Source organism: Novosphingobium resinovorum (assembly GCF_036352595.1).
Lineage (GTDB): Bacteria > Pseudomonadota > Alphaproteobacteria > Sphingomonadales > Sphingomonadaceae > Novosphingobium > Novosphingobium resinovorum_B.
In genome coordinates this window covers 1-47,679 of record NZ_JAZFAX010000034.1, presented here as the reverse complement: position 1 = coordinate 47,679, position 47,679 = coordinate 1, and the positions used below count along the sequence as shown (strand labels likewise).

Annotated in this window: 32 protein-coding genes and 1 pseudogene; 14 read left to right on the top strand and 19 right to left on the bottom strand. The window is 65.1% G+C overall.

The window, feature by feature from the left end; genetic code table 11:
• A partial coding sequence (locus tag V2S85_RS22530) for an IS3 family transposase (RefSeq protein WP_330705047.1) occupies positions 1–108 on the top strand: 108 nt, incomplete at its 5' end.
• Positions 109–179: 71 nt separating this feature from the next.
• The gene (locus tag V2S85_RS22525; RefSeq protein ID WP_330705046.1) at positions 180–422 is read left to right on the top strand and encodes a hypothetical protein; all 243 of its coding nucleotides are present in this window, start codon (positions 180–182) and stop codon (positions 420–422) included.
• Between the two features lie 265 nt (positions 423–687).
• Here the strand turns inward: V2S85_RS22525 and V2S85_RS22520 are convergent, their stop codons facing one another.
• The 4 genes from V2S85_RS22520 to V2S85_RS22505 all read right to left on the bottom strand — a co-directional run bounded on the left by V2S85_RS22520 (position 688) and on the right by V2S85_RS22505 (position 5,665).
• The gene (locus V2S85_RS22520; RefSeq protein WP_330705045.1) at positions 688–1,719 is read right to left on the bottom strand and encodes a tyrosine-type recombinase/integrase; all 1,032 of its coding nucleotides are present in this window, start codon (positions 1,717–1,719) and stop codon (positions 688–690) included.
• A gap of 591 nt (positions 1,720–2,310) precedes the next feature.
• Positions 2,311–2,607 carry a hypothetical protein gene (locus V2S85_RS22515; protein ID WP_330705044.1) on the bottom strand — a complete coding sequence of 99 codons (297 nt, stop codon included), beginning with the start codon at positions 2,605–2,607 and terminating at the stop codon, positions 2,311–2,313.
• A gap of 6 nt (positions 2,608–2,613) precedes the next feature.
• Positions 2,614–2,763, bottom strand: a complete 150-nt coding sequence (locus V2S85_RS22510; RefSeq protein WP_330705043.1) for a hypothetical protein — start codon at positions 2,761–2,763, stop codon at positions 2,614–2,616.
• Between the two features lie 130 nt (positions 2,764–2,893).
• Positions 2,894–5,665, bottom strand: coding sequence for a TonB-dependent receptor (locus V2S85_RS22505; protein ID WP_330705042.1), 2,772 nt, complete (start codon positions 5,663–5,665; stop codon positions 2,894–2,896).
• Positions 5,666–6,167: 502 nt separating this feature from the next.
• Here V2S85_RS22505 and V2S85_RS22500 point away from each other — a divergent pair.
• The 4 genes from V2S85_RS22500 (at position 6,168) to V2S85_RS22485 (ending at position 11,183) form a co-directional block, all read left to right on the top strand.
• Positions 6,168–7,967 (top strand): IlvD/Edd family dehydratase, encoded by a 1,800-nt coding sequence (locus V2S85_RS22500; RefSeq protein ID WP_330705041.1) that lies wholly within the window; start codon positions 6,168–6,170, stop codon positions 7,965–7,967.
• Positions 7,967–8,824: an SMP-30/gluconolactonase/LRE family protein gene (locus V2S85_RS22495; protein ID WP_330705040.1), complete on the top strand. Its 858-nt coding sequence runs from the start codon at positions 7,967–7,969 to the stop codon at positions 8,822–8,824. The genes V2S85_RS22500 and V2S85_RS22495 overlap by 1 nt, the downstream gene beginning before the upstream one ends.
• 63 nt (positions 8,825–8,887) lie before the next feature.
• On the top strand, positions 8,888–10,024 hold the full coding sequence (locus V2S85_RS22490; RefSeq protein ID WP_277668185.1) for an aldose epimerase family protein: 1,137 nt from the start codon (positions 8,888–8,890) through the stop codon (positions 10,022–10,024).
• Positions 10,025–10,037: 13 nt separating this feature from the next.
• Entirely contained in the window at positions 10,038–11,183 is a 1,146-nt protein-coding gene (locus V2S85_RS22485) for a cellulase family glycosylhydrolase (RefSeq protein ID WP_277668184.1), read from the top strand.
• Positions 11,184–11,390: 207 nt separating this feature from the next.
• On the opposite strand, the gene V2S85_RS22480 is transcribed toward V2S85_RS22485, so the two are convergent.
• From V2S85_RS22480 to V2S85_RS22465, 4 genes are read right to left on the bottom strand one after another with little or no spacing between them, the layout of a single operon-like run.
• On the bottom strand, positions 11,391–12,428 hold the full coding sequence (locus tag V2S85_RS22480; RefSeq protein WP_419198228.1) for a family 43 glycosylhydrolase: 1,038 nt from the start codon (positions 12,426–12,428) through the stop codon (positions 11,391–11,393).
• Positions 12,428–13,063, bottom strand: a complete 636-nt coding sequence (locus V2S85_RS22475) for a 2-dehydro-3-deoxy-6-phosphogalactonate aldolase (RefSeq protein ID WP_277667888.1) — start codon at positions 13,061–13,063, stop codon at positions 12,428–12,430. Before V2S85_RS22475 ends, V2S85_RS22480 begins: the two co-directional genes overlap by 1 nt.
• Complete coding sequence (locus V2S85_RS22470; RefSeq protein ID WP_277667889.1) at positions 13,060–13,923, bottom strand: 2-dehydro-3-deoxygalactonokinase; 864 nt, start codon at positions 13,921–13,923, stop codon at positions 13,060–13,062. Before V2S85_RS22470 ends, V2S85_RS22475 begins: the two co-directional genes overlap by 4 nt.
• Positions 13,920–15,512, bottom strand: coding sequence for a sodium/sugar symporter (locus V2S85_RS22465; RefSeq protein ID WP_330705039.1), 1,593 nt, complete (start codon positions 15,510–15,512; stop codon positions 13,920–13,922). Before V2S85_RS22465 ends, V2S85_RS22470 begins: the two co-directional genes overlap by 4 nt.
• A 448-nt stretch (positions 15,513–15,960) precedes the next feature.
• Here V2S85_RS22465 and V2S85_RS22460 point away from each other — a divergent pair, with 448 nt between their 5' ends.
• Together V2S85_RS22460 and V2S85_RS22455 are read left to right on the top strand one after the other, a co-directional pair.
• The gene (locus V2S85_RS22460) at positions 15,961–16,695 is read left to right on the top strand and encodes a FadR/GntR family transcriptional regulator (protein ID WP_277667891.1); all 735 of its coding nucleotides are present in this window, start codon (positions 15,961–15,963) and stop codon (positions 16,693–16,695) included.
• A 96-nt stretch (positions 16,696–16,791) separates the two neighbouring features.
• Complete coding sequence (locus tag V2S85_RS22455; protein ID WP_330705038.1) at positions 16,792–17,712, top strand: Gfo/Idh/MocA family oxidoreductase; 921 nt, start codon at positions 16,792–16,794, stop codon at positions 17,710–17,712.
• Between the two features lie 412 nt (positions 17,713–18,124).
• On the opposite strand, the gene V2S85_RS22450 is transcribed toward V2S85_RS22455, so the two are convergent.
• The 8 genes from V2S85_RS22450 to V2S85_RS22415 all read right to left on the bottom strand — a co-directional run bounded on the left by V2S85_RS22450 (position 18,125) and on the right by V2S85_RS22415 (position 33,768).
• Positions 18,125–19,618 carry a sulfatase gene (locus tag V2S85_RS22450; protein ID WP_330705037.1) on the bottom strand — a complete coding sequence of 498 codons (1,494 nt, stop codon included), beginning with the start codon at positions 19,616–19,618 and terminating at the stop codon, positions 18,125–18,127.
• Between the two features lie 113 nt (positions 19,619–19,731).
• Positions 19,732–21,741 (bottom strand): glycoside hydrolase family 2 protein, encoded by a 2,010-nt coding sequence (locus tag V2S85_RS22445; protein ID WP_330705036.1) that lies wholly within the window; start codon positions 21,739–21,741, stop codon positions 19,732–19,734.
• Positions 21,742–21,794: 53 nt separating this feature from the next.
• Positions 21,795–23,054 carry an MFS transporter gene (locus tag V2S85_RS22440; RefSeq protein WP_330705035.1) on the bottom strand — a complete coding sequence of 420 codons (1,260 nt, stop codon included), beginning with the start codon at positions 23,052–23,054 and terminating at the stop codon, positions 21,795–21,797.
• Between the two features lie 21 nt (positions 23,055–23,075).
• Positions 23,076–25,865, bottom strand: a complete 2,790-nt coding sequence (locus V2S85_RS22435) for a TonB-dependent receptor (RefSeq protein WP_330705034.1) — start codon at positions 25,863–25,865, stop codon at positions 23,076–23,078.
• A 137-nt stretch (positions 25,866–26,002) separates the two neighbouring features.
• Positions 26,003–27,427 (bottom strand): sulfatase, encoded by a 1,425-nt coding sequence (locus tag V2S85_RS22430; protein ID WP_277667897.1) that lies wholly within the window; start codon positions 27,425–27,427, stop codon positions 26,003–26,005.
• 56 nt (positions 27,428–27,483) lie between these two features.
• Positions 27,484–29,196 (bottom strand): arylsulfatase, encoded by a 1,713-nt coding sequence (locus V2S85_RS22425; protein WP_330705033.1) that lies wholly within the window; start codon positions 29,194–29,196, stop codon positions 27,484–27,486.
• An 88-nt stretch (positions 29,197–29,284) separates the two neighbouring features.
• Positions 29,285–32,008 (bottom strand): TonB-dependent receptor, encoded by a 2,724-nt coding sequence (locus V2S85_RS22420; RefSeq protein WP_330705032.1) that lies wholly within the window; start codon positions 32,006–32,008, stop codon positions 29,285–29,287.
• Positions 32,009–32,085: 77 nt separating this feature from the next.
• The gene (locus V2S85_RS22415; RefSeq protein WP_330705031.1) at positions 32,086–33,768 is read right to left on the bottom strand and encodes a sulfatase-like hydrolase/transferase; all 1,683 of its coding nucleotides are present in this window, start codon (positions 33,766–33,768) and stop codon (positions 32,086–32,088) included.
• A gap of 203 nt (positions 33,769–33,971) precedes the next feature.
• On the opposite strand from V2S85_RS22415, the gene V2S85_RS22410 reads away from it, so the two are divergent.
• The 6 genes from V2S85_RS22410 to V2S85_RS22385 all read left to right on the top strand — a co-directional run bounded on the left by V2S85_RS22410 (position 33,972) and on the right by V2S85_RS22385 (position 44,317).
• Positions 33,972–35,546 (top strand): arylsulfatase, encoded by a 1,575-nt coding sequence (locus V2S85_RS22410; protein WP_330705030.1) that lies wholly within the window; start codon positions 33,972–33,974, stop codon positions 35,544–35,546.
• Between the two features lie 42 nt (positions 35,547–35,588).
• A complete protein-coding gene (locus V2S85_RS22405) occupies positions 35,589–36,725 on the top strand; it encodes a hypothetical protein (RefSeq protein ID WP_277667901.1) in 1,137 nt (378 codons plus the stop codon).
• A 4-nt stretch (positions 36,726–36,729) separates the two neighbouring features.
• Positions 36,730–38,640 (top strand): family 43 glycosylhydrolase, encoded by a 1,911-nt coding sequence (locus V2S85_RS22400; protein ID WP_330705029.1) that lies wholly within the window; start codon positions 36,730–36,732, stop codon positions 38,638–38,640.
• A 202-nt stretch (positions 38,641–38,842) separates the two neighbouring features.
• Positions 38,843–41,656, top strand: a complete 2,814-nt coding sequence (locus V2S85_RS22395) for a TonB-dependent receptor (protein WP_330705028.1) — start codon at positions 38,843–38,845, stop codon at positions 41,654–41,656.
• Between the two features lie 47 nt (positions 41,657–41,703).
• Positions 41,704–43,263, top strand: a complete 1,560-nt coding sequence (locus V2S85_RS22390) for a sulfatase (protein ID WP_330705027.1) — start codon at positions 41,704–41,706, stop codon at positions 43,261–43,263.
• A gap of 121 nt (positions 43,264–43,384) precedes the next feature.
• The gene (locus V2S85_RS22385; RefSeq protein WP_330705026.1) at positions 43,385–44,317 is read left to right on the top strand and encodes a formylglycine-generating enzyme family protein; all 933 of its coding nucleotides are present in this window, start codon (positions 43,385–43,387) and stop codon (positions 44,315–44,317) included.
• 527 nt (positions 44,318–44,844) lie between these two features.
• On the opposite strand, the gene V2S85_RS22380 is transcribed toward V2S85_RS22385, so the two are convergent.
• The 3 genes and pseudogenes from V2S85_RS22380 to V2S85_RS22370 all read right to left on the bottom strand — a co-directional run.
• Positions 44,845–46,080, bottom strand: a complete 1,236-nt coding sequence (locus V2S85_RS22380; RefSeq protein WP_330705025.1) for an integrase catalytic domain-containing protein — start codon at positions 46,078–46,080, stop codon at positions 44,845–44,847.
• A 76-nt stretch (positions 46,081–46,156) separates the two neighbouring features.
• Positions 46,157–46,936, bottom strand: coding sequence for an IS21-like element helper ATPase IstB (gene istB / locus V2S85_RS22375; RefSeq protein ID WP_271184779.1), 780 nt, complete (start codon positions 46,934–46,936; stop codon positions 46,157–46,159).
• Positions 46,926–47,549: pseudogene (locus tag V2S85_RS22370) on the bottom strand (Mu transposase domain-containing protein); the annotation flags it as partial. The gene istB and the pseudogene V2S85_RS22370, both read right to left, overlap by 11 nt.
• Between the last annotated feature and the right edge of the window lie 130 nt (positions 47,550–47,679).

Genomic DNA, 47,679 nt, shown 5'->3' with positions numbered 1-47,679 from the left:
GATTATATCGAGATGTTCTACAATCCGGTCCGCAAGCATGTCAGGAACGGGATGCTGTCGCCCGTCGAGTTCGAACGGCAGCAGGCTTTGATGGCTCAAGGCGTCTAGAAAACTAGGGGCTATTCAACGTGTATTTCTACAGGGCTCCTATGCCAGCTCGGCACGGGGGCATCAACTCTGTGCGCTTTTCCGTAGGAAGCTTTGTTATCTTTTTGAAGACGGACAAACGACCGAACGACCGAGTGCTTCCGGCGGAATGCTGGCTCAAAGGGCGTCAGGACGGGAAGTTTCTCATCGCAGATGCCAGCTATTTTTCCGAAGGCAAGCTCTACAAGAAGGTTGCCTCCGAGGCGCCTGTCCGCAATTTCTTCGGCAGAATGATTGCTCGAAAACTCGAACGCGCTATCCGTAAGGGGGGCTAGCCCATTCGAGCAGGTTTGATCTGTGAATGACAGGCAGTTAGGAGCCGCCCTGTGTTCCGGAGCGGACATTCCGGAAACCACGTCAAATCAGGCTTGGTTGATCGCCGGCAAAGTTAGCAGGGGAACGACCGGTTCAGGCGGATGCTGCCGTTCAGCACGGTTGCACTCAATGACCGCAAAGTCCCACACCCCGGCTATCGCTTACGTCGCTTCATCCGATGCTCGGCCGCGAATATCCCGATCCTGACACCGGTAGGTCCGGTTATCAAAGAAACCCGGAGCCGGCATGATCGTCGAAACGCTCGGCCGACCGCACGTAGCCCAGCAGGACCTTGAGCGACTTGTGCCGCGAGACCTCCTGCATTTTGGCGAGCGAGGCCCGGGTGCGCGCCGCCTCGGTGAGAAAACCGGCGCGCAGCGAATGCCCCGCCATCACCTCAGGATCGAGCCCCTGGAGTCTGGCATAGCGCTTGACCAGGCGCGCCACCGAGCGATCGGACATCGCCTCCGCAGTGTATTCCCCCTTCGTCCCGATACGCGTGAACAGCGGTCCCGGCTCGCCGCCCCGAATGGCCAGCCAGGCGTTGAGATGCGCGACGGGTCTCAGGGTCTTTCCTGTCGGCACCGCGATCGTGGCCCCCTCGCCTTCCTGATCGGTTTTGGAATGGCCCACGCGCACCGTCACCCCGGCATCGACCAGTTCGATGTCCGCCAGTTGCAGCGCCACCAGTTCGGACCGCCGTAGCGCCGCAGCGAGCCCCAGCGCCAGGATCGCCCGGTCGCGCACCGCACGAGTGTTCAACCCGTCTGCCTTGGCGATCATGCCCGCCAGATCCTTCGCGCCGATCGCCGCCTTCTTGCGCGTGGGCCGCGCCCGCTGCTCGCGGCGGATGCCCGAAAGCGTATCCGCGATCAGCTGGTGGGTGTCGTGCGCGGTCGGCGGCGGCAGTCCTTCATGGCGATGCTGCCAGACGATCGCGGCGAGATGGCGGGTGATCGTGCTGTCGGCGCGGCCCGCGCGGGCAAGCGAGGCGAGGTAAGTAGCCACCGCCTCGGGTGCCGCGGGCAACGGTTCGAGCCCCCTGCCCCAGCACCAGTGCTGGAACTGGCGCCAGTCGCTGGCGTAGGCGCGCAGGGTGTTGGCGCTGCGGGAACGCAGGCGATAGGCCCGGGCCGCTTCCACCTCGGCGACGAGTTCCGGAGCGCAAGCCGGCGACAGGTCACCGGCCGGGACCAGCGCATTCGCCGTGCCCGCGATTTCCGGCCGCCCTGCCCCGTCGTCGATTGGCTCGTCCACCCGCATCCTCCCCGCCGTCCATTCGTGCTTTCACACGGAAAATGTCAGTTAAAGAATACGGGCGGACGAGAAAACCGCAGAAACGCTTGGGTCATGTGTAAGAATACCTCCGGACGTTCGACCTGAAGGCGCGATTCTGCTACAAAACGACCGGACCCGGCAACACGAGTCCCTGGCAAAAATCGGGGATAGGTCATGGCCGAAGCTGGCACTGCCCTCACGACGGTTGATCCTTCACAGTGGCGTACAGCTTGCGAGCGCGAGCCGATAATTCGCGCTCTCGCAGAGGAACCTCGGCTTGGCCGCAAGGCGATTGCAGCGGCCGGCTCGGCACTAGGCCTCAGCCGGTCCCGTATTTACGAGCTTCTGGCGAGATACCGGGAAAATCCAGTTACCAGCTCATTGGTCGACCAGCACGATGGATTTCCGAAAGGCCGGTCCCGCCTATCTTCCGAGATCGACCGCTTGATCGATGCCGAGATAGCGAAATTCTATCTCAACCGGCCAAAGCCGACCCTCGCCCAGTTGGTTCGGCAGATACGCTATTCGTGCCTTGAGCAGAACCTTCAACCTCCGGCTCGGCAAACGGTTCTACTTAGGGTCGATGCCTGGGAGCGGGAACACCTGATCAAAGCCCGAGACGGCGCCAAGGCTGCAGCAGATCGCTTTCGTCCAGTCATGGCCTCCTATGAGGCCGAGTATCCGCTTCAGGTCGTGCAGATGGACCACACGATTGCCGATATCATCATCGTCGATGAGCACTTCCGGAAACCACTGGGGCGGCCGACGCTGACCCTTCAGATTGACGTTGCCACGCGCGTAATTCCCGGCTTCTACCTTTCTCTGGAGAAACCATCGGCGACCTCGGTCGGCATGGCAATCCGCCATGCGGTTCTACCCAAAGATTCTTGGCTGGCCGATCGGGACCTTGCGTTCGCATGGCCCGTTTTCGGTCTGCCTGATATCCTGCATCTCGATGATGCCTCCGAATTCCGTTCGCGGGCGCTCACGCGCGGTTGCCAGCAATTCGGAATAGACCTTCATTACCGTCCTCCACGTACTCCGCACTTTGGCGGGCACATTGAGCGCCTGATAGGCACTACGATCGGCGAAGTGCATCTTCTCCCCGGGACCACCTTCTGGAGGGCCGCCAGCGTCAGCGACGCAACCAACGTCAAAACCGCGCGCGAAGCCCGATCGTGTAGGATGAATCGTCGTCGCGATAGTCCAAGACTTCCCAGGAATTATCGTAGTAGCTCTTGTACTTGCTGCGCAGAATGTTGGTCCCGCCGACATCGACGCGCAGATTCTCGTTCAGGTCGTAGCCGAGACTGAAGTCGAGGCGCCCGGCGGGCCGGACGTAGGCCAGCGAGGTCGGGCGATAGGTCGGATCGTTCACGCGGCTCGGATTGAGCGTCTCGCGCACCGCGCCCAGCGCGCTGGCATCGACGTCGTAGTAACGCGAGCGGTAAGTGTAGACTAGTCGGCCCGAAAGACCATTGTGCTCGTAGAGCAGGCCGGCGTTGAAGTTGTACTTCGACACTTGGAACAGGGGGTAACCGGCCAGCGGATCGCTGCCCTTGATCTGCGAATCGATGTACGTGAAGTTCCCGAAGGCACCCAGGCCGGACAGCGCCCCGGGCAGGAAGTCGAAGAACGTCTGCCCGCCCACTTCGACGCCCTTGAGTTCGGCCTCGCCGATGTTGCGCGGACGGCTGATGTTGTAGACCTGCCCGTCGATGGTCTCGAGCTGCGCCTGCGAGACGACGCGGTTCTTGATGCTGCGATAGAAGGCGGCGACTTGGAGATAGCTCGGCCCGAAGTAGTATTCGAACGTGGCATCGTAGCTGTCCGACATCTGCGGCTTGAGATCGGGATTACCCGCCGAGCCGCCGTTGATAATGTTGGGGTTGGTCGACAGCGTATAAGTCAGGCCAGGGTTGAGCGCGCTGAACTCGGGGCGGCGGATCGCCTTGGCATATGTGACGCGGGCCTGCAGGCCGCCGCCGAACTGGATGCGCGCGCTGGCGTTCGGCAGGACGTTCGTGTCGGTGGACTTGGCCGAGATCGGTACCGCCACGCCGTTCACGAGACCGGCCCCGGCGATCTCGCGCTCGGTGTAGGTCGGGCGTACGCCGATCAAGCCGTCAACCGTGACCGGGCCGCTCAGGTCGAACTCGTAGGCGAGCTGGACATAGCCGGCGTAGGTACGTTCGTGGGCGTCGAAGCGCCGATCAGGCGCATAGTTCGGCCGGCCAGCCGGAAGGCCGTATAGCGCGCGCAGGATCTCCAAGCCTTCGTCCGAAAGCAGGAAGTCGGGATCAGGGGCGAGGCCCTTGGCACCGTTGTTGGCGCGAGAGATGCCAGGCTTCAGGGCAAGGAAATTGTCCGGCAGGTTGCCGGCCACGGGTGTGGCGAGGTCGCCGCCGGGCGCGCCCTTGTTGGACAGGACCGATTGGAACAGCGCCTTGCGGTCTGCGAAGCGGACGCCCGCCTGGATCTTGTCAAGGAAGCCAAGGCTGCCACCCAGATCGTGCGTCGCATCGAGGCGGGCCTGCCACAGCTGGCCGTCAGACCGTTCGAACGTCTGGTTGAAGCCGTTGCGCAGCGCATAGCCATCGGCAATGGCGGCCGGATTGCCCGGCTCGATCACCACGCCGCCGTTGTCGACATTGGTGTCGAGGTTGACGGTGATCCGCTTGCCAGTGTCGACCACGATGAGTTCGTTGTGCGCGATCGACTTCTGGTAGCCAAGGTCGAAATCGACCTTGGTGGCGCCATTGTCGAACTTGAAGCCGACCGCGCCCATGTAGTTGTCGGCGGAATACTTGTGCGCCTGGGTGCTGCTGTTCAGGCGCACATTGGTGAACGTGGCCGATTCCAGGTTGCACAAGGTCTGGTTGGTGAACTGGCCGGCCACGATCTGCGCAGCAGTCGGGTTCGAGTTTCCGTTCAGCGCGACGCGTGCGTTGATGCACTCGTTCGGGTCGATTACAACGTTCGAGATCTGCGTTTCGGGATTGAAGAACGGGGTAGCCTGGTAGATGTAGGCTTCCTTGGCCCGGTAGCCGGCGAACAGGGCATCGGCGTAGACCTGCAAGTTGGAGCTCGCCTGCCACTGCAGCGAACCGTTGACTTGCGGGCGGGAGTAGTGGCCGACGTTGCTGATCGCGCCGAAGTTCAGCGGGCCGAGCACGCCGGGCAAGTTGAACGGCGAGGCGGCGTAGCTGCGGCGCTCGCCGACGAAGGTGGTCGGGCGATAGTAGTCGAAATAGGCGTAGCTGGCATTGATCAGCGCGCCGATCTCGCCGATGCCGGTATCCCAGCGGTCAGCGAGCAGCAGGCCCATCTGCGGATTCAGCTTTTCGGTGTTCGACGAATAGTTGCCGCGCGCGGTGGCTACGATCGTGGGCTCTTTAAAATTGAACGGGCGGTTGAGCTGGAGGTCGATGAGGCCGGCGATGCCGCCTTCGATCAGATCCGCCGTGCTGCTCTTGATGACATCAACGCGCGAGAGCGCGACGGCCGGAATGTCCTGCTGCGCGAAGCCGCGGCCGGTGGCGGAGAAGATCTCACGGCCGTTCAGCGTGGTCAGAATGTCGTCGAGGCCGCGGATGCGGACGTTCGTGATCTCGTTGTTGGTGCCCACCTGCACTTGGATACCAGGCACCCGCTGCAGTGCGGCCGCTGTGGTCGGATCGGGGAACTTGCCGATGTCCTCAGCCACGATCGAATCGACGACCTGCGGGGCTTCCCGCTTGATCGCTGCGGCCTTTTCAAGGCTCTGCCGCAGCCCGGTGACGACGATCTCGTTTGTGGGGGACTCAGCTTGAGAATCCGGCGCCGGCGCATTCGCGTCCTGATCGGTGTTCTGCGCATGTGCGGTGGTAGCAAAGATGATCGCCAGCATCGAGACGGACACGCTTGTAAATTGCTTAAACCTCATGATGCCCTCATCCATTGACGCCGCCTTGCGGCCATTTTGCGCGCGCTTTTCACGACAGCGCTTCAGTCATGTCAATCGTTTTATCATATAAAAAGGTTTTATCGTTTTTTGCACCGGTCGGATCGCGGAGACGTCGACTGACTAGGTATCGAACATTGCAGGAGACGACTGGGCATGGGGCGGGTTCATGTTATCAAAGAGACGGGGCGGCGCTCGGCCACCCCGTCTAAATTACCCGGAGCGATTGGAGGAGTGGATCACCTTCGCAATGATCCTCGTTCCAGGCTGATCGCCAGAGGACGGTTGGGCCAATCGCGTGATGAAATACATTAACGCTTTCTATAGGACAAGACGTATTTGTCGTATAAATAGGTTGCCACGAAAAAAACGCAGTGGTAGCCGCTCCCTCAACGCTCCCGCGAGGGTCGCTGCACATTGCGGCATCAATGGGCGAGCGAACCTGAGGGAGGCCGACATTTCTTCCGTCGACGACAACGCCGCCATGACCGGCACTGCTACTCGCCCGACCCTGCGCTCGCGCTCATGGTTCGACAATCGCGATAACCCGGACATGACCGCACTCTATCTCGAGCGCTACCTGAACTACGGGCTGTCGATCGAGGAGATGCAGTCCGATCGCCCGATCATCGGCATCGCGCAGTCGGGCAGCGACCTGGTCCCCTGCAACCGCCACCACCTCGTGCTGGCCGAGCGCGTCAAGGAAGGCATCCGCGACGCGGGCGGCATCGCGATCGAGTTTCCCACGCACCCGCTGCAGGAAACCGGCAAGCGCCCGACGGCCGGGCTCGACCGCAACCTTGCCTACATCAGCCTCGTCGAAGTGCTCTACGGCTACCCGCTTGATGGCGTGGTGCTGACCATCGGCTGCGACAAGACCACCCCGTCCGCGCTGATGGCGGCGGCGACCGTCAACATCCCGGCGATCGCGCTGTCGGTCGGCCCGATGCTCAACGGCTGGCACGAGGGCGAGCGAACCGGCGCGGGTACGATCGTGTGGAAAGCGCGCCAGATGCTGGCCAAGGGCGAGCTGGACTATCCCGGCTTCCTCAAGCTGGTCGCCTCGGGCTCGCCTTCGACCGGCTACTGTAACACCATGGGCACGGCGACGACGATGAACTCGCTCGCCGAGGCGCTCGGCATGTCGCTGCCCGGGTCCGCCGCGATCCCCGCGCCCTACCGTGATCGGCAGGAATGCGCCTGGGAGACCGGCCGCCAGATCGTCGAAATGGTCAAGGCCGACCGCAAGCCCTCCGACATCCTGACGCGCGAGGCCTTCCTCAACGCGATCCGCGTGAACTCGGCGATCGGCGGGTCGACCAACGCGCCGATCCACCTCAACGCCATCGCCCGCCACATCGGCGTCGACCTCAAGCTCGCGGACTGGGAAGAGTACGGCGCCGACGTGCCGCTGCTGGTCAACCTCCAACCCGCCGGCGAGTATCTGGGCGAGGACTACTATCGCGCGGGCGGCGTCCCTGCGGTGATGGGCGAGCTGGCGAAGGCCGGGCTGATCGACGGCGAAGCGCTCAATGCCAATGGCCGCACGGTTTCGCAGAACCTCGAGGGCGTGCGCATCCACGACGACAAGGTGATCCGCCCGATCGAGCGTCCGCTCAAGGATGCCGCCGGGCTCACCGTGCTGAGCGGCAACCTGTTCGACGGCGCGGTGATGAAGCTCTCGGTCATCTCCGAGGAGTTCCGGGGCCGCTACCTGTCCGACCCAGCGCACCCCGACGCCTTCGAAGGCCGTGTGGTGGTGTTCGACGGGCCAGAGGACTACCATCACCGCATCGACGACCCCGAACTCGCCATCGACGAGAACACCATCCTCGTCATTCGCGGCGCGGGGCCCGTCGGCTATCCGGGCGGCGCGGAAGTGGTGAACATGCGCCCGCCCGCAGCGCTCATCCGCGCAGGCGTCCACGCGCTGCCGTGCATCGGCGACGGCCGCCAGTCGGGCACCTCGGGCAGCCCCTCGATCCTCAACGCCTCGCCCGAGGCGGCGGTCGGCGGCGGGCTCGCGCTGCTGCGCACCGGGGACCGCGTGCGCATCGACCTCAAGGCCCGCAGCGCCGACATGCTGGTCGACGATGCCGAACTCGCCCGCCGCCGCGAGGATCTCGCCGCGATCGAAGAGAGCGTCACGCCGGAATCGCAGACCCCGTGGCAGGAGATCCAGCGCGGCCTCGTCGGCCAGTTCGCGACTGGAGCGGTACTGGAATCGGCGGTTAAGTACCAGCGTATCGCCCAGACGAAGGGCCTGCCACGGGACAGCCACTGATGACCGAAATCCGCGTAATTGTCCGAGACCGCGCCGATGTGCTTGGCGAGGGGCTGTTCTGGTCAGCCCGCGACGGCGTCTTGCTGTGGACCGACATCCTCGGCCAGCGGATCAACCGCCTCGACCCCGCCACCGGCAAGGTCGAGAGCTGGGAGACGGGCGATGCCACCGGCTGGATCCTCGGGCGCGCCGGGGGCGGTTTCGTCGCAGGCATCGGCACTACCGTCGCCACCGTCACGCTCGACCCGTTCACGGTCGAGACGATCGCGGAAATCTGCGGCGAACCCAACAGCAACCGCGTCAACGATGCTGCCGCCGATAGCCTCGGCCGGATCTGGATGGGCACCATGCCCTATTCCTGCGACGAGCCGGTGGGCAGCTTCTACCGCTTCGAGGGCGGCAAGGTCAGCCGCGCCGCGCCCGAGGACTACACGATCCCCAACGGCCCGGCGATCGACCCCGAGGGCCGCTTCGTGCTCCACACCGACAGCGCGCTGGGCGTGATCTTCCGCTACCCGCTGGCAGGCGGCGTGCTCGGCCCGCGCGAGCCTTTCATCACCTTCCCAGACGATGAAAGCTGGGGCTCGCCCGACGGCATGACCTTCGATGCCGAGGGGCACCTGTGGGTCGCCTGCTGGGGCGACGGCGCGGTGCGCCGTTTCGCGCCCGACGGCACGCTGGTCCGCCGCATCGCGCTCCCGGCCAGCCAGATCACCAACGTCGTGTTCGGCGGCGAGCGGCTTGACCACCTCTACGTCACCAGCTCGGCCAACGGCGTCGACGAGGAACACGGCGGCGCGCTGTTCGAACTGAACCCCGGCTGCGTGGGCCTGCCCGCCTGTCTCTACCGGGACTGACATCATGGAGGGTGCCGCAAACGGTCGACACCGGCGGCGCCAACCGGGACAAGAGGAGAGAGAATGCTCAAGGCCATCACTACCGCCGCCCTGCTCGCAGCGGTGTCCACCCCCGCGCTCGCCGCCGAGGCGAAGCGCGAGAACTTCGGCACGATGCCCGACGGCAAAACGGTCGAGGCGGTGACGCTCACCAACGCCAAGGGCATGTCGGTGCGGGTGATGACGCTGGGCGCCTCGATCCAGTCGGTCATGGTTCCCGGGCGCGACGGCAAGGCGGTAGACGTCGCGGTCGGATACGACAGCCTCGAGGGCTACACCAAGGCGCCCGAGTTCTTCGGCGCCACCGTGGGCCGCGTCGCCAACCGCATCGCGAAGGGCAAGTTTGCGCTCGACGGCAAGGACTACACCGTCCCCGTCAACAACGGCGTCAACTCGCTCCACGGCGGCACCAAAGGCTTCGACAAGGTCGTCTGGACCGTGCGCGAGGTAAAGAACGGCCAGAAGTCCGGCGGCGCCGCCAGCGTCACCATGCGCTACGTCAGCCCCGACGGCGACATGGGCTATCCCGGCACGCTCACCACCGATGCGACCTACGCGCTCGACGAGCAGAACCAGCTGACGATCACCTACACCGCCACCACCGACAAGCCGACCGTCGTCAACATCTCGAACCACGCCTACTGGAACCTTGCCGGCCCCGGCACAACGGCGATGGACCACCTGCTGACCATCCCCGCCGACCGCTTCACCCCCACCGACGAGACCTCGATTCCCCTGGGCGAGCACCGCAGCGTCGATGGCACCGCCTTCGACTTCCGCAAGCCCACCGCCGTCGGCGCGCGCGTGCGCGACGCAAGGGATGCGCAGATCGTCTACGGGCGCGGCTACGACCACAACTGGGTCGTCGGCGAGAGCGTCACCAAGGACGAGCACCTGATGGCGCGCGTCGAGGAACCGACCTCGGGCCGGGGCTTCGAGCTGTGGTCGAACCAGCCCGGCCTGCAGTTCTACTCGGGCAACTTCATGGACGGCACCATCACCGGCAAGTCCGGCCAGATCTACCGCGAGGGCGACGTGCTGGTGTTCGAACCCCAGCTGTTCCCGGACAGCCCCAACCAGCCGCAGTTCCCCTCGGTCCGCCTCGCTCCCGGCAAGACCTACCGGAATGTCATGACCTACAAGTTCTTCGTCGCGCAATAACAGAGGATCTCCCGTGAAAGCACTTGCAACCGGCCTTCTGGCTTCCGTTACGGCCGTGATCGCGCTGGCCGCCGTGCCGGCCGAGGCCCGCCCGCAGTGGACTCCCGCCGAGGCCAAGGCCTGGTACGCCAAGCAGCCCTGGCTGGTCGGCTCCAACTTCGCGCCCGCCAATGCCATCAACCAGCTCGAGATGTGGCAGGAAGCCACCTGGGACCCGAAGCGCATCGACTACGAGCTGGGTCTGGCCGAGGGCATCGGCATGAACACCATGCGCGTGTTCCTCCACGACCAGCTCTGGCAGCAGGACCCCGAGGGCTTCAAGAAGCGCATCGACGAGTTCCTGACGATCGCGGCGAAGCACAAGATCAAGCCGCTGTTCGTACTGTTCGACAGCTGCTGGGACCCGGTCCCGGTGCTGGGCCCCCAGCACCCGCCGATCCCCGGCGTCCACAACTCGGGCTGGGTGCAGGGCCCGGGTCTGCCGGCGCTGCGCGACCCCTCGCAGGAAGGGCGCTTCAAGTCCTATGTCCAGGGCGTGATCGGCGCCTTCGCCAAGGACGAGCGCGTGCTCGGCTGGGACCTGTGGAACGAACCCGACAACCCCGCCCACCAGTACAAGGGCCAGGAAGGCAAGCAGCCGCTGGTGCTCGCCCTGCTCACCAAGGTCTATGGCTGGGCGCGCGAGGCCGAGCCGACGCAGCCGCTGACCTCGGGCGTGTGGCAGCATGACGACTGGAAGACGCAAAGCGCGCTCACCCCGATGGAGAAGCTGCAGCTCACCCAGTCGGACGTGATCTCGTTCCACGACTACAGCTGGCCCGAGACCTTCCAGTCGCGCGTCGACCAGCTCAAGGGCTATGGCCGTCCGATCCTTTGCACCGAGTACATGGCGCGCGGCAACGGCTCGACCTTCGACGGCTCGCTGCCGATCGGCAAGCGCGAGAACGTGGCGATGATGAACTGGGGCTTCGTCGACGGCAGGACGCAGACCCGCCTGCCGTGGGACTCGTGGAAGAAGCCCTACACGCAGGACGAGCCGACGATCTGGTTCCACGAGGTGTTCCACACCGACGGCACGCCTTATCGCCAGTCCGAGGTCGACCTGATCCGCAGCCTCGCCAAGGCGCCCAAGGGCGTCGTCCCGGCGGCGAAGAAGTAAGGCTGGACAACAGCCCGGGTGCTCCACAAGAGGGCGGCATGATGCGCAACCTGACGTACCTTGCCGCCCTCTGCAGCTTTACGGGTTAATCATATTGTCATGCCCGTGCCGACCTGAAATAGCTCACGAGGGCTCTGCCCAAACCCTTCGCTGGTGGTGCTGAAGTACCAGGTCCTCAAGACTCTCCGGTCGCGCTCCGCCGCTTTTCTAGAGCTGCGGCGCGGGGACGGGTTCGCCCGCGCGCGAGGGCACCGGGAAGACCGGCATGCCGTCCCTGGTCCACTCCATCCGCTGCACCCGCGGCGAGCGCGCCGCCGTGCATTGCTGGTCGGCGCCTGTGTTGGCGTGGTAGACGATCCAGGTCTGCTTACCGCCATCGGTGGTGAAGAAGCCGTTGTGGCCTGTTGCGTAGACGTCGTTCTGCGGTGCCTTGGCAAGGACGGGTTTCGGCGACTTGGTCCAGCTTTCGGCTTTCAGCGGATCGCTCCCCGGCTTCGCATGGAGCAGCCCGAGCGCATAGTCGTCCGACCAGCAGGCGCTCGCCGAATAGGTCAGGAACAGGTCGCCATTGGGACCGGGCAGGAACTCGGGCCCTTCGAGGATCTGGCGGCCGCCCTGCCGTTCGAAGGCGAGGTCGGGCCGCGCGATCACGGTTTCGCCGGGGCCCAGCGTCCAGGGGCTGGTCATCGGCGCGATGGCGAGGACACTGTCGGGACCGTCGTAGGCGGAATAGACGAAGTAGCGCTTGCCGCCGTGCTCGAACACGGTGCCGTCGATCCCGGTCATGCGGGTGACGATGCGGCCACGGTCGATCCACTCGCCGGCGAGCGGATCGGCGCTGCCGTTCTCGAGTACGAAGATGCCGCGATGGGCATCGTCGTTGTGACCTGCGGCAGCGGCGGTGTAGTAGACGTACCACTTGCCGTCGATGCGATGCAGTTCGGGCGCCCAGATCGCGATCGCGTTCGGGCCGCTGGCGGGCGGGGTCCAGATGACGTGTTCGGGCGCATCGGCCAGCTTCGCGAGATCGTCGGTCTGGCGAATGGCGAGACGGTCGCCCTTGGTGCCCATGAAGTAGAAGGTCGAGCCATGGTGGACGATCCACGGATCGGGACCGCTCGCCAGAAGCGGGTTGGTGAGCGTGGCGCTCGCCGTCGTCGCTGCGTCGGCGCCGGTGTCCATACTGGCGGTCGCGCAGCCGCCCAGCGCCAGGGCGGCAAGCGTCAGGGGCAGGAGCGAACGCATCAGGCCGCGCCCTCCATCTCTGCCCAGGCGGCCGCGAAGGCGCGGGCATTGGCGGCAATTTCCCCGGTCGTGGCGCCTGCCTTGTAGAGCGCCGAGCCGAGGCCGAAGCCGTCCGCACCCGCCGCGCGCCAGAGCCCCATGTTGCCGGGCGCGATGCCGCCCACCGCGAACAGCGGCACGTCCTTGGGCAACACGGCGCGCTGCGCCTTGACCACCGACGGGCTCGCCGCTTCGGCCGGGAACAGCTTGAGCCCGCTGGCCCCCGCCCCGAGCGCGGCGAAGGCCTCGCTCGGGGTGAAGTAGCCGGGCAGCGAGACCATGCCGCGCTTCGCACTCTCGGCGATGACTGCGATGTCGGTGTTGGGCGAGACGATCATCGCGCCGCCCGCGTCCTGCACCTGCCCTACTTGCCCCACCGTGAGCACGGTACCCGCGCCGACGATGGCGCGCGTCCCCACGCGCTTGGCGAGGCGCTCGATGCTGACCAGCGGATCGGGCGAGTTCAGCGGCACTTCGATCAGCGTGAAGCCCGCCTCGACGAGCACGTCACCGGCGGCCTCGACCTCGTCGGGACGGATGCCGCGCAGGATGGCGACCAGCGGGAGAGCGGCCAGGGCAGTCTTGAAGTCGATCATGGCATGAGGTTCCTGATGCGGGTGATGCCGGCAACGAACGAGGCGTGGCTGTCGACGACGACGGCCTCCCCCCCGGCAATGGTGATGGCGGCGGTGTAGAGCCGGGCGAGCAGGCCGTCGGCAAGCAGGTAGACCCTTGTGCGCGGCCTAGTGATCCGGGCGCGGCAATCGCTGCCGATGAGAAGGCCGCTGACGTAGCCCGCGGCCTCGCCCGGCGCGCGCTTGCCGAGCACCGAGGCGGCGCGCACGCCGAACAGCGCGGAAAGCAGGTCGGCCGAGGCCTCGACGCCCTCACGGAAGGAGTCGTCGGCGTCCATTTCGCCCGCCATCTCGCTGCCGATCAGCGCATGGGCTTTGAGCAGCGCGAACATCTCGCCGGTCATGGCGGTAGCGAAGTCGGCGATGGCGCCGTCTTTCATCATCGCCCACTTGTTGTGGGTGCCCGGCTGGCAGAGCAGCGCGTCGGCAGGGACAAGTCCCGCAGCGACCGCGCCGAGCAGCTGCACTTCTTCTCCGCGCATGACGTCGGCGCGGTTCGGCGTGTCGACGCAAACGCCCGGCACGATCGCGACGCCCTCCTCGGGCCACGCCATGGCGGCGGCGAGCGCCTCGATGGTGGCGGGGCAGGCGACGTAGCCCGCATCGTGCCAGCCCCGGTTCGAGCCGACCATGCCCGCCAGCACCACCGGCAGCCCGCCGAACCGCGCGCGAAGTTCTGTCACCTGCGCGGGAAATCCGCCCGGCGGGACCGAGAGGATGCCCATGTCGTCACGCTCGGTCTGGACGACTTCGCCGCCCTCGATCCGGTAAGCGCGGCGGTTGGTGGTCCCCCAGTCGACCGCGATGAAGGGCGCGCTCACCAGAACACCGCGTAGAGAACGCATAGCACCAGAACCACGGCAATCGCTCCTGCATTGAACCCGGTGGACGTCGCATAGGCGACATCGCCGGTCGAGATGGTGTCCTTGTCGCGCCGCGCCGGGGTCAACAGGGAGACAACGACCGCCAGCGCCAGCGCCGCCAGGAAGACCAGTCCCATGCGGTCCATGAACGGCACCGCGGGCATCCAGACCTTGAAGGCCCAGGACAGCAGCACCGATGCCACCGCCGCGCTGATCGCGCCCGGCTCGTTGGCACGGCGCCAGAACAGGCCGAGCAGGAAGATCACGGTGATCCCCGGCGTGAAGAACCCGGTGAACTCCTGGATGAACTGGAAAGCCTGCTCGCTCGACCCGACCAGCGGGCGCGCGGTGAGGATGGCGATGACGATCGCCATCACCGCGACGATGCGGCCGACGCGCACCAGCCTGCGGTCGGCGGCGACAGTATCGGTCTCTGCGTCGGCGCGCTGGCCCTTGAGCTTGGCCCAGACGTCGAGCGTGAAGATCGTCGCGATCGAGTTGATCTTGGACGCGGTGGAGGCGATGATCGCTGCCACGAGCGCCGCGAAGACGAGGCCGAGCAGGCCCGGCGGCAGCAGGCGCATCATCGTCGGATAGGCCTCGTCCGGCTTGGCGAGATCGGGGGCGAGGATGACGGCAGCGATGCCGGGCAGCACGATGATGATCGGCATGATCAGCTTGATGAAGGCCGCGAACAGCATGCCGCGCTGCGCCTCGTCGATCGACTTGGCGGCGAGCGCGCGCTGGATGATGTACTGGTTGAAGCCCCAGTAGCTGAGGTTCGCGATCCACATGCCGCCGATCAGCACCGAGAGGCCCGGCAAGTCCATGTAGTGCGGATCGCCCTTGTCGAGGATCATGTGGAAGTGGTCGGGCGCGACTTCGACGAGGCGCGAGAAGCCCGCCATGACCCCGCCTTCGCCGCCGATCTGGCCGAGTGTCAGGAAGGCGATGATGAGGCCGCCCATCACCAGCAGCGTGACCTGCACGATGTCGGTCAGTGCCACCGCCTTCAGACCGCCGCGCAGCTGGTAGAGCAGCGCGAAGACGCCGAGCACCACCAGCGCCACGTCCTGGTTCACGCCCGCCACCTGCGTCACCGCGATCGAGCCGAGCCAGATGATGCTGGTAAGGTTCACGAAGACGTAGAGGACCAGCCAGAACACCGCCATCAGGGTGCGGATGCCGCTGCCGTAGCGCCGCTCGAGGAACTGCGGCATCGTGTAGATCTCGTTGCGCAGGAAGATCGGCAGGAAGAACTTGCCCACGATCAGCAGCGTCGCCGCCGCCATCCACTCGTAGGACGCGATGGCAAGGCCGATCGCGTAGCCAGAGCCGGACATGCCGACGATCTGCTCGGCCGAGATGTTGGCGGCAATCAGCGAAGCGCCGATGGCCCACCAAGGCAGGTTCTTCGAGGCTAGGAAGTAGTCCGCCGAACCCTTGGGCGCGGCGCCCGGCTTGTCCCGGCTGACCCACTGGGCGAGCCCGAATATGCCGATCGCGTAGATCACCACTACCGCGATGTCGATCGTTGCCAGTCCCATCTCGTCTCCCTGCACTATCCTGTGCCGTAACCCAAGGTCTGCCCGGAAGCCGCCCCGAGGCGCGGGCCTCAGGCACAGGCGTCCTCGAATCAGCCAACCGGGCCATCGCGCTCTTCCATAACGCCTAAAACCGTATTTATAAGATGAATATTGACAATGGCGCCGTCCCGCGATCTTTTGCGGCTCTGAAAAAACGAGAAGACATCGGGATTCGGAGCCTTGCAGAGCAAATCCCATACCCTTACCGCGCCCAAGCATCGCTCGGCGACGGCGAGCGCGACACCCCTCGGCGCGTCATCACACTAGTTCGCCGCGCAGCGGCGCCATTATCATATTAGTTGACTTATCATATTAAAGGACCTTGCCTCTGCTGATAGGTCGACTAGTATGCATAGGGCAACTGGATCGCACCGCACGCGCGGACGACAGTTTGTAAAAGGATGGCTCAGTGACAGTCTCCCATCTCATCGTCGATGAGCCAGCGGCACAACTCGGCCGCAACCTCACCTACGGCCTGCTCGACAGCATCGGACGCGCCATCGTCACCGGACAGTTCGAGGACCGGGTGTTCCCGACGGAAGCCGAACTGGCCAAGCAGCATGGCGTCAGTCGCTCCGTAACCCGCGAGGCGGTCAAGATGCTGACCGCCAAGGGCCTGCTCAGCGCCCGGCCGCGCCAGGGCACCACGGTGCAGCCGACCTCTTCGTGGAACCTGTTCGATACCGACGTCCTGCGCTGGATGCTGGAGCGCCAGCTCTCGGTTGACCTGCTGCGCCAGTTCAACGAACTGCGCGTGGCGGTCGAACCCGAAGGGGCGGCGCTCGCCGCGCAGGTCGCCGGCGAGGAAGACATCGCGCGGATCGATGCGGGGCTCGTGCGGATGCGCGCTGCCGAGAACGGTCTCGACGACCCGCTCGAAGCCGACATCGCGTTCCACGTCGCGATCCTGCGCGCGTCGAAGAACCCGTTCTACATCCAGCTGCGCGACGTCGTCAGCACCGCGTTGCGCACCTCGATCCGCTTCACCAACCGCATCAAGGGCCGCACCGCCGACGTCAACGAGCATGCCAAGGTGCTCGACGCGATCGTCGCGCGCGATCCCGATGCGGCGCGGATCGCGATGCGCACGATCATCGGCGACGTGCTGGGCCTGATCGAGGAACGCCAGCCCTCGGGCGAGTAGGATTTTCGCTTTATCGACGGCACTTACCCGCCCTGGCGGGTTGATCGCCACGCGCGCCGTCGATAATCAACGATAAATATTACAAAAGGAACAGACGTGGAGCCTGTCAGATTGGGTCTCGTCGGGATCGGCAAGATCGCGCGCGACCAGCACCTTCCCGCGATCGCCGGCAACGAGCGCTTCGTGCTCGCCGCCACCGCCAGCCGCCATGGCCGGGTCGATGGCGTCACCGGCTATCACGACATCGCCGAGATGGCGGCGGCCTGCCCGCTCGACGCGGTTTCCCTCTGCACCCCGCCCGACGGCCGCTACCAGCAGGCGCTCACCGCGATCGAGGCCGGTCTGCACGTCATGCTCGAGAAGCCGCCTGCCGTGACGCTCTCGCATGTCGAGGCGCTGGTGGAGGCCGCCCGCGCCGCCAATGTGAGCCTCTTCGCGACGTGGCATTCGCGCGAAGCGGCAGGCGTCGGCCCGGCCCGCGCATGGCTTGCCGACAAGAAGATCGAGGCGGTGCGGATCGACTGGAAGGAAGACATCCGCCGCTGGCATCCGGGGCAGGAATGGATCCTGGGTCCGGGCGGCTTCGGCGTGTTCGACCCCGGCATCAACGCGCTCTCGATCGCCACCCGCATCCTGCCGCACGAACTCTTCGTCGAAAGCGCGACCATGGACTTGCCCGAAGGCCGCGCCTCGCCGATCGCCGCCAGCCTCGCCATGCGCAGTGGCGACGCCGAGGTGCGTGCCGAGTTCGACTTCCTCCAGACCGGCCCGCAGACTTGGTCGATCGAGGTCGACACCGATCACGGCACCCTGCACCTGACGCAGGGCGGCAGCGTAATCCAGCGCCCCGGCGAAGCCGAACGCACCGAGCCCGACCTCGAATATGCGCGGCTCTACGAGCGCTTCGCGCATCTCGTCGCCGAGCGGGCGATCGACGTCGACTTACGCCCGCTGCGCCTCGTCGCCGACGCGTTCCTCATCGCCGACCGGCGGGTGGTCGAACCCTTCGCGTTCTGATTGATCCAGCACATTATCTTATAAAGAATGACGCTGAAAGCCGGGTCGGCCTCTGGTTGGCGGCTCCTGCCCGCAGGGGAACCGGGTGAGTTGCTGATCCGGTCCTCATGGAGACATGAGAATCACACCAGAGTTATCATAGGCCTTTAGCGGGCGCTCCTTCGCCTGGCTCGAGCTTTCCAATTGTGTTCGGCGCACTGAAAGCACCCTCGATAGGGAGAAAGTCAGACCTCACGAGCCGATGACAACATGACGACATGACCCCCGACCGGATCAGAGCCACCTAACCATCAGCCAAGCGTGGACACGGCACTGTCAGAAGTACACGCAATAAGCGCGCGCCGCCCGAAAACCTCCAGGCCTGTTGTTGCAGTCGAAAGACGATATCTGTCACGGCGGAGCGAGAACAGCCCTAGTCAGGCAACTTCGACGACCAGGACATAAGGTCTACAAGCAGGCGTTCGCAAACGCCTCTGTTGCTCATTGCGAGATTGTTGCTTTCGGCGGGGTCCGATTCCATGTCATATAGCTGAACGTCGCTGCCGTCTGGCTGGGCCAGGAGTTTCCACCTGCCATCCCGCACTGCCAACATTGGTGCTGCGTCTCGTTTGAGAAATGGGCCTCTGGGTTTGTTAGAGGAATTCGGCAGTCCGAACGACCAGAAGAGCGGTGGGCGCTTCTTTATCTCGGTCCCCTGCAGAGTAGCCGACAGATCGATTCCGGGCAGGTCAGCCGGGCGCGCTACGCCAGCGACGCTCGCAACAGTTGGGAGCAGATCGACTCCCTCGGCCACGGTGCGCTCGTCGCGATAACCCGGCTTGACGTGTCCAGACCAGGACATGATGAGCGGCTGCCGGATTCCCCCCTCGTATAGACTACCCTTGCGGCCACGCAGGTTCAGGACGCTGCCCGGAGCGCTCGCGTCGTTCTGGTAGTAGCGCTGACGCGCCGAGGGCCCATTGTCCGATGTGACGATAATCAGCGTGTTTTCTAGTTGCCCCCCGTCCTTGAGGCGCTCGAAAAGATTGCCTAAGGTTCGATCCATCGCTGCCAGGCTCGCGAGGTAGCGATCGTCGTCGCCATTTGCGCCCTTGCCCTTTACCTGTGCGAACTGCGCGTCGTCCGGCGCCCACGGGTCGTGCACGTCGTTGAGCCAGAGTTGCACGAACCAGGGTCTTCCCTTCTGGCGCGAGACGAAGTCCAGCGTCTTCGAAGCAAAAAGCTGCGTGAGATTTGACTTCCTTTCGTAAAATGTCGGACCCTGTCCGAGTTTGCCTGACATGTCCGCAAGGAACCGCTCCTCATCCGCGACTAGGACGCGGGGACCCAAACCTTCAAATGTTGTGAAACTTTCGTCGAAGCCATAAGCGGTCGGCCAAGGGGCGTCGGAGATGTCGCGTCCGCCGCCCATGTGCCACTTGCCGAAATGGCCTGTGGCATAGCCAGCACTGTGCAGCAGGTTGGCGAGGTTAGGGAGCTTTGGGTCGAGCCAATCCGCCTGGCCGAACGCAGCGTTTGCTGCACGATCATCGAGGAAGGTGACAAAATTGAGTTCAGCCGGGAAGCGTCCGGTGAACATGCCTGCACGCGACGGTGAACAGATCGGCGCGGGGTCATAGAACTGTGTTAGGAGAACGCCATCACGCGCCAATCTATCGAGATTAGGCGTCTCGATTTTCCGATTGCCCATGATCGAAAGGTCGGCGAAGCCCATATCGTCAATAAGGATGAACAGGATGTTCGGCCTGCCCGCAGCCGCTGGCGCGGAAGAGGGCCCAGTGCTTGGGGCCTGAATAGAATTCGCCTCCGCCGTCAGCGCGCCCGAGGACATGATCGACAGCATCGAGCACGCCGCAGCCAAACCCAACTTTCGGCACGCACGCTTGGCGACAGTCAGTTTCCTCATGCTCATTTCTCCTCTGGTTCGTTTTCGCACAGGACCGTTTGCAACCCGGCACCGATCCGCGCGGTAAAGTTGCCTTAACCAACTGCGCGCAAACGCGCCGCTCAGATCGATTGCTATCTGTCGCCCTCCTCGAACAGCGGCTTTGCCATCCGAGCGAACTCCTCCACCGGCAACTTCGACACGGCCCGGTCGTAAGTGAGCAGGCCGTTGAGTTCACCCTCGACGTCGCTCGTCTCGGTGTACACCGAGGCGGCGAGGCCGAGGTCCTTGGCCTGCCGGACGATGGCGTCGAACTTGATGCGGTAGCGACGGCGGAAATCGTCCTTGTCGCTGGCGAACTGGTAGATGCGCGCGTCGCGGTCGGTGAACCACAGGTGCCCCGGGACGGGCAGGCCAACGCCGCCGTATTCGCCCGTCACGATCGGACGGTCGGCCTGCGGTTCGGGTGCCAGCGGCACCTCGTCGTAAGTGTGGATGTCGTAGACGTCCGAGGCACTGTCGGCGACGTCCATCCAGCCGCTGGCGGTGTTGACCAGGCGGCTGGGGTCCATGTGTCTGGCGATGCCACCTACGGTCTTCGCGTCATACTGGCCCCAGCCCTCGTTGTTGGTCACCCACATCACGATGGAAGGAAAGGCGCGCAGGGCACCGATCATACGCGCCAGCTCCGACTGGTACTCGGCCATCGCGGTCGAGGTGAAGGTCGCCTGGCGGTCGCTGGTGCGGCGCACCGCCTGGTCACCGAACGCGCCCGAGGGCATGTCCTGCCAAATCAGGATGCCCAGACGGTCGGCATCGTGGTAATACTGCGCCGGCTCGATCTTGATGTGCTTGCGCAGCATGTTGAAGCCGGCCTTCTTGAGGAAGACGATATCGCTGCGCGCGGCCTCCTCGGACGGCGGGGTGAGCAGGCTTTCCGGCCACCAGCCCTGGTCGAGCGTCCCGTTGTGGAAGAGCGGCTTGTTGTTGAGCAGCAGCGCCAGCTTGCCGGTGCTGGGATCGACCCCGGTCGAGATTTTGCGCATGCCGAAGTAGCTCTTGACGGTGTCGGCCGGCGCACCGACCACGGGCGCGGCGGCATAGGCCTGCACTTCGCGATCGGTCAGCGGGGTCAGGCCTCGCCGGTCGTCGCCAGCGCCCTGCGGCGGGGTGACTTTGACCAGCTCGGCGGTGAGGTCGTAGAGATAGGGATCGTCAGGCGACCAGAGGCGCGCCTTCGGGATCTTCAGCGTGGCCTGCCGGTTGCCGCGCACGATCGTGCTGGCGACCACCCTGCCCTTGTCGAGCGCGGTGATGCGGACCGCATCGGCCGTCGTCGCGGCGCTGCTGAGCGCCACGTCGACGGCGAGTTCACCCTTGTCGATGTCGGGCACCGCGCGCAGGTCGCTGATGTGGAGGTCGGGCACCGGCTCGAGCCACACCGTCTGCCAGATGCCGCTGACGGCGGTGTACCAGATGCCCCGCGGTTCGAGCGTCTGCTTGCCGCGCGGCTGATCGCCGTCAGAAGTCGGGTCGGTAACCTGCACGACCAGTTCGTTGTCGCCGGGACGCAGGTAGGCTGTGACGTCGAAGCTGAACGGGTCCGACCCACCCTTGTGACTGCCCACGACGGCACCGTTGACGAGGACCGTCGCTTCATAGTCTACCGCGCCGAAGTGCAGCAGCGTACGCTTGCCCGACCACTGCGCCGGCAGCGTGAAGCTGCGCCTGTACCAAAGACGATCGTCGGGCATGAGCTTGCGCGCCACCCCCGACAGGCGGGATTCGACCGCGAAAGGCACGAGGATCTTGCCATCCATGGCCGTGGGCTGCGGCGCACTGGCGGGCCGGATCGCGTAATCCCAGTTGCCGTTGAGGTTCATCCACGCGTCCCGCGCCATCTGCGGGCGGGGATAGCTGCGCCAGGCATTCTCTGGCGTCACCTCGCGGCCCCATTTGGTCATGATCGGTCCAACGTAGCTCGCCCCGCCGCTGGTCGTGCCCGGCGTGGTATGGCCTGCGGTGTCGGTGGCGGGGTTGGCGGGCTGGCGGGGTGGCGGCGAAGCCTCCTGTCCATGGGCGACACTGTGACTGGTGCCCGCCAGAAGCGCTGCGCCCAGCAGCCATGTCGAAACGCGAAGCATCGAAAGCTCTCCGTTATGAACTCAAGGGATCGTGAAAGGGGAATTTGCCATGGTCAGCGTGGGATGCGGCGCTCGATCAGGACGATGGCTCCGCCCGAAAGGCCGAGCATCGTCGCCAGGAAGAACATGGGAGCAAGGTCGCTGCCGGTCGCATCATGGATCTTGGGGACGACCGACTGCGCGACGAAGCCGCCGAGGTTGCCGACGGAATTGATCGCCGCGAAGCCCGCCGCGGCCGCACCGCCGGTCAGGAAGCGGCCGGGCAGCACCCAGAAGAACGGCTGCCCGGCAAAGATCGCGGCCGCCGCGATACACAGTGCGGCGAACTGCAGCGCGGGCGAGGGAAGCGCAGCCGCAAGGATCAAGGTAACCACTCCCACCAAAGCCGGGCCGACGATGAAGCGCTTGAAACCATCGCTGCTGGCGGCGCGGCGGGGAAGCCACCAAAGCGCCGCCGCGACGCCGAGCCACGGGATGACGTTGAGCAGTCCGTTGGTGGCATTCCCGACGCCAAAGCCGCGAACGATCGTCGGCAGCCAGTAGCTCAGTCCATAAGCCGAAAGCGGGAGGCCGAGGTAGGCGAGGCACAGCAGGATCACGCGGCCATCGCCGAGCGCACGCAAGGGATTGGCGTGCTCCCTCGTGGTGCCCTCCTCCGCGAGAGTGGCGGCGAGCCACTCCTTCTGCGGATCGGTCAACCAAGGTGCCTCGGCAGGGCTGCGCGGCAGACGGGTGAGGACGACAGGAACGAGCAGCAATGCCGGAACCGCTGTCGCGACGAAGACCCATTGCCATCCCCGCAGGCCCGCGACCCCGTCGAGTTCGAGCAGCAGGCCGCCTATCGCAGCGCCCACGGCATTGGCCAGCGCGCTCGCAATCATGAACTGGCCGATCGCCTGGGCACGCTCCTTTTGCGGAAACCACAAGGTGAGCAGGTAAAGCACGCCCGGGAAGAACCCCGCTTCCGCGACGCCGAGCAGAAAGCGCAGGATGTAAAAGCTGGTCGGCGTCCAGGCAAAGCCCAGCGCCAGCGTGACGAGGCCCCAGGCGCCGATGATCCGCGCGAACCACAGGCGCGGCCCCACGCGCTCAAGCACGAGGTTGCTGGGAATTTCGAACAAGCAGTAGCCCAGGAAAAACAGCGCCGAGCCAAGCCCGTAGGCAGCCTCGCTCAGCCCGAGGTCGCCCACCATCTGCAACTTGGCGAAGGCAACGTTCTGGCGGTCGATATAGGCGACCAGATAGAGCAGGCACAGCAGCGGCATGAGCCGCCAGGTAATGCGCCGCACCGTCGCTTCGCCGATATCGACCATTCTCTCGTACCCTCTCGCCCGTCAGAACTTCACGCGGGCGCCAAGGCTGTAGACCGTCTCGTCGCCGTTGAGCTGGAATACCACGCGCTCATCACCCCAGTAACTGGACGTCTTGCTGCGCAGGATGTTGGTGCCACCCACGTCGAAGCGCAGCGCCTCGGTCACGTCGTAGCCGATGCTGAAGTCAAGGCGACCGGCGGGGCGGACATAAGTCAGGAACACGGGCACGTAGGGCTCGTTCTCCCGGGCCGGGTCGTAGGGGCGCAGTGCCACGCCGCCGGAGTTATCCGCGTTGATGTACTTCGAGCGGTGGGTCCAGATGAGGCGGGCGCTGAGCCCCGCCTTGTCGTAGAGCAGACCCGCCGTGTAATTGTACTTGGACACGCCCACGAGTGCGTAGCCCGCAAGGTTGTCGTCACCCTTGATCTTCGAGTCCGCGAGAGTGAACGCCCCCTGGACACCGAAGCCCGAGAGGGCGCCGGGCAGGAAGTCGAAGAAGTACTGCGCGCTCACCTCGATGCCTTTGAGGTCCACCGACCCGACGTTGCGCGGCGTGGAGATCAGGTAATTCAGGCCGTCGATCGCCTCCTGCGTATTGGAAGTGACGACGCGGTCCTTGATCGAGCGATAGTAGCCCGCAACCGATATGTAGCCGCTGTTGAAATAGTACTCCGCCGTGATGTCGAAACTGTCGGACTTCTGCGGCCGAAGATCGGGGTTACCACGCGTGCCGTTGTTGAGCAGGAACACGTTGCCGACCAGGGTCAGAGATTCGGTCGGGTTGAGCGAGGCGAAGTCAGGCCGCCGGATCGAGCGCGAATAGGTCAGGCGCGTCTGGAACGAGCCGGGGAACTGCAGGCGCGCGGTGGCAGCAGGCAGGAAGTCGGTGTCGGTGGTGCTGGCGGTCACCGGGGTAAAGGTCGCACCGTTCCTCTCGAAGCCCGAAATCGTGCGCTCCGTCCGCACAAGGCGCGTCCCCACCACGCCGTCCAGCGTCAGCGAGCCGAGCGGGATTTCATACGATCCCTCGACATAGCCTGCGTACGTCGCCTCCTCGGCGTTGAACTCCTTGGTCGGGTCGAAATCAGGCTGGCTCAGAGGCAGCCCGAACAGTGCCCGCAATTCGTTGCGCCCGCGCTCCGAGCGCAAGTAAGCGGGATTGACGCCCAGGAACGGCACGCCTCCGTTGAGGCGCGGGGCGACGCCGATCACGCTCAGGAAGTCGGGCGAGAGCGGCAGGCTGGAGATCAGCCGCGCGTTCGCCTCGGCCGGCGTGCCAATATTGCCGAAGCCGATCGACTGCACCGTGTTCGTCTGCCGCACTTCCTGGAACCGCGCCTCGCGCTTGGCGTAGCGCAGCCCGGCCTTCACCTTGGGCAGGATGTCGCCGATCTCATACTCGCCGTCGAGCCGCGCCTGGAACAGTTCGCCCTCGCCCAGCGTGTAGTTCTGGTTGATCGAGTTGCGCAGTGACAGGTTGGCCGAACTCAGCGGGATCGAGGGATCCAGCGTGAACGACGGGCCGTTGTTGTCGTTGAACTCGACGAATACCGTCGGGACGCGCTGGCCCACCTCAGCGTTGAAGTTCTCGAGGAACGAGCGCGAGGTCTGGTAGGCGACATCGAGCACAAACTTGGTGCGTCCCTGCTCGAAGTTCAGGCCGCCCGCGATCATCTTGTTGCGCTGCGTAATGTCTTCTGACGAGCTGTTCTGGTTGATCACCACGTTATTGAACCGCGCGCTCTTCAGCTCGCACACCCGCTGGACCGTGAAGGGCTGGATGCCCACGGTGCCGTCGGCATTGTTGACGAGCGTCGGGTTGGTGCCCGCGGCATTCACGCGCGCATCGAAGCAATAGTCACTGGCCGTGATCTCGGAGATGCTCGAACCGTTGGTGAACGGCTGCGGATTGAAACCGACAAAGCCGGTCGTGCTGCGGAATTTGGTGTAGAGGCCGTCGGCGTAGACCTGCAGCGAAGGCGTCGCCTGCCACTGGATCGCGGCATTGGCCTGTACGCGAGTGATGTCGCCCACGTCGGGCATGTTGCGCAGCACTTGCGGGATCAGCAGGCCCGGAACGTTCAGCGGGGTGGTGCCCGAATAGCGACGTTCGCCGAGATTGCTGACGCTGCGAATGTTCTCCGCCTGCGAATAGGTCACGTTGACCAGGGCGCCGATCTCGCCGATCGAGGTATCGGTCTTGCCCGCCGCGAGAACACCGAACTGCGGGTTTCCGGCATTGGCGATGGTCGCGTAGTTCTGGCGCGCAGTGACGACTAGCGTGGGCTCGCGGAAGCTGAACGGCCGGTTGAGGCGCAGGTCGATCGCGCCGGCGACGCCGCCTTCGATCTGGTCAACGGTCTGCGACTTGAAGGCGTCGATCCTCGCGAGCGCCTCGGCGGGAACGTCCTGCAAGTCGAAGCCGCGCCCGGTCGTGGTGATCACCTCGCGCCCGTTGACGGTCGTCAGGATGTCGGTGAGGCCGCGGATGCGGACGGTGGAGAGTTCGTTGTTGCGGTCGTTCTGGACCTGGATGCCCGGGACGCGCTGCAGGGCGGCGGCGACGGTGGGGTCAGGCAGCTTGCCAATGTCGGTCGCGACGATCGAATCGACGACCTGGACGGCATCGCGCTTCACTTCCGCCGCGCGCTCGAGCGACTGGCGCACGCCCGTGACGATGATGTCTTCCCCGGCACCCTCGCCCTCGATCTCCGTATTGGGCGGCGGCAAAACATCCGCCTCCTGAGCCATGGCCGGCATCGAGGCGAGCACGGCTATGGCCGACACCGCACCTTGCAGAACGATCCGCATACACTACTCCCCTGTTGTTAAGCGCTTTCACGCCAGTCGCCCTTCGAAGAGGCGATTTTCGAAACATCTTTTTGTTAAAACGGGTATTTCGCGACGGTGCGGCGCAGCGCCGAATTATTGCCCCGCCGCAGAACGGTTCATTCGCCCTCGCCTTCCATGGGGCCACGCCCGAGGCGGGGCTCGACCGGCACGGTTCCACTATCGCCCTGCGACTTGCGCCAAGCCGCGAGACGGCTGCGCAGGTCGGCCAGTTCCTTGCTGTAGCGCCGATCACCGGCAAGGTTCACCTTCTCGTCCGGGTCCGCCTGAAGGTCGTAGAGTTCCTCGGCGGGGCGGCGATAATAGCTGTCGACGATGGCCTTGGCGGCGGAATCCCTCTCGGCAGCCTCGCGCCATGAAGGGAAATAGGCGCCTGAATCGGTGCGCTGCACCTTCAGGTCGATATGCGTCGTGTAGGTCCAGTCGGGATGAAGGTTCTCGATGTACTTCCATCGGTCGGTGCGGATGCTACGCATCGGGTAGACATTGACCTTCACGTCGTTGTTATGGGTCGTGAAAATCTCCTTGCGACCCGCAGGCCCGTGTCCGACGCCAAGCAGGCCGGCGAAGGACATGCCGTCGATGCCCTGGGGCGCCTTGCCCCCCGCCAACTGGACAAGGGTCGGCAGGATATCGACCCAGCTGACCATTGCATCGGTTCGCGTCGCGGGCTTCACATGCCCACCCCAGCGTACGACCATCGGGACGCGCGTCCCGGTGTCGTAGAGGTTCCACTTGCCGAACGGCCACTGCGTCCCGTGATCGGCCGAATAGAGGACGAAGGTGTCCTTGCCGAGCACTGCGTCGACCGCATCCATCGTCGCCGCCAAGTCCTGATCCATGCGCGTGACGGCGGCATAGAAGCGCGCCCGGGCGTCGCGGGTGATGGGCGTGTCGACCGACTTGGGGGGCAACTTCATGCCCGCGGGGTCGTAGCCTTCGGTGGTACGCGGCCAAGGCACGTGCGGCCAGTTGGTGCCCACGAACAGCGCCAGCGGACGCTTGTCCTTGCGCGCCTTCAGCCATTCCGCCGCAGCGGGAATGCCCTTGTGATCATGGAAGGTGTCGTTGGCGTAATAGTCGAAGCCGTAGGTTCCGGTGTGCTGGTAGTGCGCGACTTTGCCGAAGGCGACGACCTCGTAGCCCTGCTCCTGCAGGTAGGAGGGCAGCTTGCGGATCGCGGCATTGGCGCGGTCGTGGTTGGCTTCGGCACCGTTGCGGGCCGGCATCAACCCGGTCAGCAGGGCCGCGCGGCTCGGCGCGCAGGCGGGCGAGGCGACGAAGGCGCGGTCGAACGACACGCCTTCCGAGGCCAGGCGCTGGAGCGCGGGCGTGCGCGCGTTGGCATCGCCGCCCAACGGCACATCGGCATAGCTGAGGTCGTCGGCGAGGAAAATAACCAGGTTCGGCTTGCCTGCCGGCTCGGTGGCGCCCTCCTGCGCCCGTGCAGGGCCTGCGAGGGAGAGCGCCAGCGCAAGCAGGGGCGATGTGCGTAAAAGGTGGTGCCGGTTGAATCTGGGCATCTGATCTTTCCGTATTGAAGGTTCTGGCGGCGCCGATCGACACCGCCAAACCGAACTTACTTCCTGAGTGCGTCCACCCGCTGGATTTCGTTGGCGCCGCCCCAGTTCATGCGCGACCTGCCAGTAAGGTTGCGATCGTACTTGTCGTCCCACGGGTCGACGTCGCTGGCGGCGGCCCACTCGTCCCACTGGCGCGCCATGGTGCGGACCCGTTCGGGCTGGCTGGCGGCGAGGTCGTGCATTTCGGTCCGATCGGTCGCCATGTCGAAGAGCTGCCACGGCTGGCGGAACCGCGCCACCAGCTTCCAGCGATCGTCGCGAACGGCGCGGTTGCCCTCGTGCTCCCAGAACAGCGGCTGGCCGCGCTTCAGCGTCTGGCCTGAGAAGGCGGGAACCATCGAGCGTCCCTGCATCGGCACGATGTCATGGCCGCCGACGGTCTTGGGATAAGTTGCCCCGCTAACGTCGACGATGGTCGGCATGACGTCGACGAGATGCCCCGGCGCGCGCACCAGCGTTCCGCGCAGCGCAGGGTCGATGCCGCGCGGCCAGTGGGCGATCAGCGGCGTCGCGATGCCGCCTTCCTCGGTGAAATGCTTGAAGTACTGGAACGGGGTGTTCTGCAGCGTCGCCCAGTTCATGCCGCCCCAGACCACGGATTCGACGCTCCCCGGGGCGCCCTTGCCCTCGAGCCGGCCATCCGGTCCGCTCTCCGCATTGCCCCCGTTATCGCACATGAACAGGATCAGCGTGTTGTCGAGGTCGCCCGACTTCCTGAGATTGCCGACCAGCGTGCCGATCGAGCGATCGACGCGGGTGATCACCGCCGCGTAGACGGCCATCAGGGTGTCGAAGCGATCCTTGTCGGCCGGGGAGAGCTTGTCCCAGTCATAGGTATTCGGCAGCGGCGGCGGCAGCTGCGTATCTGGGGCGATGATGCCGAGTGCTTTCTGCCGCTCGAAACGCTCGCGGCGGATCGCGTCCCACCCGCGCATGTACTTGCCCTTGAACCGCGCGACGTCTTCCGGCGGCGCCATCAGCGGGAAGTGGGCGGCCGTGAAGGGCATGTAGAGGAAGAAGGGCTTCTTCTCGTCATGCGCCTGGCGAACGAACCGGGCCTGCCAGTCGACGAACATGTCCGAGGCGTACCAGTATCCCTTGCCCACGCGCGGCGAACTGGTGGGCACCTTCTCGCCGTCGATGTAGACATTGCGCGTGGCCGCCGGCAGTTTCTGGTCGGGATAGTAGAGAGAGCCGAACGGCGAGGTCAGCGAGTGGTCGAAGCCGCGCTGCCAGGGCCCTACCCCGTGCCCGATGCCGACGTGCCACTTGCCCGCCATCGCCGTGTAGTAGCCCGCCGACTTCGTCACTTCCGCCAGCGTGACGACGCGGTCGAGAAGTTTGCTGCGCAGCCCCTTCGAGCCGGGCACGTCCACCCCTTCGAGGTGCCCGAGGCCCGCCTGGTGCGGATAAGTCCCGGTCAGGAGCGACGCGCGCGAGGGGCTGCACCGGGCCGCATTGTAGAACTGGGTGAAGGCCAGCCCATCCCTGGCCAGTGCGTCGATGTTGGGCGTCGGCACTTCGCTGCCGAAGCTCGAAATGTCGGAGAAGCCCACGTCGTCGACCAGGATCACCACGATGTTGGGCCGGGTCGGGGTCGGCTTTACCGGGACCGGCTCGGCCGCCTGCACGGGCAACGTGCCCACAAGAAGCGCCGCCGCCGCTGCGCAGCCGCGCGACAGGAGACGGGTGATGCATGCCTTCTTCATGCGCCTTACTCCACCTTGTATTCCCGGACGGGCGGTCCTTCTCTCCCGGGACCGCCCGCCGATGGTATTGCCGATTGCCCGCTCCTGCTCAGAAGCGGAAGCGCACGCCCAGACGGTAGACCCGTTCGAGGAAGCGGGTCTGCCACGGATAGGTCTGGCCCTGCGCGTTGAACTGGCGATGGTTGGTCGCCGCCGCGCCGAGTAGGTTCGAGGCGGTGAACGAAAGCGTGATGCTCTCGGTCGGATTGACGGTGCCCGAGAAGTCCACGATCCCGCGACCGTCCTCGACCACGGGCAGCGTCGGCCCCAGCACGCCAGCGCCCAGCGCGGGGTCGTTCACCCGGCCATAGCTGACGACGTAGCTGGAGCGGTAGTTGTACGAGAGGCGGACGGAGAACTCGGGCTTCTCGTAGAACGCCGCAAGGTTGGCGAGATGGCTGGATACGCCCGCGATCTTCTGCATGCCGGGCAGCGTCGCGGCGAGGTCGTCGGGCAGTTCCGAGGCGTGGTCGATATACGTGTAGTTCGCCAGGAAGCCGAAGTCCTGCGTCCAGTCGGGCAGGAACGGGAAGCGCAGGAAGGTCCGGAAGCCCGCTTCGATACCGCGGATCCGACCCTTGCCGCCGTTGAACGGCTGGGTGATGCGCAGGCGACCGAACTCGGCGTCGTCGACATCGACGGTGAAGTTCGAGATGAACCCTTCGACGTCGCGCTGGAACGCGCCCACCGTCAGCGAGCCGCTACGGTTGAAGTACCATTCCAGAGAAGCGTCATAGTTCTTGGAATCGATCGGCTTCAGGTCAGGGTTGCCGCCGCTCGCCGTGCGCACGCAGTCCGGCGAGGTCGGATCGGTGTTGCAGACCGTCGAGGGTGCACCGACAGTCAGCGAGGGGTTGAGCTGGCCGAACGCCGGTCGGCTGCGCGTGTGGGTATAGGCGAGACGAAGCTGCAACTGCGGCAGGATGCGCAGGCGCGCGCTGACATTGGGCAGGAAGTCCTCGTAGGAATTCTCGCGGGTCACGGCCGTCACGGTGGTCACGCCGTTCGCCGTCGCACGCGTGAAGCCGTGGATCGTATCCTCCGTCCGCACTGCGCGCAGACCGACGAGCCCGTCGACCGGCATACCGGCGACGTCGAACTCGTAGCGCGCCTGCACGTAGCCGGCATAGGCCTTCTCGTTACCGTGATAGACCGGATCGCCGAACTCCGGCCGCCCGGGAGCCCAGCCCACAAGCCCTCGCAAGGTGTCCATGTTCTCGAGGATGCTGCCGCGCGTCGGGGTCAGGAAGGTGCGGATGCTGTCCGCATCGTCGCCGCGAAAACCGGGCGAGACGCGCGCATATTCGAGCGGCAGCTGGGTGTAGAACAGCCCCGCCGGCGCGGTGGCGCTACGCGTGTAGTTGTACGATTCCGCGTCACGCGTGTTGAAGCGCAGGCCTGCCTGGATGTTCGAAATGCCGAGCGCGTTGAGCTTGTAGTCCAGGTCGAGGCGCGCCTGCACGTCGCGACCGTGGTTGCGCACGCCATTCTCGTTCAGCCCGGACATGCGGTAGTTCGCCGGGTCGAACAGGTCGAAGCCCGACACCGTGACAGTGCCGCCCCCGTCACCCGCGTCGGTGTCGAAGTCGAAGTGGCGGGTAGGCTGCGTGCGCAGCGCATAGTTCATGCCGAAGCTGTACTGGGTGTAGGTCGAATCGGTCAGCGCGATGTCGCCAGAAACACGCAAGCGATCGCTCTTCCAGATGAAGCCGCCGCCGCCCTGGTAGGTGTCGGTCTTCGCGTCGATCACGTTCTGCGCGCCCGTCGGGATGCCCCCTGCCGTCGCGGTCATGCTCTTGACGAGGTTGGTTCCGGGGAAGAACTCGATGTCGGACAGAACCGCCGCGTCGCCCGAGTTGATCTGGAGGTTGCGTCCCGACCCCTTGCCGCGGAACCCCTGAAACAGGAAGTCGGCGTAGAACTCGAGCCGGTCGCTCGGTCGCCACTGGAGCGCCGAGGCCACCGAGGGGCGGAAGCGGTTGGCGGTCGGGTAGTCGATGTTGACGAACGAAGGATAGCGGATGACGCCCACGCCCGCCACATTGCGGTTTAGGATGGTCTGGCTGACGTTGCGCGCGGAATCGAGGAAGTTGACGTCCGCGTAGGACCCTTCGATCAGGAAGCCGATGTCGCCGATCCCGGTGTTCCAGCGCTTGGAGACGAGCAGGTTGGCATCGAGCCCGATCTTCTGCGACTGGTACCAGTGCAGACCGCTGATGCCGCCGGCGATGCGATCGCCCTTGAAGTCGAGCGGCTTGCGCGAACGCACGTCGATCAAGCCCGCTATGCCGGGCTCGATCAGGTTGGCGCTGGCCGACTTGTAGACGTCGATGCGCGCAATGGAGCTGGACGGGAAGTCCTGCAGCGCCACCGAACGCCCTTCGGCGGTGAAGATCTCGCGTCCGTTGTAGGTTGTCGTCAGGTCGGGCAGGCCGCGCACGCGCACGCCCGATGCGCCGCCCTGCGCCCAGTCCACCTGCACGCCGGTGACGCGAGCCAGCGATTCCGCGGCGGTCACGTCCGGCAGCTTGCCGATGTCCTCGGCAACGACGGAATCGACGATCTGGTCGGAGTCCTCCTTGATCGCCTGCGCCGTCTCGAGACTGGCCCGGAAGGTGGAGACGACGATCTCGCCGTCGACGGGCTCGGCATCGGCACTGGCGATGCTCTGCGGTGCGGCGGCTTCCTGCCCGAAGGCCGCACCGGATGCGCTCGCCAGTGCCAGCGCGGGCGTGGCGACAGTCAGGAACAGACGAACGTTACGAATAGACACTGAAATCCTCCCCTGAGAATCTTCTGAAAGTCGAAATTGGCGCGGCTACAGCGCCCCACGGCCCCGGCGCGCATCGTTCACGGAACGAAGGGCGATCCCGGCAACCCATGGCGGTGCGGCGCGTACCAGTTGTGCTGAGCGGGCCACTTCGTCTGGTATTTGCGGAACTGCCGGCCGGTCGGCAGGCTGTCCTCGTTGCGGATGGTCCACATGAGCAGTTCGGCCATCAGCGTCGCCTGCTCCTTCGCCGCTTCGGGTCGGTTGAAAAGGTTGTCCAGTTCGTCGGGATCGCGCTCGAGATCATACAACTGGCCGTAGCCCATCATGTCGTAGATCAGCTTCCAGTGACCCATGCGGACCATCTTCTGGTTGCCGCTCTGCGTCACCATGTTGAGTTCGTCGAACCCGTTGTCCTTCTCGCCCGCGATCGAGGGCGGGATCTTGTCGTCCTTCTCGTAGAACAGACCACCCAGCCCTGCCTCCGCGTAGATGCTGCGGAACTCGACCTCGGGGTAAGCCTCGCCCCGAAGCAACGGAAGCAGGCTCCGGCCCTGGACCCCGTGCGGGATCGGCGCGCCCATGGCTTCGCACAGCGTCGGCATCACGTCGGCCATCGAGACGAAGCAGCTTTCGCCCACCGAGCCGCGCTCCCTGATGCCGGGGCCGTGCCAGACCATCGGAATGTGCACGAGCGTTTCCGGTAGCCCCACGCCCTTGCGCCCGAGGCCGTACTTCATGAGGTAGTCGCCGTGGTCCGCGACGCGCACGATGATCGTGTTCTCCAGCACGCCCTTGGCCGCAAGGTGATCGACGAGGCGCTTGACCTGATCGTCGATCAGCCGAAGCATCCCCAGGTAGTTCGAGACATAGCGTCGCCAGTGACCTTCGATGTCGCGGCCGCCGAACAGTTCCAGTTCGCGCAGCCATTGCGCTCGATCCCCCAGCTTCCCGAGCGCGCGCAAGTCGGCGCTGCGTTCGGGCAGGGCGTCCGGCGGGAACATGTCCCAATAGGGATGCGGCACCTGTTCGGGATTGTGCGGTTCGGGGATCGAGACCTGCAGGAAGAACGGCTGCGCGCCCGACTGGTCGACGAAGTCGATCGCGTCCGAGACGATGCGATAAGGGAACTGCGTCTCGACCGGGAACGGCGTCGGCTGGGTGGAAACGTTGAAGCTCAGCTCCTTGAGCCACGTCTCGTATGCGGCGTTCCGCGCCCCGTCGCCATTCGTCTTGTCGCCGACCTCGTGGCTGTAATCGCGCCAGAAATCGACCCTACCCGGCTTGAGGTAGGTATGGTTCTTGCCCGCCAGGCCAGTGCGGTATCCGGCGTCGCGGGCCACCTGGTAAACGTCCTTCTCGAAGAAGGCGGCGTCGGTCTGGAAGTTCATGCGGACCCGGTGTGCGCTGGGCCAGCGGCCCGTCAGCATCGAGGTACGGCTCGGCGTGCAGGCCGGCATCGTGCAATAGGCGCGCCGGAAATCGACACCCTCGGCGCCCAGCCGGTCCATCGTCGGCATCGTATCGAAGGGGAACCCGGTTCTTTTGGTCAGGCCAGCGGGCTGCTGGTCCGTCAGCAGCAGGATGACGTTGGGCTGCGGGCCGCCCGTGCTCGCAGTCGGCGGCCGTCCGGCAACTTGCGCCGCCGCGACCTGACCCAGCACCCAGGGTGCAGCGAGGGACGCGATAATGGCGCCCGCTGACACCTGCCGAAGAAACTCGCGGCGCTGGATCGAATTAGCCTCGTACGGCTTATCGGTCATGAACCTGCCTCCTCACTCTGACGTTTGCGCCTCAGCAGCCAACGTCCTCCCAATTCGTGCTCTGTGTAGCGCACGACCGCTTTGCTGCGGCTTTCACAAGTCGTCTGGCACGGCCTAAATTGTATTGTCAAACGCTTTTATCATATTTATGCGTGCACCGAGCACATACAATTCTGATCGTGAGATCGAGTGTGAGGAGAGGCATGAAGACAACGATCACACGTCGCGCACTGCTGCTCGCAGGCGCTGCCGCATGTGTCGCTGCGAGGGTGGGAGCCGCTGCCGGGAAAGCGAAGCCCAACATTTTGGTCATCTACGCCGACGACCTCGGTTACGGCGATCTCAGTTGCTATGGCGCGAAGACGATCCACACGCCCCATATCGACCGACTCGCCGCGCACGGCACCCGCTTCACGAACGCGCATTCGCCCTCGGCTACCTGCACGCCCTCGCGCTATGCGCTACTCACGGGCGACTATCCCTGGCGCACTTCAGGCACGCAGATCCTGCCCGGCGACGCCCCCGCGCTGATCAGGCCGGGTCGCTATACCCTGCCCTCGATGCTCAAGCAGGCGGGCTACTCGACCGGATTCGTGGGCAAGTGGCACCTGGGCCTCGGAGACGGCAAGGTCGACTGGAACGGAGAGATCGGCCCCGGCCCGCTCGACATCGGCTTCGACCACGGCTTCTTCATGCCCGCCACGCTCGACCGCGTGCCGACGGTATTGATCGACAACCGCCGAGTCGCCAATCTAAACCCCGCCGACCCGATCCGCGTCGACTACAAAAACAAGGTCGGCGACGAGCCGACCGGCGCCGAACATCCCGAGCAGCTGCGATACGGCGCCGACCCTGAGCATTCCAACACCATCGTCAACGGCATCAGCCGCATCGGCTACATGACCGGCGGCAAGGCCGCCCGCTGGGACGACGAGAACCTGAGCGACCTGCTGCTCGGCAAGGCGGTGGACTTCATCGCTTCGCGCAAGGATGCACCGTTCTTCCTCTATTACGCGGTCAACGAACCCCACGTCCCCCGCGCGCCGAACCCGCGTTTCGTCGGCAAGTCGGGCATGGGCCCGCGTGGTGACGCGATCCTGCAGCTGGACTGGACGGTCGGCGAACTGATGCGCAACCTCGAGGAGATGGGCATCGCGAGGGACACCCTCGTGATCTTCAGCAGCGACAACGGGCCGATCCTGTTCGACGGCTACGAGGATCGCGCTGTCGAGCTTGCCGGCGCCCATCGGCCGGCAGGCCCCTTCAGCAGCGGCAAGTACAGCATCCTCGAAGGCGGCACACGGGTACCGATGATCACGTCATGGCCCGGACATGTTCGCCCCGGCCACGTCTCGACGGCGCTCATCGATCACGTCGACATGCTGGCCACGCTCGCCGCGTTGGTCGGGCAGGCCCTGCCCCGTGACGCGGCGGTGGACAGCTTCGACATGCTCGCGCCGCTGATGGGGCGGACCGACCGGGGCCGCGAATACGTGGTCGAGGACACCAAGCTGATGGTCACGACGGGCGCGACCGTCGCCAGCAGCGGCTCGCGCATCCTCGCGATCCGGGAGGGTGACTGGAAGCTGATCCGCCACAGCGTCGAGCCGCAGGCGTTCCACGGCAACGCCATCGGCACCCGCCCGCAGGACCAGCTCTACAACCTCGCCAACGACCCCAGCGAGACGACGGACCTCGCGTCCACGCAGGCCGACCGTGCCCGCCGCCTCGCGGCAAGGCTCGACACGATCGAGCGCGACGGACGCAGCCGGCCCTGATCGCGGCAGGCTGAACACACACTATTTCGAGGGAGCGAAACGATGGGTAACCTGAAGACGGCGGGCACGGGCCTGCTCGCGCTGCTGGTGGCGGGCGCGGCGCCGACCGCGCTCCACGCGCAGGAGGCGCTGGGCGCCAACTACAACGAGCATTTCGAGGACGTGGACTATCACGAACTGGAAGAAGCCCATGCCCGCTGGGTGCGCATCTTCCTGCCGATGCCGCAGGTCGATGCCGGCGCCGCGCAACACGGCGCGGTGCGCACCATCCTCGAGGTCGGCACGCGCGGCTATCACACGATGCTGACGCTCAAGTTCCCGTACAACCACAAGGACTTCCCCAAGCCCGGCTCGCCCGCGATGGACCGGGAACTCGCCCGGGTCGATGCGGTGCTGCCGCTGGTCATGGGCAAGATCGACATCCTCGTCATCGGCAACGAGCCTTTCATCGAGAGCCGCAAGGAAGACTGGGACGAAGACTTCAGCCTCTTCTACGAGACGATCGCCAGGCGCGTCATCGCCTACCGGCAGCAACGATGCGGGGCGGACTGCAAGACCCGCCTCTACATGGGCGCGCTCAACCAGATGTGGAAGCCGGCGTGGCGCACGCCGACCACCGAGCGGTGGATGGCCTTCGTCAAGGCGACGCCCGAGATCGACGGCGTCAACATCCATCCGCACGTCAACGATATCACGGATTCGAAAGCCTTCCTCGACTACATCCTGCCGCGCATGCGACCCGACCAGAAGTTCACGGTCACCGAGTTCTCGCTGGTATGGTGGTGGGAAAAGCAGATGCAGCAGCCGGTCTCGCCCGCCTATGCGCAGCGCTACAAGCTGCTCGCGGGCACCCAGAACTGGCAGGTGATAGCCGCCGCGTTGAAGGAGCCCTTCCCCAAGGCGCAGTGGGACGACTTCCTGCGCCTCAGCCCATGGTTCGAGGAGCACAAGCATTACATCCGCGACCAGATGAAGATGTTCCGCGACACGGGCAAGCTTGCCGTCGCCACTTACGGCTTCAAGCAGGGCAGTTCCATGTCGGCGCAATGGGGACCGAAGAAGACGCCGTGGCTCATCAACAGCGTATTCGCCGGACGCACGATCAAGCCCGACGCGGACGGTAGCAGCGCTCCCAACTACGCCTGGATCGACGACTTCATCGCCGAACAGAAGGACTGACGACTTGCAAAAGACACTGCTCGCCGGCGCCGCCGCGCTGATCCTGCCCTGCCTCGTCGCGCCTGTCGCGGCACAGGAGGCGAAGGTCAAGGTTGCCCCGAAGGTCGCCGACGACATCTTCCTCGACCACCCCTCGATGGACCGTAACGCTGCGGTCATGCCTGCACTGGATGCGAAGCCGGTCACCCCGCTGTTCCACCAGCGCGCGATCGGCGATGCCTCGATGGCGAGGCTGCCGGACGGCGGATGGATCCTCACCGGCACTACGCTGCGCAATGGCGATCGCCACGGTGTCGAGTTGTGGACCTCGGCAGACGGCAAGGCGTGGAAGAAGATCGGCCCGGCCAGGATCACCGGCCCTGGCATCACCCCCGGCGACGTCGCCGAGCGCTACCTCGCACCCTCGGTGACGGTCGCGGGCGAGCGCCTCTACCTCGCCTTCGCCGACAAGACCGGTTGCGCACGTATCGCGGTCGGCGCGGCGGCAACGCCGGGCGGGGACTTCACCGCATCGCCCTGCCTCGTCGACGGGGCCGAGGACGTCTCGCTGTTCGTCGACCGCGACGGCACGGGCTACCTCCTGTGGGGCGGCGGCCAGATCGCCAGGCTCGCCCCCGGCTTCGCCAAGCTGGCCGAGAGCCCGCGCTTCCTCAAGCCTGATCAGGCGCTGTTCGCGCAGCATCCCCCGGTCGGCAAGGACTGGCCCGTGCGCACCCATGTCGGCCGCCGCGGCGCGACCATGGTGCGCGAGGGCGACCGCTACCTGCTGGCGGCGAGCGAAGTGACCGGCCGCCTGCGCACCGCGACCGAGGACGTCTTCGTCGCCGAGGCGCCCACGCCCTACGGCCCCTTCACCATGCGCATGCTGGCCGCACCGCACGCCGGCAAGCCCTCGATCGTCCGGCTCGACGACGGAACCCTCGCCGCCGTCTACAACCCGCGCTGCGAGGATGGCTTCGCGCTGTTCTGCGAGCAGGTCGGCCTCGTCCCGCTCGAGCGCGCGCCGGACGGGCGGCTGCGGCAAGCGTCCTCGGTCATCACCGAGGACAGCGCGGTCGCCTCGCGCCACGCGCTGGTCACCAGCGAGACGATCCGCGATCCTTCCGTCACGCTGGGTGGCGATGGCTTCTACTACCTCGCCGGAACATTGGGCGGCTTCGGCAAGCAGCGTCCCGACGGCGGCGTCAAGCTGTGGCGCTCGGCGGATCTGGAGAAGTGGGACGAGGTCGGCTTCGTCTTCCACTGGGAGGGCATGGGCTACGACTTCAAGGACCATGTCGCCGAACTCTGGGCGCCCGAAATCCACTGGAGCAAGAAGGACAAGACCTTCTACCTCGCCTTCTCGGTCATGGAGCGCGGCGTCGGCGGCAAGACCTGGCTCTACCGCTCGACCTCCGGCAAGGCCGAGGGCCCCTATGTCAACACCACCGGCAGCTTCCTCGTCGAAGGCATCGACGGCTTCCCGTTCGAGGACGACGACGGCATGTACTTCCTGTGGGGCGGCGGCAGCATCGGCAAACTGAACGCGAAGCGCAGCGGCTTCGATGGCCCGGTCCGCAAACTGGTCGACGTCGATGGCGACGCGGTGGGATACGAGGGCAACGCGCTCATCAAGGCGGACGGGGTCTACTACCTCACCGGCGCCGAATGGAACGGGCCGCTGCGCACGCACGGCACCTACGACATGATGTACGCCACCTCGAAGACACTGATGGGTCCCTACAGCCAGCGGCGCCTCGGCGCTCCTCACGGCGGCCACGGCACTCCCTTCCGCGACAAGGAAGAGCGTTATTGGTACACCATGTTCGGCAACGACGTGACCGCGCCATGGCGCATGCATTTCGGCCTCGTGCCCATCGACATCGGCGATCCCGAGGCGATCGGCGTTCCGCGCCTCGACGCCAGCGGCAAGTGACAAGCGGAATATGGCGGCAAAGCGCCATTTCCCCACCGAGATCGAAAGTGCGCGCTCAAAGGTTACTATTTATAATATTAATACTTGACGCCCCTTATTTTCGTTCTTTATCAGGCAGCAACGGCCGCGCCACAACCCGACAACGGGAGTGGCCGGCATTCACCGACATCTGCTTCCCGGTGTCGGAAATGGGGGAAGTTTGATGCTGAATTCCAGGGGCGCCCGCCGCATCCTCATGCTCGGAGCCGGTTTTGCCGCACTCAACGCCGGTGTGGCGTACGCACAGGATGCACAGAACGACACCGAGACGACACTGGCGGAGCCCGAGGCGGGCCAGGACATCGTCGTAACCGGCATTCGCGCATCGCTGGCGAACGCCCTGGGCGAAAAGCGCAACACCGTGAACATCGTCGACGTCATCAACGCCGACGACGTGGGCAAGCTGCCGGACCAGAACCTTGCCGAAGTGCTGGAGAACATCTCAGGCATCCAGATCGACCGTGCGCAGGGCGTGGGCAGCAACGTTTCGATCCGCGGCTCTTCGCAGAACCTCGTGCTCATCAACGGCCGGGCCACGACGCCTTCGGGCGACAGCCGCGGCGGCATCAGCTTCGGCGACGTTCCGGCCGAGCTGATCGCCTCGGTGGCGGTGACCAAGGTGGCGACGGCGGACCAGCTTGAAGGTTCGGTGGGCGGCATCGTAGACCTGCGCACCTACAAGGGCCTCGGCCTCAAGGCGCCGATCGCCTCGATCCGCACCGAGATGGAATATGCCGAGTATTCCGAGAGCTACAATCCGCGCATCTCCGCCGTCTTCGGCAAGAGCTTCGACACCGGCATCGGCGAGATCGGTGTGGTATTGTCCGCCGGCTACAGCAAGCAGACCGTACGCGAGGATGCGCTGAACGTGCGCTACGCCGCGCGCACCACGGTGGACCTGGACGGCGACGGCACCAGCGATCCGTACCTGCGCCCCAACTACGCGCAGCAGTTCAACACCGTGCGCGACCGCGAGAACAAGTCGCTCACCGGCTCGATCGAGTGGCAGGCATCTCCCGAGCTCAAGCTCTTCGTCGACGGCACGTACATCGACCAGTCGGTGACGGGCGCGGAATACGGAGTCTTCTTCCACCAGCCCAGCGACATCTCGGAACTGCCGTATCTCTCGCAGGCGCAGATCGACCCGATGAGTTCGGGCGGGTTCGACTACCGCCTGATGACCAGCGGCCTCGTGGGTGACACCCGCCTGCGTTCGCGCAACAACAGCCCCACCCGCTTCACCGAAAGCTACATCGCGGCTGCCGGCGGCGAATGGACCAGGGGTGCGCTCAACGTGAAGTTCGAGGCCAGCCGCGCCGGGTCCACCAGCGACGAGGCGGGCTTCGAGATGGTGTCGCAGTACAGCGATCCGACCGGCCCCAACTTCAACAACGAACGCGGCAAGATCAGCCCACCGGTGATCCTGGAGATGACCGACGACCTGCTCTACTTCGCGCCCGAGCCGTCCAGCCCGCTGTGGGCCAACAAGGCGAACCCCGCCTACTGGAGCGCGTTCATCGCGCGCGACAACGAGACGCGGTTCCGCAACGTCGAGAACGCCCAGCGCCTCGACCTGAAGTGGGATGCGGACCTTGGCCCGCTGCGCTCGATCGAGGTCGGCACCCGCCTCAACCAGTCCAATTCGAAGCGTGACCGCTTCACGCAGGCTTCGCGCACGTTCCCCGGCTTCAGCGCCGCGCAGCGCCCCGACCTGTTCGACATCGCCCAGGACGACGTCTTCGCTGACACCGGATACCAGTACATCGGCGGCTTCGTCGTGCCCGCATCGGTGACGCAGGATCCGACTGCCGCGCGCGAAGCCTTCGGCCTGCTGCCGGTGGCGCCGCAGGACTATGCGGCCAGCTTCAAGGTAAAGGAAAAGACGGTCGCGCTCTATGCCAAGGCGAACCTCGATACCGAGATCGCGGGCATGGCTGTGCGTGGCAACGCGGGCGTGCGCTGGGTCAGCACCGACCAGACCACCATCGGCAACGCGATCTCCAGCGGCGTGATCTCGCAGATCGTCGACAAGAAGAACTACAAATACTGGCTGCCGAGCGCGATGCTCTCCATCGAACCGATGGACAAGGTCACCGTGCGCGCGTCCTACGGCCGGTCCATGCGCCGCCCCGACTTCGCGCAGCTTTCGCCTTCGGTGAACTTCCCGCTGGTGGGCGACGTCTACGTCGGCACCGGCAATCCCGAACTGAAACCGCAGACCGTGGACCAGTTCGACGCGGCGGTGGAATGGTACTTCGATCGCAACTCGATCCTGTCGATCGGCGGCTTCTACAAGAAGTACCACGACCTCGTGACGACCGTGGCGATTTCGCCCACGCTCATCGACCCTGCCCGTGGCCCCTTCGATCCCAACAACTGCGCCACCGGCATCTTCAACCCGGTGGCGGTGGACCTGACCGGAAACGTCGGCAAGTGCGTCGGCGTGAACCAGCCGCAGAACGCGGGCGGCGCGACGCTGAAGGGCCTCGAAGTGGCCTTCCAGCACAGCTTCACCTACCTGCCGGGGTTCCTCGACGGGTTCGGCGTCATTGCCAACTACACCTATCAGGACGGCAAGCGCGACGCGACCTTCACCGTGCCCGGCATCGTGGCGGGTGGCGGCACGGCGGCGGTGCTTCCCCTGCCCCTGCGCGACCTTTCGAAGAACAACTACAACATCACGCTGTTCTACGAAAAATACGGCCTGAACGTGCGCGTGCGCTATACGAAGCGCGATCCGTTCCTGCGGACCGAGGCGACCGACCTCAGCAACAACCTGCCGTGGTATCAGGACGACCGCGCACAGGTGAACGCCAGCGTCTCCTACGACGTGAACGACCGGTTCGCCGTCACCTTCTCCGCGATCAACCTGACCAACGAGCCGAGCATCGAGCGCGCCATCTTCGCGGACGGCCCGATCGGGCAGTACCGCGCCGCCGACCGCCGCTTCGTGTTCGGCGTGCGGGGCAAGCTGTAAGGGCGACTACGGGTCGTCGACGGGATGAGATACGAAAGGGAATGCGCATGAACCTTGGCAGAAGAACGCGCCGCGCCGTCACCTCGCTGCTGGCATTCACGATGCTGACCGGCGCGCCGCAGGCTTTCGCGAAGGAGGCTCCGGCCGCATCGCAGGCACAGGCGGCAGCTCGCCCCAACATCCTCTTCATCCTGATCGACGACCTCAAGCCCGCGATCCACGGCTACGGCGACCCGACCGCCATTACGCCCAACATCGACCGCCTGATCGCGCGCGGCACGCGGTTCGACCTTGCGTATGCCAACCAGGCGGTCTGCGCGCCCAGCCGCCTCAACCTGATGAGCGGGGCGCGTTCGACGTCCTCGGGCATCTACGATTTCGGCATGAACCTGCGCGACTTCATGCCGAACACGGTGACGCTGCCGCAGTATTTCATGAAGGCGGGCTACCGCGCGGAAAGCATGGGCAAGGTCTTCCACATCGGTCACGGCACCGTGGGCGACCCGCAGAGCTTCTCCGTCCCGCCGCACAAGGACCACGTCATCGAATACGTCTCGCCCGAGGCGCTGGCGGTGGGCCACACGCGCGAGGAGGCGTTGTTCAACGAGTTCGAACTGCCGGACGAGGACGTCTGGGAATTCTCGCGCACGTTGCCCAAGGGCGTCGCCTGGGAAGACCCCGACGTGCCCGACGACGCCTATGCGGACGGGCGGACGGCGCAATATGCCATCGGCCGCCTCGATGCGCTGAAGGGCTCGAAGCAGCCGTTCTTCCTCGCGGTCGGCTTCGCGCGCCCGCACCTGCCGTTCTCGGTGCCCAAGAAGTATTGGAACATGTACGATCCGGCGAAACTGCCGATGCCGCAGTTCGAGCGTATGCCCGAAGGCGCGCCCGCCTTCGCGGGCAAGGTCGGCGGAGAGATCAACGCCTATACCCCGGTCCCGCCGGAGACGCCCGAGGCGCAGTACCCCGATGAACTCAAGCGCAAGCTGATCCACGGCTACTACGCGGGCGTCAGCTATACCGACGCGCAGATCGGCAAGGTGCTCGACGAACTGGAGCGCACCGGCCTTGCCGAGAATACCATCGTCGTCCTTTGGGGCGACCATGGCTATCACCTCGGCGACCATGCAATCTGGACCAAGCACACCAATTACGAGCAGGCGGCGCACCAGCCGCTGATCTTCGCAGGTCCGGGCGTGGCGAAGGGCGCATCGACCCGCCAGCCCGCCGAGACGGTCGACATCTACCCGACGCTCGCGGCGCTGGCCGGGCTGCCTGCACCCAAGGGTCCGCAGCCGATGGACGGCATCAGCCTGAAGCCCGTGCTGGAGAACGGCGCGACACGCCTGCGCGGTTACGCCTACCACTTCTACAACCGCCCGCATCGCTGGGGCCAGGCGATCCGTACCGAGCAGTACCGCCTCGTGCGCTGGACCCACGACCAGACGGGGGAGCGGGTCTTCGAACTCTACGACCTCGTCAACGATCCGGGCGAAACCCGCAACCAGGCGGCGGACAAGCCCGAGGTCGTGAAGGAACTCGACGCCGTGCTCGACCGCCAGCCCAAACCCAAGCCGCTGCCCAAGCCGAAGGGCAAAGCCTGACCGCTTGCCCCGAGACTGCGGTTGACACTCGGGGGCGTCCTCGGGGACATGGGGCGGCATCTTGCCAAAGCAGACTGAGGTAGCAGGACGAGTGGAAGTGGAAGCGGCATCGACTGCGGGCATGGTCCTAATCCCCGCGGGCACCTTCACGATGGGATCGGACAGGTTCTATCCCGAGGAAGCTCCGCTGCGCCGCGTTTTCGTCGACGCTTACTGGATCGACGAGATTCCGGTGACCAACCGACAGTTCGCGGCTTTCGTGGAGGCGACCGGCTACACGACGGTCGCCGAGATCGCGCCCGACCCCAGGGACTACCCCGATATGCTGCCGGGCATGGACCGTGCCGGGTCGCTGGTCTTCCACAAGAGCCCGGTCCCGGTCGATACCTCGAACCCGGGCAACTGGTGGCGGTTCGAATTCGGCGCGGACTGGCGCCATCCTCTCGGCCCCGGCAGCGACATCGAAAGCCTCGGCTTGTGGGACCATCCGGTCGTCCAGGTCGCCTATGCCGATGCGGAAGCCTATGCCCGGTGGAGCGGCAAGGAACTGCCCTCGGAGGCGGAATTCGAATTCGCCGCACGCGGTGGCCTCGAAACCGCAGACTATGCCTGGGGCGACACCCTGGCTCCGGACGGCGCGATGATGGCCAATTACTGGCAGGGCCTGTTCCCCTTTGCCAACCAGATGCTCGACGGGTGGGAGCGCACGTCCCCGGTCAGGGCATATCCGGCGAACGGGTACGGCCTTTTCGACATGATCGGCAACACGTGGGAGTGGACCAGCGACTGGTGGAGCGAAACCCCGCGAGGCGCCAGAAAGGCTCCTGCGTCAAAATCGTGCTGCACGGCCAAGAACCCGCGCGGCGCGAAATTGAGCGACAGCTTCGACCCAGCCCATCCCGGGGTCAGGATCGGTCGAAAGGTACTCAAGGGCGGATCCCATTTGTGCGCCGAGAACTACTGCCAGCGCTATCGTCCGGCTGCGCGGCACCCGGAAATGATCGACTCCGCGACGTCCCACATCGGGTTTCGATGCGTATCTCGCGGTAGTTAAACCTGAAAATTGTCCAAGCCTGACCGAATGGCCGCTTCCGAGTGCCAGAAGTGGGCCGCCGTACGGCGACAAAGGGCGCGTTGCTGCTGCTTCCTTGGCCGGTAGAGTCAGGAAGTGGCGCGGTGTCGTGCGGCGCGCCTGTGGGGCTTGCCAGACGATCCGTTTCCACTCCCTGCTCATCGAACCGGACATGCAGATCTCCCGCATCCGGCTCTCGGACAAGACATCACGCCTTCACCCACGGCGGGCTGCGGCCAAGTCGGCCAGACGCACGAGGCCAAAGCGCTCGTACAACTCGGGGGTGTGATAGGCTCCCGCTCGCTTTCGTCTGGTCTTGTGCTTGGCCCGAAGCCACCGGCATAACCACTGCTGCTGCAAAGGCCGTGGCAGTGACCGTACCCACGCCAGGTACTGAGGTGAGTAGGCGACAGCGTTGATCCGTGCCAGCCATAACAACCAGCTGCTTGGTCAACTCCGCCACGCGAAGCCGAATATCTCCCGGGGATAAGCGCCGGGCCGAGCGACCGCTACTCCGAACGGAAGGCCGCACAGGCGAACTGTGACGCCGTAGCCGATCTTACCTCGCGCGCTCTCCGCTGATGGGTGTCAACCGAACCGAGGATTTGCCCCCCCGTGTTGCCTGACCGAAGATTGTTACCGAGTTGAGCGACTGCAACATGCGCCACATCACCACCCGCCGCGGCGGGTGGTGATGTGGCGAGGCTCTTCATCCAGTCCCCGCCAAGGATGATCTGCCCGGTTATTTCTGCACGCCATGCCTTCACCGCCTTTTGGACCGTCCTCGCGCTTTTCAGCGGGAAGCGCGATGGATCCGCGTTCATGAGCCGCTCCAACACCGCAGCGGCCGAGATCGCCGGATCAGCCTCGAGCCAGACGCGGATTTGAGCCTCGAACGGATCGAGCATGTGCCCCCTTTTCGGGTAGGGCTTGGTCCGCCGGTAGGGGCGTCGATGTGTCGCGCGCATCTCACCTGCCTGCCAGGCGATCTCCAGATTTGCGGCGAAGCGCTGCAGGTCGATCACGACCGGCTCCTCAAGCTTGGCATTCAGCCCTCTGCGATCGACGCGCTTTCCCAGATCGTCCTGGGCCGCCCGGATTGCGGCGAACAACATTACGGGATCCTCTGAATCCAGCACCCGGCTCAGCCGCTCCTTGTCGGCCATGGCGACATTGGGATGCGCCAGCACGCGAGCGGCCGGCGGAACCGGCGGATGATATCGCTTGATGACACGCGCGCCGATCCGGGTCTTTTCCCGCAGCTTGAACGAGGGCTGGAACAGATTGCCGTGTAACCGCACCACGTCGTAAAGACGCGCCAACGACGCCGTTGCTTCCGCGCCCACGAACCTGCCGTAACCCACCAGGCATCGCACGATAGCGCCGTTTTTCTGCTCAACCCATGCCTGATCGTTCTTGCGGTATGCCCGGGACCGCGTCACTTCTAGGCCCTGACTGCGGCACCAGCATACCACCAGCTCGTTCATGAACGCGCTGTCGTTGTCGAAGTCGACGCCCAGGAGCGGGAACGGAAAGAGCTGCTGCGCTTGCCGGATCGCCCCAACTACAAGGCTGCTGTCGCGACTGCGGACCGGCACGCATTCGGTCCAGCCCGTCGCGATGTCGGTCAACACCAACGTTTGCACGAAGCTGCCGGATGACGAGGTGCCGGAATGGGCCACGAAGTCGACCTCGACAAAACCCGGCAGAGGATCGTCCCAGTCCCCAAAGGTGTTGATTGCCACTGAGAAGTGACCCGGGGTTTCCATTGAGAACTGACCCGGGTGGGCGTGGTTTATGTGCTGCCGTTTCCCGGCAGGTTCAAGATGCTGACTTCTCCTTTCTGGATTTGGGTGCAGCGGTGCTGGCGCGGAAGCGGAAGCTATCGTTCCCGGTTTCCAGGATGTGGCAGTGGTGAGTAAGCCGATCGAGCAGTGCGGTTGTCATCTTGGCATCGCCGAACACGCCGGACCATTCGCTGAAGCTCAGGTTGGTGGTGATGACGACGCTGGTGCGCTCGTACAGCTTGCTGAGCAGATGGAAGAGCATGGCGCCGCCCGATGAACTGAAGGGCAGGTAGCCCAGTTCATCGAGGATGAGCAGGTCGAGGCGTAGCAGGCGCTCTGCCAGCTGGCCGGATCTGTTCGAGGTCTTTTCCTGCTCAAGCGCATTGACCAGATCGACCGTGGAGAAGAAGCGGACCTTCTTGCGGTGATGCTCGACAGCCTGCACGCCCAAGGCGGTGGCGATATGGCTCTTGCCGGTTCCGGGGCCGCCAATCAGCACGACGTTGTCGGCGTTTTCCATGAAGTCACCCTGGTGAAGCTGGCGCACGAGGGCTTCGTTGATCTCGCTGGCGGCAAAGTCGAAGCCAGCCAGATCCTTGTACGCCGGGAAGCGGGCCGCCTTGATCTGATAGGCGATGGACCTGACCTCACGTTCGGCCATCTCTGCCTTCAGGAGCCCAGCCAGTATCGGCAAGGCAGCATCGAAGGCAGGCGCCCCCTGCTCGATCAGTTCGTCGGCGGCTTGAGCCATGCCGAACATCTTGAGGCTGCGCAGCATGACGATGACCGCGGCGCTGGCGGGGTCATGACGCATGGCGAATCTCCCTGAGCATGTCATAGCGCACGACATTGGCCTCGGGCTCTTGGGTCAGGCGCAGGGCCTGAGGTGCATCGATCGGCGAAGCTGGAGGCGCCTTGCCGTCGATAAGGCGATGCAACACGTTGAGAACGTGGGTCTTGGTGGCGACACCGGCTTCCAGAGCCAACTCGACCGCGCTCAACACAGCCTGCTCGTCGTGATGCAGAACGAGAGACAGGATCTCGACCATCTCCCTGTCGCCGCCTGGGCGCTTGAGCAGATGACTTTGCAATTGTCGGAAGGCTTCGGGCATCTCGAGAAAGGGGGCGCCATTGCGCAAGGCACCGGGCTTGCGCTGGATCACCGCCAGATAATGCCGCCAGTCATAGATTGTGCGTCCCGGCTTGTGATGGGATCGGTCGATGAGCCGGGGATGTTCGCACACGATCTGGCCTTCGGCCACAATGACAAGGCGATCCGGGTAGACCCGCAGGCTGACCGGCCGGTTCGCGAAGGAAGCAGGCACCGAATAGCGGTTGCGGTCGAAGGCGATGAGGCAGGTTGGCGACACGCGCTTGATCTGCTCGACAAAGCCATCGAAGGGCCGGCCCAGCGGCATCAGGCAGGAAACTGGGACTGTCAGGAATTTCGTGTACGGCGAGGCGGTTGATCATCAGGCCGTCATGGCCCTGATGAAACGTTCGCCGAAGAGCACGGCAAATTGCGCCTTTGCCATGTTCCACTCACGCGGCGGCATT

Excerpts from the sequence above, each read along its gene's own strand:
- V2S85_RS22430 (WP_277667897.1), bottom strand. The coding sequence starts at position 27,427 with ATGCCCAGATTCAACCGGCACCACCTTTTACGCACATCGCCCCTGCTT.
- V2S85_RS22425 (WP_330705033.1), bottom strand. The coding sequence starts at position 29,196 with ATGAAGAAGGCATGCATCACCCGTCTCCTGTCGCGCGGCTGCGCAGCG.
- V2S85_RS22385 (WP_330705026.1), top strand. The coding sequence starts at position 43,385 with ATGGTCCTAATCCCCGCGGGCACCTTCACGATGGGATCGGACAGGTTC.
- V2S85_RS22415 (WP_330705031.1), bottom strand. The coding sequence starts at position 33,768 with ATGACCGATAAGCCGTACGAGGCTAATTCGATCCAGCGCCGCGAGTTT.
- V2S85_RS22500 (WP_330705041.1), top strand. The coding sequence starts at position 6,168 with ATGACCGGCACTGCTACTCGCCCGACCCTGCGCTCGCGCTCATGGTTC.
- V2S85_RS22490 (WP_277668185.1), top strand. The coding sequence starts at position 8,888 with ATGCTCAAGGCCATCACTACCGCCGCCCTGCTCGCAGCGGTGTCCACC.
- V2S85_RS22475 (WP_277667888.1), bottom strand. The coding sequence starts at position 13,063 with ATGATCGACTTCAAGACTGCCCTGGCCGCTCTCCCGCTGGTCGCCATC.
- V2S85_RS22440 (WP_330705035.1), bottom strand. The coding sequence starts at position 23,054 with ATGGTCGATATCGGCGAAGCGACGGTGCGGCGCATTACCTGGCGGCTC.
- V2S85_RS22515 (WP_330705044.1), bottom strand. The coding sequence starts at position 2,607 with ATGGCGGATTGCCATGCCGACCGAGGTCGCCGATGGTTTCTCCAGAGA.
- V2S85_RS22450 (WP_330705037.1), bottom strand. The coding sequence starts at position 19,618 with ATGAGGAAACTGACTGTCGCCAAGCGTGCGTGCCGAAAGTTGGGTTTG.
- V2S85_RS22410 (WP_330705030.1), top strand. The coding sequence starts at position 33,972 with ATGAAGACAACGATCACACGTCGCGCACTGCTGCTCGCAGGCGCTGCC.
- V2S85_RS22405 (WP_277667901.1), top strand. The coding sequence starts at position 35,589 with ATGGGTAACCTGAAGACGGCGGGCACGGGCCTGCTCGCGCTGCTGGTG.
- V2S85_RS22465 (WP_330705039.1), bottom strand. The coding sequence starts at position 15,512 with ATGGGACTGGCAACGATCGACATCGCGGTAGTGGTGATCTACGCGATC.
- V2S85_RS22445 (WP_330705036.1), bottom strand. The coding sequence starts at position 21,741 with ATGCTTCGCGTTTCGACATGGCTGCTGGGCGCAGCGCTTCTGGCGGGC.
- V2S85_RS22495 (WP_330705040.1), top strand. The coding sequence starts at position 7,967 with ATGACCGAAATCCGCGTAATTGTCCGAGACCGCGCCGATGTGCTTGGC.
- V2S85_RS22505 (WP_330705042.1), bottom strand. The coding sequence starts at position 5,665 with ATGAGGTTTAAGCAATTTACAAGCGTGTCCGTCTCGATGCTGGCGATC.
- V2S85_RS22480 (WP_419198228.1), bottom strand. The coding sequence starts at position 12,428 with ATGCGTTCGCTCCTGCCCCTGACGCTTGCCGCCCTGGCGCTGGGCGGC.
- V2S85_RS22510 (WP_330705043.1), bottom strand. The coding sequence starts at position 2,763 with ATGAAGGTCTATTCCGAATTGCTGGCAACCGCGCGTGAGCGCCCGCGA.
- V2S85_RS22435 (WP_330705034.1), bottom strand. The coding sequence starts at position 25,865 with ATGCGGATCGTTCTGCAAGGTGCGGTGTCGGCCATAGCCGTGCTCGCC.
- V2S85_RS22390 (WP_330705027.1), top strand. The coding sequence starts at position 41,704 with ATGAACCTTGGCAGAAGAACGCGCCGCGCCGTCACCTCGCTGCTGGCA.
- V2S85_RS22395 (WP_330705028.1), top strand. The coding sequence starts at position 38,843 with ATGCTGAATTCCAGGGGCGCCCGCCGCATCCTCATGCTCGGAGCCGGT.
- istB (WP_271184779.1), bottom strand. The coding sequence starts at position 46,936 with ATGCGTCATGACCCCGCCAGCGCCGCGGTCATCGTCATGCTGCGCAGC.